This is a genomic window from Streptomyces sp. NPDC015127, from assembly GCF_043080095.1.
Taxonomy (GTDB): domain Bacteria; phylum Actinomycetota; class Actinomycetes; order Streptomycetales; family Streptomycetaceae; genus Streptomyces.
The window spans coordinates 67,627-124,897 of the sequence record NZ_JBIBVE010000016.1 but is presented as its reverse complement, the minus strand read 5'-3'; the positions used below and the strand labels follow the sequence as shown (position 1 = coordinate 124,897).

At 71.8% G+C, this 57,271-nt stretch carries 49 protein-coding genes, 1 tRNA gene and 2 pseudogenes (1 of these 52 cut by a window edge); 26 read left to right on the top strand and 26 right to left on the bottom strand.

The window, feature by feature from the left end; translation table 11 throughout:
• The 5 genes and pseudogenes from ACF08N_RS29040 to ACF08N_RS29020 all read left to right on the top strand — a co-directional run.
• Positions 1-105 carry the end of an energy-coupling factor ABC transporter ATP-binding protein gene (locus tag ACF08N_RS29040; RefSeq protein ID WP_392327670.1) on the top strand. Its footprint begins 657 nt before the window's first position, so only the last 105 of its 762 coding nucleotides appear in the window; its start codon lies beyond the left edge, outside the window; it ends in the stop codon at positions 103-105.
• A gap of 5 nt (positions 106-110) precedes the next feature.
• Positions 111-581, top strand: a complete 471-nt coding sequence (locus ACF08N_RS29035; RefSeq protein ID WP_392327750.1) for a MarR family winged helix-turn-helix transcriptional regulator — start codon at positions 111-113, stop codon at positions 579-581.
• A 91-nt stretch (positions 582-672) separates the two neighbouring features.
• Complete coding sequence (locus ACF08N_RS29030) at positions 673-1,158, top strand: organic hydroperoxide resistance protein (protein WP_392327669.1); 486 nt, start codon at positions 673-675, stop codon at positions 1,156-1,158.
• Positions 1,159-1,298: 140 nt separating this feature from the next.
• Positions 1,299-2,462, top strand: a complete 1,164-nt coding sequence (locus ACF08N_RS29025) for a serine hydrolase domain-containing protein (RefSeq protein ID WP_392327749.1) — start codon at positions 1,299-1,301, stop codon at positions 2,460-2,462.
• 5 nt (positions 2,463-2,467) lie between these two features.
• A pseudogene (locus ACF08N_RS29020) lies at positions 2,468-3,318 on the top strand (SDR family NAD(P)-dependent oxidoreductase).
• Here ACF08N_RS29020 and ACF08N_RS29015 read toward each other — a convergent pair.
• The 5 genes from ACF08N_RS29015 to ACF08N_RS28995 form a co-directional block, all read right to left on the bottom strand.
• Positions 3,260-4,039: a DUF817 domain-containing protein gene (locus ACF08N_RS29015; RefSeq protein ID WP_392327668.1), complete on the bottom strand. Its 780-nt coding sequence runs from the start codon at positions 4,037-4,039 to the stop codon at positions 3,260-3,262. The pseudogene ACF08N_RS29020 and the gene ACF08N_RS29015 sit on opposite strands and share 59 nt — an antisense overlap.
• A gap of 59 nt (positions 4,040-4,098) precedes the next feature.
• Positions 4,099-4,950 carry an EamA family transporter gene (locus ACF08N_RS29010; RefSeq protein ID WP_392327667.1) on the bottom strand — a complete coding sequence of 284 codons (852 nt, stop codon included), beginning with the start codon at positions 4,948-4,950 and terminating at the stop codon, positions 4,099-4,101.
• Positions 4,947-5,438 (bottom strand): YbaK/EbsC family protein, encoded by a 492-nt coding sequence (locus ACF08N_RS29005; RefSeq protein ID WP_392327666.1) that lies wholly within the window; start codon positions 5,436-5,438, stop codon positions 4,947-4,949. Before ACF08N_RS29005 ends, ACF08N_RS29010 begins: the two co-directional genes overlap by 4 nt.
• A 55-nt stretch (positions 5,439-5,493) precedes the next feature.
• A complete protein-coding gene (locus ACF08N_RS29000) occupies positions 5,494-7,128 on the bottom strand; it encodes a penicillin-binding transpeptidase domain-containing protein (RefSeq protein WP_392327665.1) in 1,635 nt (544 codons plus the stop codon).
• Positions 7,129-7,312: 184 nt separating this feature from the next.
• Complete coding sequence (locus tag ACF08N_RS28995) at positions 7,313-9,040, bottom strand: dolichyl-phosphate-mannose--protein mannosyltransferase (protein ID WP_392327664.1); 1,728 nt, start codon at positions 9,038-9,040, stop codon at positions 7,313-7,315.
• Between the two features lie 61 nt (positions 9,041-9,101).
• Here ACF08N_RS28995 and rsmI point away from each other — a divergent pair, with 61 nt between their 5' ends.
• The 12 genes from rsmI to ACF08N_RS28935 all read left to right on the top strand — a co-directional run bounded on the left by rsmI (position 9,102) and on the right by ACF08N_RS28935 (position 24,935).
• Positions 9,102-9,959, top strand: a complete 858-nt coding sequence (gene rsmI / locus ACF08N_RS28990; protein WP_392327663.1) for a 16S rRNA (cytidine(1402)-2'-O)-methyltransferase — start codon at positions 9,102-9,104, stop codon at positions 9,957-9,959.
• A gap of 148 nt (positions 9,960-10,107) precedes the next feature.
• On the top strand, positions 10,108-10,584 hold the full coding sequence (locus ACF08N_RS28985) for a hypothetical protein (protein WP_392327662.1): 477 nt from the start codon (positions 10,108-10,110) through the stop codon (positions 10,582-10,584).
• Between the two features lie 50 nt (positions 10,585-10,634).
• Positions 10,635-11,504: a TatD family hydrolase gene (locus tag ACF08N_RS28980; RefSeq protein ID WP_392327661.1), complete on the top strand. Its 870-nt coding sequence runs from the start codon at positions 10,635-10,637 to the stop codon at positions 11,502-11,504.
• 118 nt (positions 11,505-11,622) lie between these two features.
• Entirely contained in the window at positions 11,623-13,140 is a 1,518-nt protein-coding gene (locus tag ACF08N_RS28975) for a ubiquitin-like domain-containing protein (RefSeq protein ID WP_392327660.1), read from the top strand.
• Positions 13,137-13,997 (top strand): 16S rRNA (adenine(1518)-N(6)/adenine(1519)-N(6))-dimethyltransferase RsmA, encoded by an 861-nt coding sequence (rsmA, locus tag ACF08N_RS28970; RefSeq protein ID WP_392327659.1) that lies wholly within the window; start codon positions 13,137-13,139, stop codon positions 13,995-13,997. Before ACF08N_RS28975 ends, rsmA begins: the two co-directional genes overlap by 4 nt.
• A complete protein-coding gene (locus tag ACF08N_RS28965; RefSeq protein ID WP_392327658.1) occupies positions 13,994-14,893 on the top strand; it encodes a 4-(cytidine 5'-diphospho)-2-C-methyl-D-erythritol kinase in 900 nt (299 codons plus the stop codon). Before rsmA ends, ACF08N_RS28965 begins: the two co-directional genes overlap by 4 nt.
• Positions 14,894-15,220: 327 nt before the next feature.
• Positions 15,221-16,534 carry an acyltransferase gene (locus ACF08N_RS28960; RefSeq protein WP_392327657.1) on the top strand — a complete coding sequence of 438 codons (1,314 nt, stop codon included), beginning with the start codon at positions 15,221-15,223 and terminating at the stop codon, positions 16,532-16,534.
• A 43-nt stretch (positions 16,535-16,577) separates the two neighbouring features.
• A complete protein-coding gene (locus tag ACF08N_RS28955; protein ID WP_392327656.1) occupies positions 16,578-18,392 on the top strand; it encodes an ABC-F family ATP-binding cassette domain-containing protein in 1,815 nt (604 codons plus the stop codon).
• Positions 18,393-18,632: 240 nt separating this feature from the next.
• On the top strand, positions 18,633-20,282 hold the full coding sequence (locus ACF08N_RS28950; protein ID WP_392327655.1) for a PQQ-binding-like beta-propeller repeat protein: 1,650 nt from the start codon (positions 18,633-18,635) through the stop codon (positions 20,280-20,282).
• Between the two features lie 67 nt (positions 20,283-20,349).
• Positions 20,350-22,128, top strand: coding sequence for a PQQ-binding-like beta-propeller repeat protein (locus tag ACF08N_RS28945; RefSeq protein ID WP_392327654.1), 1,779 nt, complete (start codon positions 20,350-20,352; stop codon positions 22,126-22,128).
• A gap of 66 nt (positions 22,129-22,194) precedes the next feature.
• On the top strand, positions 22,195-24,024 hold the full coding sequence (locus ACF08N_RS28940; protein WP_392327653.1) for a PQQ-binding-like beta-propeller repeat protein: 1,830 nt from the start codon (positions 22,195-22,197) through the stop codon (positions 24,022-24,024).
• Positions 24,025-24,239: 215 nt separating this feature from the next.
• Entirely contained in the window at positions 24,240-24,935 is a 696-nt protein-coding gene (locus ACF08N_RS28935; RefSeq protein WP_392327652.1) for a LuxR C-terminal-related transcriptional regulator, read from the top strand.
• Here ACF08N_RS28935 and ACF08N_RS28930 read toward each other — a convergent pair.
• Complete coding sequence (locus ACF08N_RS28930; protein ID WP_392327651.1) at positions 24,932-25,204, bottom strand: hypothetical protein; 273 nt, start codon at positions 25,202-25,204, stop codon at positions 24,932-24,934. The genes ACF08N_RS28935 and ACF08N_RS28930 overlap by 4 nt on opposite strands.
• 24 nt (positions 25,205-25,228) lie before the next feature.
• Positions 25,229-26,899 carry a sodium:solute symporter family protein gene (locus ACF08N_RS28925; protein WP_392327650.1) on the bottom strand — a complete coding sequence of 557 codons (1,671 nt, stop codon included), beginning with the start codon at positions 26,897-26,899 and terminating at the stop codon, positions 25,229-25,231.
• Between the two features lie 234 nt (positions 26,900-27,133).
• Between ACF08N_RS28925 and galT the strand changes: the two genes are divergently transcribed.
• The 3 genes from galT to galK are packed head-to-tail and all read left to right on the top strand — an operon-like array spanning position 27,134 to position 30,246.
• Positions 27,134-28,174, top strand: a complete 1,041-nt coding sequence (galT, locus tag ACF08N_RS28920; protein ID WP_392327649.1) for a galactose-1-phosphate uridylyltransferase — start codon at positions 27,134-27,136, stop codon at positions 28,172-28,174.
• Positions 28,175-29,143, top strand: a complete 969-nt coding sequence (gene galE, locus ACF08N_RS28915) for a UDP-glucose 4-epimerase GalE (protein WP_392327648.1) — start codon at positions 28,175-28,177, stop codon at positions 29,141-29,143.
• Positions 29,140-30,246, top strand: a complete 1,107-nt coding sequence (gene galK, locus ACF08N_RS28910; RefSeq protein WP_392327647.1) for a galactokinase — start codon at positions 29,140-29,142, stop codon at positions 30,244-30,246. Before galE ends, galK begins: the two co-directional genes overlap by 4 nt.
• A 36-nt stretch (positions 30,247-30,282) precedes the next feature.
• On the opposite strand, the gene ACF08N_RS28905 is transcribed toward galK, so the two are convergent.
• From ACF08N_RS28905 to ACF08N_RS28880, 6 genes are read right to left on the bottom strand one after another with little or no spacing between them, the layout of a single operon-like run.
• Positions 30,283-31,425: a GNAT family N-acetyltransferase gene (locus tag ACF08N_RS28905; RefSeq protein WP_392327646.1), complete on the bottom strand. Its 1,143-nt coding sequence runs from the start codon at positions 31,423-31,425 to the stop codon at positions 30,283-30,285.
• Positions 31,422-32,699, bottom strand: a complete 1,278-nt coding sequence (locus ACF08N_RS28900; protein WP_392327645.1) for an ATP-grasp domain-containing protein — start codon at positions 32,697-32,699, stop codon at positions 31,422-31,424. The genes ACF08N_RS28905 and ACF08N_RS28900 overlap by 4 nt, the downstream gene beginning before the upstream one ends.
• Entirely contained in the window at positions 32,696-33,997 is a 1,302-nt protein-coding gene (locus ACF08N_RS28895; RefSeq protein WP_392327644.1) for an MFS transporter, read from the bottom strand. Before ACF08N_RS28895 ends, ACF08N_RS28900 begins: the two co-directional genes overlap by 4 nt.
• The gene (locus ACF08N_RS28890; protein ID WP_392327643.1) at positions 33,994-35,370 is read right to left on the bottom strand and encodes a diaminopimelate decarboxylase family protein; all 1,377 of its coding nucleotides are present in this window, start codon (positions 35,368-35,370) and stop codon (positions 33,994-33,996) included. Before ACF08N_RS28890 ends, ACF08N_RS28895 begins: the two co-directional genes overlap by 4 nt.
• Positions 35,367-36,203 (bottom strand): class I SAM-dependent methyltransferase, encoded by an 837-nt coding sequence (locus ACF08N_RS28885; protein ID WP_392327642.1) that lies wholly within the window; start codon positions 36,201-36,203, stop codon positions 35,367-35,369. Before ACF08N_RS28885 ends, ACF08N_RS28890 begins: the two co-directional genes overlap by 4 nt.
• A gap of 5 nt (positions 36,204-36,208) precedes the next feature.
• Complete coding sequence (locus tag ACF08N_RS28880) at positions 36,209-36,895, bottom strand: 2OG-Fe dioxygenase family protein (RefSeq protein WP_392327641.1); 687 nt, start codon at positions 36,893-36,895, stop codon at positions 36,209-36,211.
• Positions 36,896-37,309: 414 nt separating this feature from the next.
• Between ACF08N_RS28880 and ACF08N_RS28875 the strand changes: the two genes are divergently transcribed.
• Positions 37,310-38,068, top strand: coding sequence for a LuxR C-terminal-related transcriptional regulator (locus tag ACF08N_RS28875; RefSeq protein WP_392327640.1), 759 nt, complete (start codon positions 37,310-37,312; stop codon positions 38,066-38,068).
• Here the strand turns inward: ACF08N_RS28875 and ACF08N_RS28870 are convergent.
• Positions 38,027-38,524 (bottom strand): MarR family winged helix-turn-helix transcriptional regulator, encoded by a 498-nt coding sequence (locus ACF08N_RS28870; protein ID WP_392327639.1) that lies wholly within the window; start codon positions 38,522-38,524, stop codon positions 38,027-38,029. The two genes, ACF08N_RS28875 and ACF08N_RS28870, sit on opposite strands and share 42 nt — an antisense overlap.
• 130 nt (positions 38,525-38,654) lie before the next feature.
• Here ACF08N_RS28870 and ACF08N_RS28865 point away from each other — a divergent pair, with 130 nt between their 5' ends.
• Positions 38,655-39,476 (top strand): trans-aconitate 2-methyltransferase, encoded by an 822-nt coding sequence (locus tag ACF08N_RS28865; protein WP_392327638.1) that lies wholly within the window; start codon positions 38,655-38,657, stop codon positions 39,474-39,476.
• 105 nt (positions 39,477-39,581) lie between these two features.
• On the opposite strand, the gene ACF08N_RS28860 is transcribed toward ACF08N_RS28865, so the two are convergent.
• From ACF08N_RS28860 to ACF08N_RS28850, 3 genes are all read right to left on the bottom strand, one after another.
• Positions 39,582-41,309: an FG-GAP repeat domain-containing protein gene (locus ACF08N_RS28860; protein ID WP_392327637.1), complete on the bottom strand. Its 1,728-nt coding sequence runs from the start codon at positions 41,307-41,309 to the stop codon at positions 39,582-39,584.
• 186 nt (positions 41,310-41,495) lie between these two features.
• Entirely contained in the window at positions 41,496-42,185 is a 690-nt protein-coding gene (locus tag ACF08N_RS28855) for a TetR/AcrR family transcriptional regulator (RefSeq protein WP_392327636.1), read from the bottom strand.
• Entirely contained in the window at positions 42,182-43,177 is a 996-nt protein-coding gene (locus ACF08N_RS28850; RefSeq protein WP_392327635.1) for an acyl-CoA desaturase, read from the bottom strand. Before ACF08N_RS28850 ends, ACF08N_RS28855 begins: the two co-directional genes overlap by 4 nt.
• A gap of 231 nt (positions 43,178-43,408) precedes the next feature.
• On the opposite strand from ACF08N_RS28850, the gene ppc reads away from it, so the two are divergent.
• Positions 43,409-46,147, top strand: coding sequence for a phosphoenolpyruvate carboxylase (ppc, locus tag ACF08N_RS28845; protein ID WP_392327634.1), 2,739 nt, complete (start codon positions 43,409-43,411; stop codon positions 46,145-46,147).
• Positions 46,148-46,206: 59 nt separating this feature from the next.
• Here ppc and ACF08N_RS28840 read toward each other — a convergent pair whose 3' ends face one another.
• From ACF08N_RS28840 to ACF08N_RS28810, 7 genes are all read right to left on the bottom strand, one after another.
• Entirely contained in the window at positions 46,207-46,890 is a 684-nt protein-coding gene (locus ACF08N_RS28840) for an LPXTG cell wall anchor domain-containing protein (RefSeq protein WP_392327633.1), read from the bottom strand.
• Positions 46,891-47,068: 178 nt separating this feature from the next.
• Positions 47,069-47,539 (bottom strand): hypothetical protein, encoded by a 471-nt coding sequence (locus tag ACF08N_RS28835; protein ID WP_392327632.1) that lies wholly within the window; start codon positions 47,537-47,539, stop codon positions 47,069-47,071.
• Positions 47,540-47,606: 67 nt separating this feature from the next.
• A complete protein-coding gene (pth, locus tag ACF08N_RS28830; protein ID WP_392327631.1) occupies positions 47,607-48,200 on the bottom strand; it encodes an aminoacyl-tRNA hydrolase in 594 nt (197 codons plus the stop codon).
• Between the two features lie 133 nt (positions 48,201-48,333).
• Complete coding sequence (locus ACF08N_RS28825) at positions 48,334-48,930, bottom strand: 50S ribosomal protein L25/general stress protein Ctc (RefSeq protein WP_392327630.1); 597 nt, start codon at positions 48,928-48,930, stop codon at positions 48,334-48,336.
• Positions 48,931-49,193: 263 nt separating this feature from the next.
• Positions 49,194-50,171, bottom strand: a complete 978-nt coding sequence (locus ACF08N_RS28820) for a ribose-phosphate diphosphokinase (RefSeq protein WP_392327629.1) — start codon at positions 50,169-50,171, stop codon at positions 49,194-49,196.
• A gap of 109 nt (positions 50,172-50,280) precedes the next feature.
• Entirely contained in the window at positions 50,281-51,729 is a 1,449-nt protein-coding gene (gene glmU / locus ACF08N_RS28815) for a bifunctional UDP-N-acetylglucosamine diphosphorylase/glucosamine-1-phosphate N-acetyltransferase GlmU (protein ID WP_392327628.1), read from the bottom strand.
• Between the two features lie 109 nt (positions 51,730-51,838).
• Positions 51,839-51,910: transfer RNA gene (locus tag ACF08N_RS28810), tRNA-Gln, on the bottom strand.
• A gap of 233 nt (positions 51,911-52,143) precedes the next feature.
• Between ACF08N_RS28810 and ACF08N_RS28805 the strand changes: the two genes are divergently transcribed.
• On the top strand, positions 52,144-53,463 hold the full coding sequence (locus ACF08N_RS28805; protein WP_392327627.1) for a sensor histidine kinase: 1,320 nt from the start codon (positions 52,144-52,146) through the stop codon (positions 53,461-53,463).
• 29 nt (positions 53,464-53,492) lie between these two features.
• Here the strand turns inward: ACF08N_RS28805 and ACF08N_RS28800 are convergent, their stop codons facing one another.
• Positions 53,493-54,020, bottom strand: coding sequence for an SUKH-3 domain-containing protein (locus ACF08N_RS28800; RefSeq protein WP_392327626.1), 528 nt, complete (start codon positions 54,018-54,020; stop codon positions 53,493-53,495).
• Positions 54,021-54,031: 11 nt separating this feature from the next.
• The gene (locus ACF08N_RS28795) at positions 54,032-54,538 is read right to left on the bottom strand and encodes a YwqJ-related putative deaminase (protein ID WP_392327625.1); all 507 of its coding nucleotides are present in this window, start codon (positions 54,536-54,538) and stop codon (positions 54,032-54,034) included.
• Positions 54,539-54,757: 219 nt separating this feature from the next.
• Between ACF08N_RS28795 and ACF08N_RS28790 the strand changes: the two genes are divergently transcribed.
• Together ACF08N_RS28790 and ACF08N_RS28785 are read left to right on the top strand one after the other, a co-directional pair.
• Positions 54,758-55,780 (top strand): SMI1/KNR4 family protein, encoded by a 1,023-nt coding sequence (locus ACF08N_RS28790; protein WP_392327624.1) that lies wholly within the window; start codon positions 54,758-54,760, stop codon positions 55,778-55,780.
• A gap of 7 nt (positions 55,781-55,787) precedes the next feature.
• Positions 55,788-57,271 (top strand): annotated as a pseudogene (locus ACF08N_RS28785) (hypothetical protein); the annotation flags it as partial.

The following is a 57,271-nucleotide window of genomic DNA, read 5'->3' as shown; positions in this document are numbered from 1 at the left end:
GACGGCGCCACGCAGGACCTGCTGAGCGACGAGGACCTGATGCGGACCCACCGGCTGGAGCTGCCCTTCGGCTTCGACCCGAAGTCCGTGACAATGGGCGCGTGAACCGCATCGACGAGACCCGCACCGACGAGACCCGGACCGGGACGGCCGCCGCATCGCTGCTGCTCGACGACCAGCTGTGCTTCGCGCTGTACGCGGCCCAGCGCGCGGTGACGGCCGCCTACCGGCCGCTGCTGGCGGAGCTGGGACTGACCTATCCGCAGTACCTGGCGATGCTCGTCCTCTGGGAGCGCGGCGAGGTCCCGGTCAAGGAGCTGGGCGCCGCGCTGCGGCTGGACTACGGCACCGTCTCGCCGCTGCTGAAGCGGCTGGAGTCGGCGGGTCTCGTGCGGCGCGAGCGCTCGGCGGCCGACGAGCGGTCGGTGCTGCTCGTCCTCACCGACGAGGGCCGGGAGCTGCGCGAGCGCGCCGAGCGGGTGCCGGAGCAGCTGATGCTCAGCACCGGTCTGAAGGCCCCCGAGATCGCGCGGCTGCGTGCCGAACTGCACCGGCTGGCCGAGGCCGCGGACCCCGCCTGACCTGTTCTACCCCGGAGTAACAACCCGCCCCGGATTCCGATACATTGTGCGCGATGTAAATGCAGCGGCGCACTGACCACGGGGACGCACCATGAGCGAGCAGGCCCATCCCGCCGACATCTCGGCCATCTCGGCCATCTCCGACACCTATGACACCCGCCCCACGAAGATCATGTACGTGGCGGAGGCCACCGCCCACGGCGGCAGGGACGGCTATGTGACGAGCCATGACGGCCGGATCGACCTGCGCGTCGCCATGCCGCCCGCGCTCGGCGGCGACGGCAACGGCACCAACCCGGAGCAGCTCTTCGCCGCCGGCTACAGCTCCTGCTTCCACAACGCCCTGGTGCTCGTCGGCCGCCGCGCCGGCCTCGACCTCACCGGCTCCACGGTCGCCGCCAAGGTGGGCATCGGCCCCAACCGGGCCAGGGGATACGGACTCGCGGTCGCCCTCAGCGTCTCCCTCCCCCTCGTCGACCAGGACCTCGCCGCACGGCTCGTGGCCGCCGCCCACCAGGTCTGCCCGTACTCCAACGCCACCCGCGACAACATCGACGTCTCCATCGTCCTCAGCTGACGCCTGGGGGCACTCCCCCTGGCTTCGCCGGGGGACCCCCACCCAGGCCGAAGGCTCCGGGGGAGTGCGCCCCCGGGATCGGGGCGGTCTGGACCACGTTGCACCATGGGGGGATGGACGGCAGCGAAGGAGCAGACGTGGTGGACGTCCGGGGCACGGTGGCGGACGGCTTCGAAGCGGTCGCGGACGCCTTCGTACGCAACTTCGAGCAGCGCGGGGAGCGCGGGGCGGCCGTCGCCGTTTACCGCGACGGCCGCAAGGTCGTCGACCTGTGGGCGGGCACCCGCGACGTGGACGGCCGCGAACCGTGGGCCGTCGACACGGCCCAGGTCGTCCGCTCGGCGACCAAGGGCGTCGCCGCGGCCGTCGTCCTCCTGCTGCACCAGCGCGGCCAGATCGACCTGGACGCGCCGGTCGGCACGTACTGGCCGGAGTTCAAGGCGGCGGGCAAGGAGCGTGTCCTCGTCCGGCACCTGCTCGCCCACCGCGCCGGACTGCCCGTGCTGGACCGGCCGCTCACCCCGGCCGAGGCCCAGGACGGCGCCAGCGGCCCCGCCGCACTCGCCGCGCAGGCCCCCGCCTGGGAGCCCGGCACCGAGCACGGCTACCACGCGCAGACCTACAGCTGGCTCCTGGGCGAACTGGTGCGCCGGGTCACCGGCCGCACCATGGGCCGCTGGGTCGCCGAGGAGATCGCCCGCCCGCTCGGCCTCGACTTCTGGATAGGTCTGCCCGCCGACGAGACCCACCGCGTCGGCCGCCTCGGCCCCGTCGCCGAGCCGGAGACCGCCCAGGGCGGCGGCCTGAAACTGCGGCCCAAGCGCTCCGTCTCCGAGGCGTACCGGGACCCCGGCTCCCTGACCCGCCGCGCCTTCGGCGCCATCGACCCGGCACCCGACGAGAACGACCCCGCTTTCCGCGCGGCCGAACTCCCCGCCTCCAACGGCATCTCCACCGCCCGCGCCCTGGCCCGCTTCTACGCCGCCACCATCGGCGAAGTCGACGGCGGGCCCCGGCTGTTCGCCCCGGCCACCCTCACCCTCGCGCGCACCGAGGAGTCCGCCGGACCCGACCGGGTGCTCGTCGTCCCCACCCGCTTCGGCCTCGGCTACATGCTGCACGGCCCGGCCTCGCCGCTGCTGGGCCCCGGCTCCTTCGGCCACCCCGGCCGCGGCGGCTCCCTCGGCTTCGCCGACCCCGAGTCGGGCATCTCGCTCGGCTACGCGACCAATGGCATGCGCAAGGGCGTGACGGCCGATCCTCGTGCGCAGGCCCTGATCAGGGCGGTACGTTCGGCGTTGTGAACCAAGTGGACGCGCAGCGTTTCGAGGGACACGGCGTACTGATCACCGGAGCGGCCCGCGGCATCGGCGCGGCCACCGCGCGGCGCCTCGCCTCGGAGGGCGCGCGGGTGCTTGTCACCGACATCGACGCGGACGCCGCCGAGGAGACCGCCGCGTCCATCGACGGCGCGGAGCCCTTCCGCTGAGATGTGGGCGACCAGGGCTCGGTCGAGGCAGCGGTCGCGTACGCCGTCGAACGGTTCGGCACCCTCGATGTGCTCGTCAACAACGCGTCGCTGTCCGCCACACGGGACACGGAGCGGTTCGAGGACCTGCCCGACGACGCCTGGGCGCGGGACCTCGACATCTGCCTGACCGGCGCGTTCCCCCGGTGCAAGCACCGGCTCCACTGGAGCGGCTGACGCCGCGCCCCTCGTCTGTGCCGCGCTGCCGCACCTCTCCGCGGCGGCCGCGGGGCGATCGTCAACATCGGCTCCGTCAACGGCGAGCAGTCCTTCGGCGCCACGCCTACAGCGCCGCGAAGGCCGGGCTCGCCTCCCTCACCCGGACCCTTGCCGCCGACGCGGCCCCGCGCGGAGTCCGCGTCAACCAGATCGACCCCGGCACCGTCCGCACCCGGGCCTGGCAGAACCGCCCGGCCGAATTGGAGGCCCTGCGCCCGCTCTACCCGCTCGGCCGCGTCGGCGAGCCCGAGGACATCGCCGCCGCCGTGGCCTTCCTCGCCTCGCGCGACGCGGCCTGGATCACCGGCACCACGCTCCGGGTCGACGGCGGCCTGCTCGCGGTCAACTCCGCATTCATGTCCGCGGCCGCAGCGGCGACCGACCGCCCGACCCCGCCGTCAGCACGAACGTGACCGTGATGAGCAGCGCCCACGCCCCGAACTTGGCCACCGACACCGGCTGCCAGCCCGCCAGCTGGTCCGGATAGCTCCAGGCCCCCGCGTACGTCGCGATGTTCTCGGCGACCCACAGGAAGAAACCGATCAGCACGAACGCCAGGGCCAGTGGCATCCGGTGGTCGCACTCGCCCACCCGGAACCGCACCCAGGTCCCGGCCGTCGCGCACAGCAGCAGTGCCGCGAGCACCCAGCGCGCGTCGGGCAGCCAGTGGTGGCTGAAGAAGTTCAGGTAGACGGCGGCCGCGAGCACGGCCATGACCCGGGGGCGGTAACCGGTCAGCCGCAGGTCGAACAGGTGCCAGGCCCGGCAGAGGTAACTGCCCACGGCCGAGTACATGAACCCGCCGTACAGCGGTACGCCGCCGATCTTCGTGACCGCGTCCTCCGGGTAACTCCAGGAACCCATCCGCACCTTGACCAGCTCGAAGAGCAGTCCGATGAGATGGCAGCAGGCGATCACGGCGGTGTCGCGGGCGCTGTCCCAGCCGGCCTTCCTGGCGATCACGGCCAGGGCGATGCCGTAGAGCAGCAGCAGGTCGTAACGGGCGATGGGCAGTTCGGGCAGCTGCTCCGAGACGGCGATGCCACCGACGAGAGCGACGGCGAAGGCGCAGCAGCGCGCCTCCAGCAGGCCGAAAAGGAGCAGCTGGCGTATCCCTTGTGTGATCGTCCCCATGGCGTCATGGACGCCCACGGCGCGCCGGCGGTTCGCGGGCGGCCGGTCCGCGTCGCGCGTCAGCCCGCCTTGAGCATCAGGCCGATGCCCAGAACCATCAGGCACGCGGCCGCGATCCGCGGCGCCCCGAACCGCTCCTTGAACAGCAGCGCGCCGATCGCCGCGCCCACGATGATCGACGACTCCCGAAGTGCAGCGATGGGCGCGAGCGGGGCACGGGTCTGGGCCCACAGCACCAGTCCGTACGCGGCGATGGACATCGCCGCGCCGAGCAGCCCGCGGCCCGCGTACGGTCGCAGCTGGGCCATCAGCGCGCCCCGGCGGGCGTACACCGCGTAGGCCGGGATCAGGAGACCTTCGAGGACCATCAGCCAGGCGATGTAGCCGATCGGCGTCCCGGACGCGCGCACCCCCACGCCGTCCACCACCGTGTACGCCGCGATCGACAGCCCCGTCGCCAGCGCGGCCACGATCGCCGGCCAGTGCGGGCGTGTACCGGAGCCCTTGATGCCCCAGAGGGCGACGCCGACGAGCCCCGCCGACGCGACGCCGACACCGGCCGCCTGCCAGACGTTGAGATGCTCGCCGACGAACACCACGGCCGCCACCGTCACCACCAGCGGGGCCGTGCCGCGCGCGATCGGATACATCTGGCCGAAGTCGCCGAGGGCGAACGACCGCATCAGCAGCGCCTGGTAGCCGACGTGCAGCAGCGCCGACGCGACCAGGTACGGCCAGGCGGCCGCCGCGGGCAGCGGGACGAAGCACGCCATGACCGCGCCCATCACCGCAGCCCCGCCCGCTATGAGCGTGAAGGCGACCAGTTGGTCCTTGATCCCGTGCGCCAGGGCGTTCCAGCCGGCGTGCGTCACCGCGGCGGCCAGCACCGCGGCCGCCACGAGGACCGTCACGCCGTACGCTCGCGGACGTCCACGACCGTGCCGCCCGCGTGGGCGATCAGCGTCTTGGGGTCGAGCGGGAAGACGGCGTGGGGGGTCCCGGCCGCCGCCCACACCACCGCGTGGTCGAGCAGCCCCCGGTCGGCGAGCACCCGCGTGCGGGTGCGGTGACCGAAGGGCGGGACGCCCCCGATCGCGTACCCCGTCGTCTCGCGCACCAGGTCGGCGTCCGCCCGCCGCACCGACGCGGCGCCCAGTTCCTCACGGACCCGTTCGACGTCCACCCGGGACGAGCCGTCCATCAGCACCAGCACCGGCAGGCCGTCCGCCTCGAAGATCAGCGACTTGACGATCTCGCTGACGTTGCAGCCGATGGCCTCGGCGGCCTGCACGGCGGTGCGGGTGGCGTCCGGGAACCGGCGTACCGGGACGTCGAGGCCGAGCTCGCGCAGGGCCTCGGCGAATCGGGGGTGGGCGTCTGTGGTGTCCTGAGAGCTCATGGCCCGCACGCTAGCGGTAGCTGTACGGGCCATGCGACTGGGTTTCCGCTCATGTTCAGCGGGCGTTCAGGACCTGCGCGACCACCGGTCCCGCCGCGTCGCCGCCGTGTCCGCCGGAGTCGACGACGGCCGCGGCGGCGAGGTCGCCGGCGTAGCCGGTGAACCAGGCGTTGGAGTCGCCCTGGCCGTCGACCTCGGCCGAACCGGTCTTCGCGCCCTTGTCCCCGGAGACCGAGGCCATGGCGCGGGCTCCGGTGCCCTCGCCCGTGGCGCCCGCGCCCATCAGCTGCCGCAGGGTCTGCGCCATGCCCGCCGGAAGCGGCTGTGCGGTGGCCAGGTCGCGGTCGTCGAGGGCCTGCGGGACGATCACCGGCTGCCGGAAGCCCCCGCCTTTCACGGTCGCGGCGACGGACGCGACGTTGAGGGCGTTCATCTGGATCCTGCCCTGGCCGATGTACGAGGCCGCCGTCTCGGCGCCGGCCGACGCGGGGACCGCGCCGTCGAAGGTGGGCACGCCGGTCTGCCACTCCGCGCCGATGCCGAAGTACTTCAGGGCCGTCTCCCCGAGGGCCGAACCGGCGCTCTGGCCCAGCGGTTTGACCGGCTTGATGAAGGTGGTGTTGCAGGAGCGGGCGAAGGCGCGCCGGAGGGTCGTGGTCCCGAGCGAGAAGTCCTTGAGGTTGTGGAACTCGCGCTCCCAGGTGACCGTCGCCGGACACTCGACCGACGAACTCGGGCCTGTCACCAGCCCCTTGTCCAGCATCATTGCCGCGGTCACGATCTTCATCGTCGAGCCGGGCGCCTGTGCGCCGCCGAGTGCCGTGTTGAAGCCGTCCGCCGGGTTGTTGGCGACAGCCCGGATGCGGCCGGTGCTCGGCTCGACCGCGACGACGGACGCCTTGCCGTACGCCTTCACCGCCTTCTCGGCGGCCGCCTGCACTCCCGCGTCCAGGTACGTCTGGAGCGTGCCCTCCTTGCCCTCGGTGAGGGTGAGCAGGGTGCTGTCGGGCACGTTCGGGTCCTCCGAGGTGATCGCCAGCTCGACACCCGGCGTGCCGCCCGCCTTCGCACCGTACTTCTTGCGCAGCTCGTCGAGGACGGTGCCGAGCGAGGGGTACTTCTCCTTCGTCAGCTCCACGCCGTCCTTGTCGACCGCCTTGATGGGCGGGGCGGACGCCGCGTCCGTCACGAGCGAGGTGCCCTTGGTGAGCTTGGGGTGCACGACGGAGGGCTGCCAGTCCACGAGCGGCCTGCCGGTGGTGAGCCCCCGCACCACGGTCAGCTCGGAGGAGTACGACCAGGGCTTGGACACCCCGCCGGCTTCGACGGTCGCCTCGACCGTGAACGGCACCTTCGTGCCGACCGCCGCGCCGGGACTGATCACGGCCTTGGTGACATGGGCGTCCTGGATGTAGCCGGTGAGCAACGGCTGTGCCTCGGCCGCGTTGTTGGTCAGCTGGGCGGCGGCCGCGCCGTCGCCCGCGGCCCACGCGGCGAGGAAGTCCTTCGCGGTCTTCTCGACCTCGTCCGCACCGGGCGGCCCGGTCTCCTTGGGCGCGGACCGGGTGGTGACGTCGTCCGTCCCACTCCCGGTGAGCCCGTTGTACAGGTTCCAACCGCCGTAGCCGACCCCTGTCGCCACGACGGCGAACACGCCGCCGACGACGGCAACCTTCGCTCCACTGCGCATGAACGCAGCCCCCTCCCCAGAGTGCGCATCCTGAACATGTTCAAGATCGCGAGTCAGGTGCACTCTACGGGACGCGGGTGACAGGGGGAGGTGGTTGTTATGGGACTGGGACGCCGGGGGCGGGGGCCGTCGGCACGGCCCACACGACCTCGCCGGGCCCGGCATGCGTGGGTCGTCCGCCCCGCTACACCCACATGTTCAGCCACATCCGCCCGCGCCAGTCCTCCATCGGGATCGGCGTGCCCGTGTAGATCGGCCAGAAGTAGATGAAGTTCCACACGATCAGCAGCACGAGCACGCCAGCCCCGATCGCGCCCATCGCGCGGCGGCGTTCGTCGGAGCCCGGTGGGCCCAGCATCGCGCCGATCATCATCGCCACCGCCAGGCACAGGAACGGCACGAACACGACCGCGTAGAAGAGGAAGATCGTCCGTTCCTGGTACAGCAGCCAGGGGGCCCAGCCCGCCAGGAACGCGCACAGGATCGCGCCCGCGCGCCAGTCGCGGCGGAACAGCCAGCGCCACACCACGAAGCAGAGCGCGAAGCACGCCGCCCACCACAGCAGCGGTGTGCCCAGTGCCAGGACCTCGCTCGCGCACTTGTCGGCCGTGCCCTTCGGGCAGCCGCCCGTGCCGGCCGCCGGGTCCTCGTAGTAGTACGAGACCGGCCGGCCCAGCACCAGCCAGCTCCACGGGTTCGACTGGTAGGTGTGCCCGGAGGTCAGGCCGATGTGGAAGTCGTAGACCTGCGTCTCGTAGTGCCAGAAGCTGCGCCACCAGTCCGGGAACAGCCAGCCCCAGCTGCTCTGCCTGCCGTCCCCGGTGCTCGCCCAGTTCCGGTAGTAGCCCTTGTCGGTGACCAGCCAGCCCGTCCACGACGCCAGGTACGTGACGAGCGCGACCGGCACCGTCGAGACGAACGCGGGGACCAGGTCCTTCCGCAGCACCGCCGCGTACGGGCGCACCGCGCCCGCCGTACGCCGTGCGCCCACGTCCCACAACACGCTCATCACACAGAACGCGGCCATGATGTACAGCCCGTTCCACTTGGTGCCCGCCGCCAGGCCCAGCATCACGCCCGCCGTCAGCCGCCACGGCCGCCACCCCAGAGACAGGGTCTCGGCCACGTGGGCGTCCGGGCGCAGCACGCCGTCGGCGTCCTCCGGGAGCGCGGCGGCGAGTCTGCGCCGTGAGCGGTCGCGGTCGGCGAGCAGCGCGCCGAACGCAGCGAGCACGAAGAACATCAGCACCAGGTCGAGCAGCGCCGTGCGGCTCATCACGAAGTGCAGCCCGTCCACGGCGAGGAGCAGGCCCGCCAGGCAGCCCAGGAACGTCGAACGGAAGAGCCTGCGCCCGATCCGGCACAGCATCAGCACCGACAGCGTGCCGAGGACGGCGACCATGAAGCGCCAGCCGAAGGGCGTGAAGTCGAACATCTTCTCGCCGAGCCCGATGACCCACTTGCCGACCGGCGGATGCACCACATAGCCGGGGTCGTCGGGGATCGGGACGGACGAGCCGTCCTTGAGGATCGTCTTGTCGATGTCCTTGGGCCAGCTCGCCTCGTAGCCCTGGTTGATCAGCGCCCAGGCGTCCTTGGCGTAGTACGTCTCGTCGAATATCACCGCGTGCGGCTTGCCCAGGTTCCAGAACCGCAGCACCCCGGCGAGCAGCGCCACCAGGAGCGGCCCGCCCCAGGCGGCGATCCTCAGCAGCGGCTCCGCGTCGCCCGGCCGGATGCCGAGCACCGCCCACAGCCGGCCCGAGGGGCGGGTGTACGGCGGCACCAGGCGTTCGCGCAGGCCGATCACGGGCCGGGGCGTGTAGCCGAATCGGCGCAGCCGCTGCTGCCAGCCGGGCGGCGGCTGGTCGGCGTCCTTGCCCTCGATGGTCTGTGGCGCGGTACTGGTCACCGCGCCATCGTAGGGAACACGGCTGTGCGAGTGGTGTCTCCCGTACTGGGAGGATGGCTTTGTGACTGGAACGCTCGTACTCGCAGGGACTCCCATCGGCGACGTCGCGGACGCGCCGCCGCGGCTCGCCGCCGAGCTGGCGGGCGCCGACATCGTCGCCGCCGAGGACACGCGGCGCCTGCGCCGCCTCACCCAGGCCCTGGGCGTGCACACGCAGGGGCGGGTCGTGTCGTACTTCGAGGGCAACGAGGCGGCGCGCACCCCCGAGCTCGTCGAGGCCCTCGTCGGCGGTGCGCGCGTGCTGCTGGTGACCGACGCGGGCATGCCGTCCGTCTCCGACCCCGGATACCGGCTGGTCGCCGCCGCGGTGGAGCAGGACATCAAGGTCACCGCCGTTCCGGGACCGTCGGCGGTGCTGACCGCGCTCGCCCTGTCGGGGCTGCCCGTCGACCGCTTCTGCTTCGAGGGCTTCCTGCCCCGCAAGGCGGGCGAGCGTCTCGGCCGACTGCGCGAGGTCGCGGACGAGCGGCGCACACTCGTCTACTTCGAGGCGCCGCACCGCCTCGACGACACGCTCGCCGCGATGGCCGAGGTCTTCGGCGCCGACCGGCGCGCGGCGGTGTGCCGCGAGCTGACGAAGACGTACGAGGAGGTCAAGCGGGGCGGCCTCGGCGAGCTGGCGGCCTGGGCGGCCGAGGGCGTACGCGGCGAGATCACCGTCGTGGTCGAGGGTGCGCCCGAGACCGGGCCCGCCGAGTTCGACGCCGAGGAACTGGTGCGCAGGGTGCGCGTGCGCGAGGAGGCGGGGGAGCGGCGCAAGGAGGCGATCGCGGCGGTGGCGGCCGAGGCGGGCCTGCCCAAGCGCGAGGTGTTCGATGCGGTCGTCGCCGCAAAGAATGCGGCTCGATCGGCCCCGTGAGAAGGTAAAGGGCTATCGTAAAAGGCAAAGCGCAGACCGTGTCCTGGCTCTTTGTGCATGGGGATGCCAAAGCTCGTACCAATAGTCGACAGGCATGATGCGCTCCCGCCGGAAGTGGCGTCCACTGGACCAGTGGAGAGGAGCTGGCATGAGTGAGATCACAGGCGCCGCCAAGGTTCACGAGGCGTACGCCTTTGCCTGCATGCGCTGTGGATACGGCTGGGAGCAGGCCTACGAGATCGAGCACCACGTCGACGGCACCGGACAGGAATTCGTCGTCTACAAGGCGGACGGGAAGCGTGTCCCGTCGCCGCTGTCGAGTCCGACCTGTGTCAACTGCGGCGGGCACGTCGTACGGATCATGCGGTCCGGGCAGGTCTCGTCGGTCGACGGGCTGATGGAGCACGAGTCGCAGGGCGGGGCCCCCGTCGTCAGGACGCCCGTCTCGATCACCGGACCGTTCCCCGGGTGGAACGTCCCCCGTACGCACGCCGCCGCCGCGGAGGAGCCCTCCGGGGCCGCCGGGTCGACGAGGACCGACGCACCGGACGCGGACACACCGGCCGAGGCACCGCACCGCTGGCACCTCTCCGATCTCCTGCACCCCTTCCATCACCGCAAGTGAGCCGACACCGCACGTGAGCCCGAGGACGGGCGCCTCGTAGGATCGCGCCCATGAGTTCGAAGTCCGCACCGCCGCCACTGCCCGAACCGCTCGGGGTGGCGGTCGCCGATTCGCACACCCACCTGGACATGCAGGACGGCACCGTCGAGGAGGCCCTGGCCAGGGCCGCGGCGGTGGGCGTGACCACCGTCGTCCAGGTGGGCTGCGACATCAAGGGGTCCCGCTGGGCCGCCGAGACCGCCGCCGCGCACCGGGAGGTCCACGCCGCGGTCGCGCTGCATCCCAACGAGGCGCCGCGGATCGTGCTCGGTGATCCGGACGGCTGGTCGCGGCAGGGGGCGCGGGAGGCCGGCGGGGACGACGCGCTCGACGACGCGCTCGCCGAGATCGACCGGCTCGCGGCCCTCGACGAGGTGAAGGCCGTCGGCGAGACGGGCCTCGACTATTTCCGTACGGGCCCCGAGGGAATGGCCGCCCAGGAACGTTCCTTCCGCGCTCATATCGAGATCGCGAAACGGCACGACAAGGCGCTCGTCATTCACGATCGCGAGGCCCATGCGGATGTGCTGCGCATTCTCGCGGAGGAGGGTGCACCCGAACGGACCGTATTCCACTGCTATTCGGGCGACGTGGAAATGGCGGAGATCTGCGCCGCAGCCGGCTACTTCATGTCCTTCGCCGGCAACGTGACCTTCAAAAATGCCCAGCCGCTGCGCGACGCGCTCGCCGTGGCGCCCGCCGAACTCGTCCTGGTGGAGACCGACGCACCGTTCCTCACGCCGGTGCCGTACCGCGGACGGCCCAACGCGCCCTACCTCATTCCGGTCACCCTGCGCGCAATGGCGGCGGTCAAGGGAGTGGACGAGGACACGCTGGCCTCGGCGATCGCGGCGAATACCGCGCGCGCATTCGGCTACTGACCGGATCGGGCACACCTCGGTCTCTCGCGACGCTGTGTGTTCGTGCCGCTTTGGAGAGTGACGAACGCTCCGATACTGTCCGGTGCCACTTGTCGGGCCGGACACCCTCTGGAGCGTCGTGAGCAATGCGCAGGGCAGTCACCGTGCCGCACGCGGCGGCCGCCGTCAGGCGCCCTCCGCGCCCGTGTCCGCGGCCTCGCCGACCGGCGTCCGGACGGCCCCCGGTGAAGCCGGGCCTCCAGTAGGGACGACCGGGCAGGCCGGGTGGCCATCCGCCGGTTACGGCGCACCGCAGCCCACGGTCGTGGACGCGCGCCTGGCCACGGCGTACGCGCCGACGATGCCGTACGTGGACCTGCGCGGAACCGGTCTTCCCGCACCCTCGGCGCCGGTGGACGGCGAGACGGGCGCGGGCGGGCCGCAGCTGCCGCGCCAGATGCCGGCCGCGTACCAGGACGCCCCCGGCGGCACGGGCTCGCCCGGCACAGGCTCACCCGGTACGGGCGGACGGGCGCGGGGGCGGCGCCGGCGCGCGGCCGAGCGCCCCGACACCCTGCGCCGGCTCGTCCCGCAGGCCCTCGTCGTCGCGTTCCTCGCCGGCGGGACGTCCGCCTTCGTCGCCGCCGACAAGTCCGTACGCCTCACCGTCGACGGCGCGCCCCGCACCCTGCACACCTTCGCCGACGACGTACAGGAATTCCTGCTCGACGAGGGCTTCGCCGTCGGTCCGCACGACAGCGTCGCCCCCGGCCCGAGGGCGGAGCTCGTCCACGGCGACGAGGTCGTCGTCCGCTACGGCCGCCCCCTCGCGCTCACCCTGGACGGCCACCGCCGCACCGTGTGGACCACCGCCCGCACGGTCGAGGAGGCGCTGCGGGAGCTCGGCGTCCGCGCGGAGGGCGCCTTCGTCTCCGTCCCGCGCTCGTCGGTGGTCCCGCGCTCCGGGCTCGCCCTCGACGTGCGCACCGAGCGGTCCGTCACCTTCATGGCCGACGGGCGCGAGCGCACCATCCGCACCAACGCGGCGACCGTGCGCGAGGCGCTCGCCGAGGCCGGCATCGCGCTGCGCGGCCAGGACACCACCTCCGTACCGCCCGAGAGCTTCCCCCGCGACGGCCAGACCGTCACCGTCATGCGCATCACCGGCACTCGCAAGGTCCGCGAGGAACCCGTCCCGTACACGATCGAGCGGACCCGCGACCCGCAGCTGTTCGCCGGCACCGAGGTCGTCGTACGGCAGGGTGCGCCGGGCGTGCGCCGGGTCACTTACGCGCTGCGCACCGTCAACGGCGTACGCCAGAAGCCGCGCAAGCTCTCCGAGGAGATCGTGCGCGAGCCGGTCACCGAGCAGGTCCGGGTCGGCATGCGGCAACTGCCGTCGTCCGTGGGCGGCGCCGACAACCTCGACTGGGACGCCCTCGCCCACTGCGAGTCGGGCGGCCGGCCCGGCGCGGTCGACCCGTCCGGGAACTACGGCGGGCTGTACCAGTTCGACACCGGCACCTGGCGCGCGCTCGGCGGCAGCGGACGCCCGCAGGACGCGCCCCCGGCGGAGCAGACGTACCGGGCGAAGAAGCTCTACGTGCAGCGGGGGGCGACTCCGTGGCCGCACTGCGGCCGTAGGCTGTATCGGTGAGCACCACTGATCCCGACGCACTCCTCGGCCCCGCCGACATCCGCGAACTGGCCGCCGCGCTGGGCGTACGCCCCACCAAGCAGCGCGGCCAGAACTTCGTCATCGACGCCAACACGGTCCGCCGGATTGTGCGCACGGCCGAGGTCGAGCCCGACGACGTGGTCGTCGAGGTGGGCCCGGGACTCGGGTCGCTGACCCTGGCGCTGCTGGAGGCCGCGGACCGGGTCGTCGCCGTCGAGATCGACGACGTGCTCGCCGGGGCCCTGCCGACGACCATCGCCGCCCGCCTGCCCGAGAAGGCGTCGCGTTTCTCGCTCGTCCACTCCGACGCCCTGCACGTCCAGGAGCTGCCCGGGCCGCCGCCCACCGCGCTCGTCGCGAACCTGCCCTACAACGTCGCTGTCCCGGTCCTGCTGCACATGCTGGAACGCTTCCCGACGATCGAGCGCACCCTGGTCATGGTCCAGGCGGAGGTCGCCGACCGGCTCGCCGCCCAGCCGGGGAACAAGGTGTACGGCGTCCCGTCCGTCAAGGCCAACTGGTACGCCGAGGTCAAGCGCGCCGGCGCCATCGGGCGCAACGTCTTCTGGCCCGCCCCGAACGTGGACTCCGGCCTCGTGTCGCTCGTGCGCCGCAAGGAGCCGCTCGCCACGACGGCCTCCCGGCAGGAGGTCTTCGCGGTCGTCGACGCGGCCTTCGCGCAGCGCCGCAAGACCCTGCGGGCGGCGCTCGCGGGCTGGGCCGGATCACCTGCCGCCGCGGAGGCGGCGCTGGTGGCGGCCGGTGTATCGCCGCAGGCGCGCGGCGAGGCGCTGACGGTGGAGGAGTTCGCGCGGATCGCGGAGGCGAAGCAGTGAGTGTGACCGTACGGGTGCCGGCGAAGGTCAACGTCCAGCTGGCGGTCGGCGGGGTGCGCCCCGACGGCTTCCACGACCTCGCCAACGTGTTCCTCGCGGTGGGGCTGTACGACGAGGTGACGGTGCGCCCGGCCCCGTCGCTGACGATCACGTGCACCGGGCCCGGCTCGGACCAGGTCCCCCTGGACCGTACGAACCTCGCGGCCCGCGCGGCCGAACTCCTCGCGGCCCGCCACGGGATCTCGCCCGACGTGCACATCCACATCGCCAAGGACATCCCCGTCGCCGGCGGCATGGCGGGCGGCAGCGCGGACGGCGCCGGCGCGCTGCTGGCATGCGACGAGCTGTGGGGACTGGGCTCGTCGCGTGACGAACTGCTCGCCATCTGCGCCGAGTTGGGCTCCGACGTGCCGTTCGCTCTGGTGGGCGGGGCCGCGCTCGGAATCGGCCGCGGCGAGCGGCTCACGGAGCTGGAGGTCAGCGGGACGTTCCACTGGGTGTTCGCGATGGCGGACGGCGGGCTGTCGACGCCGGTCGTGTTCGGGGAGTTCGACCGCCTGAACGCGGGTGTCGCCGTGCCCGATCCCGTCGCCTCGCCCGCACTGCTGGACGCGCTGCGCACGGGCGACGCGGCGGCGCTCGCGGACGCGCTCGTGAACGACCTCCAGCCCGCGGCGCTCTCGCTGCGGCCGTCGCTGGCCGAGACGCTCGCGACGGGCATGTCCGCCGGGGCGCTCGCCTGCCTCGTCTCGGGCTCGGGCCCGACGACGGCGTTCCTGACGAAGGACGAGGACGCGGCGGAGGCGGTGGCGTCGGCGCTGACGGCGTCGGGCACGTGCCGGGCGGCGCGCGTGGCGTCGGGACCGGCGGCGGGGGCGACGGTGGTCGCGGCCTGAGGAGTCGGCCGCTGCGCGAGCTTGTCCCCTCCCCGCCCCTTCCCGAAACCGGGGCTTCGCCCCAGACCCCGTACCGCGCTGCGCGCGGTGTCCTCAATCGCCGGACGGGCTGATTTCGCTCCGCGAAATCCAGCCTCGCTGGGGGCACCCCCACGGCCGCCAGGCCGTAGGGGGAGTTTGAGGCGCGGGGGTCCGGGGGCGGAGCCCACGGTTTCGGGAAGGGGCGGGGAGGGGACAAGCCCGCGCAGCGCCCCCCGCAACGTACTCACGCACGCATGAGTACCAGCGCCCTCCCGTACGCCGCGCCCCCCGCGCGAGCGTAGGCGCATGGCCACAGACCTCCGCGTGCTCGCGGAACGCACACCCGTCACCCGCGACCGCTACGTCGACCTCCTCCGTGTCGCCTCGCTCGGGGTCGTCGTCGGCGGGCACTGGCTCATGGCCGTCGTCACCGACGACGGGGTCGGGAACCTGCTCGCCGTCGTGCCGGAGTTGCAGATCCTCACCTGGGCCCTCCAGGTGATGCCCGTGTTCTTCTTCGTCGGCGGGTTCTCGCACGCCCTCTCGTACCGGTCGCTGCGGCGCCGGCACCCGGACCGGTCCGTGTATTCCGTCTTCCTGCGCGGGCGCCTTCAGCGGCTGCTGCGGCCGACCATGGCCTTCGTCCTCGTCTGGGGCGCCGCCGCGCTCGCCGTGCAGCTGCTGGGCGGGGGCGGCGGGGCGACCGGGGTCGCGCTGCGGCTGGTCGCGCAGCCGCTGTGGTTCATCGGCATCTATCTCGCCATGGTCGCGTTCACCCCGCCGCTGCTGAGGCTGCACGAGCGCTGGGGCTGGGGCGCGTTCGGGGCGCTCGCCGCGGGCGCGGTCGCCGTCGACGTACTGCGGTTCGCCGTGGGCGTCCCCTTCGTCGAGTTCCTGAACTTCGCCTTCGTCTGGCTCGCCGTCCACCAGCTCGGCTTCCTGCGGGCCGACGGCCGGATCCGCAGGCCCGCCGTGCTCGCCGCCGCCGGGCTGACCGGAGCCGCCGCGCTCGTCGCCCTCGGGCCGTATCCGCTGTCCATGGTCGGGATGCCCGGCGAGAAGATCTCCAACATGGCCCCGCCCACCCTCGCCCTGCTCTGCCACGGGCTGTGGCTCGTGGGTGCCGTCGAGCTGCTGAAGGGGCCGGGCGCCCGCCTGGTGAACCGTCCCCGCGTCTGGCGGGGCGTCGTCGCCGCGAACGGGATCGCCATGACCGCGTTCCTGTGGCACCTGACCGCCCTGCTCGGCGTGTACGGGGCCGTGATCGCCACGGGCCGGGAGCTGCCGGAGCCCGGGGGCGCGGCCTGGTGGGCCGGGGTCCCGTTCCGGATCGCCGCGGCCGTCGTGGTCACCGCCTGCCTCGTCGCCGTCTTCCGCCGCTTCGAGCGGCCCGCGCACAGCGCCGGAGCGCCCGTGCCGGGCACCGGGCCCGTCGCCGCCACGGGGATCGCCCTGTGCCTGTTCGGGGTGCTCGGCCTGTCCATGGTCGGCTTCGGCGGGCTGCTGGAGGGCAGGACCGCGACGCTCGTCGCCGTGCCGGTCAGCGCGCCCGCGGCCGTCGCCATGGCGCTCGGCGGCTGGCTGCTGGTGGAACGGGCCGGGCGGGGAAGGCGGCTGTGACAAGTAGGCTGGGTGGTCGATCGTTCCCCCTGGCAGGAGAGAAATGGCCGTCAACCTGGTCAATGTCGAGGCAGTCAGCAAGGTGTACGGCACACGCGCCCTGCTCGACTCCGTCTCCCTCGGCGTGTCCGAGGGGGACCGCATCGGCGTCGTCGGACGCAATGGCGACGGCAAGACCACCCTCATCCGCCTGCTCGCCAAGCTGGAGGAGCCCGACACCGGCCGGGTCACCCAGAGCGGCGGCCTGCGGATCGGCGTGCTCACCCAGCACGACTCGCTCGACCCCGAGGCCACCATCCGGCACGAGGTCATCGGCGACCTGGCCGACCACGAATGGGCCGGGAACGCCAAGATTCGCGACGTGCTGACCGGTCTGTTCGACGGGCTCGACCTCTCCGGGTTCCCGCAGGGACTCGACACGGTGATCGGGCCGCTGTCCGGCGGCGAGCGCCGCCGCATCGCGCTCGCCAAACTGCTCATCGCCGACCAGGACCTGATCGTCCTCGACGAGCCCACCAACCACCTCGACGTGGAGGGCATCGCCTGGCTCGCCAAGCACCTCCAGGCACGCCGCTCGGCGCTCGTCTGCGTCACCCACGACCGCTGGTTCCTCGACCAGGTCTGCACCCGCATGTGGGACGTGCAGCGCGGCGCGGTGTACGAGTACGAGGGCGGGTACAGCGACTACGTCTTCGCCCGGGCCGAGCGCGAGCGCATCGCGGCGACCGAGGAGGCCAAGCGGCAGAACCTGATGCGCAAGGAGCTGGCCTGGCTGCGGCGCGGCGCCCCCGCCCGTACCTCAAAGCCCCGCTACCGCATCGAGGCCGCGAACGAGCTGATCGCCGACGTGCCGCCGCCGCGCGACACGTCCGAGCTGATGAAGTTCGCCAGCGCCCGGCTCGGCAAGACGGTCTTCGACCTGGAGAACGTCACCGTCCAGGCCGGGCCCAAGGTGCTGGTGAAGCACCTGACCTGGCAGCTCGGCCCCGGCGACCGCATCGGCCTGGTCGGCGTCAACGGCGCGGGCAAGACCTCGCTGCTGCGCACCCTCGCCGACGCCGCCCGCACCCAGGGCGAGCAGCAGCCCGTGGCCGGCCGCGTCGGCGTCGGCAAAACGGTCAGGCTCGCGTACCTGTCGCAGGACGTCACCGAACTGCCCCCGGCGCTGCGGGTGCTGGAGGCGGTGCAGCAGATCCGCGACCGCGTCGACCTCGGCAAGGGCCGCGAGATGACCGCGGGCCAGCTGTGCGAGCAGTTCGGGTTCGGCAAGGAGAAGCAGTGGACGCCGGTCGGCGACCTGTCCGGCGGCGAGCGCCGCCGCCTCCAGCTGCTGCGTCTGCTGATGGACGAGCCGAACGTCCTCTTCCTCGACGAGCCCACGAACGACCTCGACATCGAGACGCTGACCCAGCTGGAGGACCTGCTCGACGGCTGGCCCGGTTCGATGGTGGTCATCTCCCACGACCGCTTCTTCCTCGAGCGCACGACGGACCGCACGTTCGCCCTCCTCGGCGACGGCGCGCTGCGGATGCTGCCGCGCGGCATCGACGAGTACCTGGAGCGCCGGGCGCGCATGGTCGAGGCGTCCGTGCCCACGCCGCCGCCGCCGCCCGCCCAGACCGCCGCCGGCGGCAAGGAGAAGTCGGCCTCGGACACGCGTGCGGCGAAGAAGGAACTGCAGCGGATCGAGCGACAGCTCGACAAGATCTCCGACAAGGAGATGAAGCTGCACGCCCAAATCGCCGACAATGCCACCGACTTCGAGCGCGTCGCGAAGCTGGACGCCGAGCTGCGCGAACTGGCGGGCGAACGCGACGAGTTGGAAATGCGCTGGCTCGAGCTGGCGGAAGACGCCTAGAAGTCACTCGTAGAGAAGCCGTGGAAACCGCGTAACAACAGCATCACGGGCCGGTCCTCCCTTGGGAACAGGGGAGGACCGAGCCCGTTCCGCGTTCGTCGCGGGTGATACAAAGAAGCGCGTCCGGCTGCGCTTCCGGCCGCCCGCCGGGGGGCCACGGGGGCCGGGGCACCATCGACCACGCCGAAGGCCGTGGGGTGCCCGCCGGGCAGCGGACCGTAGGAGAAGGGGGAGGCGCTGATGACTCAGCCGCCTGATCGGCAGGGGCCGGAGGGGGGCTTCGGCGCCGCGCACCATCAGTGGCAGGGGGGCGCGTATCCGCCTCCGCCCGTCCAGGCACCGCAGTCACCGCCGCAGCAGCCCGGATACGGCTATCCGCAGACGGGGCCGTACGCCACGCCTCCGTACGGCGCGTATCCGACGCAGCCACAGCCCCAGACCCCGCCCCCGTCCCGCCCCGGCGGGCTGCGCGGCTTCCTCGGCGGCCGGACCGGCCGCGTCGTCGCCGCGGCGGCGGCCGGACTCCTCGTCGCGGGCGGCATCACGTACATGGCACTGGGCGGTGACGACCGGAAGACCCCGCCCGTCGCCGACGCATCGGGCGGCGGCCCGAAGCCGGCCGGATCGCCCACGGCGTCCGGCGGCCAGGACGCCGCCGAGGACCTGAACGCGCAGCGCAGGGCCGGCGAGGCCCACGTCCTCTTCGTGACGAAGAACGAGGCCGACGTGCCCGGCGACGGCGCCTTGGCCCATGGCCCCTGGGTGGTCGGCGACACCGTCGTCAAGGCCATGTACCGCGAGGTCACCGGGTATTCGGTGACGGACGGCGCCAAGAAGTGGTCCGTGAAGCTCGACTCCGACCTCTGCATGGCCGCCCCGCAGGACTCGCCCGACGGCAAGATCGTCATCGGCGTGCTCGACGGGCACTCGGCGAAGTCCGACTGCAGCGTCCTGCGGATGATCGACGCGAAGACGGGCAAGCCGGGCTGGCGCACGACCGTGCCCAAGCCGAAGGGCATGACCGGCTTCTCCGACCTGGTGCTCGCGCTCAGCGGCACCACGGTCACCGCCGTCGGCACCGACACCTCCTTCGGGTTCTCCGTCACCGACGGCCGCCGGCTCTTCGCCAGGCCGTCGTCCGGCTGCCTGCCCTTCGGGTTCGCGGGCGGCTCCCGGCTGATCGCCGCGGCGGACTGCCCCGCGGGCGCCGACGAGGTCGTCAAGCAGGAGATCCAGGGGATCGACCCGGCCACCGGCCGGCCCGCGTGGCGGTACACGCTGGAGGCCGACTGGAAGGTCGACAAGGTCTTCTCGGTCGCCCCGGTCGCCTTCTTCGCCCACAAGGAGGACATGGCGGGCGAGGTCGTCGACCAGCAGGTGTTCGTGCTCACGGACACCGGCCGGCTGCGCTCGCGGATCGCGTTCGGCGACGACGAGTTCGAGCCCCGCTGCGGGTCGGTCGGAGGGATCCAGCTCCGCGGCGAGATCCAGGGCTGGTGCGCGGGCGCCGCGGCCGACGGGTCCGCCGTCTACCTCGCCACCAAGGGCAGCGCCAACGAGGTCGTGACGTTCGACCTCGACACCGGCCGGGCCACGGGACGTTCGTCGCCCGGCGACGACCGCAGCATCACGCCCCTGACCGCCGAGGACGGCACCGTGGTGCACCACATCGGACCCTCGATCCACGCGGGCGGCGCGGTCTCGACCGTCGCCCCGGCCGGCGGGGAGCGCAAGGTCCTGCTCAAACTCCCGACGACGGACGCCGAGGGCTTCTCCGAGGCACGAGCGGTCTTCGCGGACGGCCGGCTCTTCCTGGTCGCCCCCCTGATCCAGGCGCTGGACGACGCGGCGGAGCGGAAGACGAACACCATGATGGCTTTCGGCAAGTGAATGCGGTCTGGGTCATCCGGACATTCCCCACCCCTACTCGCACCGAACACTCCAGAGGTAGTACGCCATGACACAGCCGCCGAACCAGCCGCCGCAGCCGGGCTTCGGAGCTCCTCAGAACCCGCAGGGCGTGCCGCAGCCGCCCGTCCAGCCGCCCCAGATGCCGCCGACGCCGCCCGCGGGCGCACCGCAGGCCCCCGGCTACGGCTACCCGCAGCAGCAGCAGCCCGCGCCGCAGCCCGGCTACGGCTACCCGCAGGCAGGCCATCCCGGCCCGTACGGCCAGCAGCCGGGGCCGTACGCCCAGCAGCCCGGCCCGTACAACCAGCCCGGCCCCTACGGCGGTTACCCCACGCAGCCGCAGTACCCGGGTGCGCCGGTCCCGCCGTCCGGCGGTTCCGGCAACTTCTTCAAGGGGAAGACGGGCATCATCGTGGCCGCCTCGGCCGCCGCGCTGCTCCTCATCGGCGGTGGCACGTACTTCGCGCTCGCCGGTGACGACAAGGACGACAAGCCGAGCGTCAGCAAGTCCGACGACCCCAAGCCGACCGGCTCGCCGACCGTCGACCAGGGCGACGGCAACGGCGACGGCGGCGCCCGCGACGGCGAGGACGACCTCAACGCCGGGCGCCAGGACGGCGAGGCCAAGGTCCTCTTCCTGACCAAGAACGACGTCGACCTGCCGCGCAACGGCGCCGACGTGTTCGGCCCGTGGGTGGTCGGCGACACCGTCGTCAAGGCCATGTACCGCGAGATCGCCGGGTATTCGGTGACCGACGGCACGAAGAAGTGGAGCGTGCCGGTGGGCACCAAGGTGTGCTCCGCGCCCGTCAACGCCTCCGCCGACGGCAAGATCGTCTTCGGTGTCGAGGACGGCCTCACCGACAAGGCCAAGTGCAACGACCTGCAGATGGTCGACCTCAAGACCGGCAAGGCCGGCTGGAAGAAGTCCATCCCCAAGCCGTCCGGCGCGTTCAGCTCGCTGGCCGACTACACGCTCGCCATCAGCGGCAGCACGCTGGCGGTCGGCGGCGGCAGCAACTCGTACGGCTTCTCCCTCGCCGACGGCAAGCAGCTGTTCGGCAAGCCGACCGGCGACTGCAAGCCGTTCGCCTTCGCCGGCGGACCCCGTCTGCTGGCCGGAGCGAGCTGCCCCACCTCGGACTACGACAAGCCCAAGCACCAGCTCCAGGAGATCGACCCGACCACCGGCAAGGTCAAGTGGACCTACAACACACCTGAGGGCTGGGAGATCGACAAGGTCTACTCGGCGAGCCCGCTGGTCGTCTCCATCACCCAGCGCGAGCCCAAGAAGTGGTCGATCATCGCGCTGACCGACAACGGCAAGCCGCACTCGCAGATCGCCGGCGGCAACGACAAGTTCCAGCCCCGCTGCGGCGGTTCCTTCGTGGTCTTCGGCCAGAACCTCGAGGGCTGCACCGGCGTGGCCGCCGACGCGAACACCTTCTACATGGCGACCGAGACCGGCTACGGCACCGCCAACGAGGTCGTCGCCTTCAACCTCGACACCGGCAAGGCCAAGTGGCGCTCCAAGGCGCCGGCCGAGCGCCAGATGACGCCGCTGCGGATGGAGGGCGGCAACGTCCTCGTCTACATGGGCGCCTCCTACGACAAGGGCGGCACGGTCGCCACGATCGCCCCGTCCGGCGGTGCGCCGAAGACGCTGCTCCAGCACCCGGCGTCGACCGCGCAGATCGAGAACACCTTCTACTCGCCGAAGATGGCCTACTCCGACGGCCGCTTCTTCATCGCCAGCGGGCGGGTGAGCGCGAGCAACGACAAGGAGGAGAAGGAGACGAAGACCATGATGGCCTTCGGCCAGTGACCGTGACCGTCGTCCCGGAACCCTTGTCCGCTCGTCAGCCGCACCGTTCCCAGAGGTAAGCACCCCATGACACAGCCGCCGCCCCCGCCGAACCAGCCGCCCGGCCCGCCGCCGAACCAGCCGCCCGGCCCGCCGAACCAGCCCCCGCAGGGCGGGTTCGGCGCGCCCCAGCAGCAGCCGGCCGGCGGGTTCGGCGCCGCGCCGCCCCCGCCGCCGCAGGACGGCGCGTACGGCTACCCGCAGACCGCGCCGCCCGCCCAGCCGCCTTACGGGCAGCCGCCCCAGACCCCGCCCCCGGGCCCGGCCCAGCCGCCGTACGGCTACCCGCAGCAGGGTGCCCCGGGCCAGCCGCAGCAGGGCTACGGCTACCCGACGCAGCCCATGCAGCCGCAGTACATGCCGCCCCAGAACGGCGGCAGCGGCCGCAGCAGCGGCAAGAAGATCAGCACGCAGATGCAGATCATCATCGCCGCGTGCGTCGCCATCGTCCTGATCGTCGTCGGCGGCATCGTGTACGCGAGCACCGGTGACGACGGCAAGAAGGACGAGGCCACGAACTCCTCGGGCGGCGCGTCCGGCGGCTCCGGCGGTGGCGGCGACGCCAAGCCCGCACCGGACGGCGCCGGCAAGGAGAAGGCGGGCGCGAACACCAAGTCCAAGGTCGCCTTCCAGCTTCCCGAGCCCCCGCGCGAGGACCTGACGGCCGTCCCCGGCTCCTGGGTCACCGACAAGGCGTACGTGAAGCCGGGCGTCAACTCGGTCGTGGGGTACGACGTCGCCAAGGGCAGCGTCCTGTGGACCACCCCGCTCGCCGGCCAGGTCTGCGCGGCCTCGCGCCACATGACCGAGGACTACAAGACGGCGATCCTCTTCGAGGCGAAGAAGCGCACCGCCCCCAAGTTCTACGAGAAGTGCACCGAGGTCGGCGTCATCGACCTCAAGACCGGCAAGCTGCTGTGGAGCAAGTCGGTCGCCGGTGACGGTGACGAGAAGAGCCAGTTCGAGCAGGTCACCCAGAGCGGCAACACGGTTGCCGCGGGCGGTCTCTACGGCGGTGCCGCGTTCGACCTGACCACCGGAGCGGTCCGCTGGAAGCCCAAGGTCGACGCCCAGCAGTGCCGTGACATCGGTTACGGCGGCGGCAAGGCGCTTGTCGCGGTCCGCACCTGCGGCGACTACGACAACCGCACGGCCATGGTCCAGCCGCTCAACCCCGACAACGGGACCCCGCTGTCGACGTTCAAGATGCCGGCCGGTGTCGAGGACGCCCGCGTGGTGTCCAGCGACCCGCTCGTCGTCGCCGCCGACGTCGGTGACACGGGCACCTTCGGCATCTCGGACTTCTTCTCCATCGACGGCAAGACGGGCAAGCTGAGGGCGAAGATCGCGGCCCTCGGTGACAAGTACCTGGCCCGCTGCTCGGCCAGCGACGGCGTCGAGGGCTGCCAGTTCGTGCTCGTCGGCAACGACCGGCTCTACCTGCCGACCACCGAGCACGACGGCACCGGCGACGGGGGCCGCACCAACGAGATCATCGCCTTCGACCTCGCGACCGGCAAGGGCACGTCCGAGCGCGCGGACGCCGGTGACGGCTACCACGCGCTGCCGCTGCGCATGGACGGCGGGAACCTCATCGTCTACAAGTGGCCCCCCTACAACAAGGGCGGTCAGGTCGTGAGCATCGACGGCGCCACCTTCAAGCAGACGGTGCTGCTGGAGAACCCCTCCGACCGTGCCGTGCGCGACGCCGAGACGAGCTTCCCGGAGAACGGCGCCGAGTACGACTACGCGGCGGGCCGGTTCTTCGTCTCGCAGGACCTGATGAGCAAGCCGCGCGAGAACGACTCGCAGTTCGGCAAGAAGTACCTGGCGGTCGCCTTCAGCGTGGCCGACTGACCCGTACGAGCGCACCACCCGGCCCGGCCCGTCGCACCCGACGGGCCGGGCCGCGGTCGTTCGGCCCGTCCGCACCGGCACAAGTGGGCCTGTTTGCCGACGAATTCGGCGTTCCGGGACGCTTCTGCCGAGTTGGGGGCGCGCTCTTCGGCACGAGCGTGTAGCTTGCCGGGTCAGGAGGCCGGGGGGCCTGCTCCAACGGGGAGGGTTGCTCGATGGGCGTGCGGCTCATCGTGGTCGACGACCACAGACTGCTCGCGGAGGCGCTCGCCTCGGCGCTGAAACTGCGCGGGCACCGGGTGCTTGCGGCGGCCGCGCCTGCCGCCGGAGCGGCCGAGCTGGTCGTCGCCAGAGCGCCCGAGGTCTGTCTGCTGGGCACCCAGGCGCCTGCCGCGCCGGGCGCCTTCGACCCGGTCGCACGGATCAAGCGGGAGCGCCCCCAGGTGGCCGTCGTGGTCCTCGGGCCGGTGCCCAGTCCGCGGGGCATCGCCGCGGCCTTCGCGGCCGGGGCGTCCGGCTATGTGCGCCACGACGAGCGCATAGAGGGTGTGGAGCGCGCACTGGTGAAGGCCCGTGCGGGTGAGGCGGTGGTGGCACCCCAGCTGCTCCAGGGCGCGTTCGCCGAGCTGCTCAACCCGGCCGCGCAGCCCGACGACGAGGGCCAGCGCCTCCTGTCGCTGCTCACCGCGCGCGAGGTCGAGGTGCTCGTGCGGGTCGCCGAGGGCGAGGACACCCGGCTGATCGCGGCCGGGATGGGGATCGCGCCGAGCACCGCGAGGACGCATGTGCAGCGCGTGCTGATGAAGCTGGGCGTCGGCTCCCGGCTGGAGGCGGCGGCGCTGGCCGCGCGCACGGGCCTGCTGGACCGGGCGGCACACGGAGGTCCGCCGCCCGGTCTCTCGTCGCACTAGTCCTCGGGCGCGGGCGGCGCGGTGGGGCGCAGCGTCAGCCAGAGGAGGAAGAACAGGCCGAGGGCGAACATGCCGAGGCCCGTCCACAGGTTGATGTTCACGCCCTGGGCCTTCTTCAGGTCCGCGTCGGACGCGAAGAGGCCGGCGATCGTGACGATGACGCCGTAGACGGTGAACAGCCCGCCGATGATGCGTCGGATGTCGAAGAGACGTGCCGCGGTGGCGGACTTGCGCTCCAGCTCGGAGACTTCGCGCTGCAGTTCGGACATGGGTCTTCAATGCCTCCGATCGGGTCAGAACGAGTAGGGGACGTAGCACAGTGCGGCGAGTACGACGGCCCCCCAGCCCAGCAGCGCGGGCCTGCGGTACCAGGCGTCGTCGCCCTCGGACGGCGCCTCCGCCATGCCCGGGGACGTCGTCCCGTAGACGAGACCGGCGAGTTCGGCCGCCGGCTTGGGGGCGGTGAAGAGGGTGACGAGCACCATGACCAGCGCGCCGGCGACGAAGCCGACGATCGCGGAGACGAAGTTGGCGCCCTGCTCGGAGGGGATGTCCACGATGCCCTGCTTGTAGATCAAGAAGTAGTTGACCATCGCGGCCGTGGTGCCCGCGAGCAGTCCCCAGACGCCGGACTTCATCGACGCCCGCTTCCAGAACATGCCGATGATGAAGACCACGAACATCGGCACGTTGAAGAAGGAGAACAGAGTCTGGAGGTAGCCCATGATGTTGCCGAAGCTGGAGGCGAGGAAGGCGGTGCCGATGGAGCACAGCACGCCGATGGCCGTGATCAGCCGCCCGAAGCGCAGGTAGTGCCGGTCGTCGCGGCCCTTCTGGACGTACTTGGCCCAGATGTCGTACGTGAAGACGGTGTTGAAGGACGACACGTTGGCCGCCATGCCCGCCATGAAGGCGGCGAGCAGACCGGTCACCGCGATGCCCAGCACACCGTTCGGCAGCAGTTCCTGCATGAGCAGCGGAATGGCGTCGTTGTAGGTGAGGTCGGAGCCCGCGGTGCCGATCTTCGGTACGACGACGGCGGCGACGAGACCCGGGATCATCACCAGGAAGACGATGAACATCTTCGGGAAGGCGGCGATCAGCGGGGTGCGCTTGGCGGCCGAGAGGTTCTTCGCGGACAGGGCGCGCTGCACCTCGGCGAAGTTCGTCGTCCAGTAGCCGAAGGAGAGGACGAAGCCGAGGCCGAGGACGATGGTCAGCCAGTTGGCGCCGAGCGGGTTGGGGTCGCCGATGCCGGTGCCGCCCCAGGCGGTGAGGAAGTCCTCGCCGCGGCTGCGCTCCAGCGAGCCGGTGAGCCCGTCCCAGCCGCCGACCCGCTTGAGCCCGAGCAGGGTCAGCGGGATGAGCGCGGCGAGGATCACGAAGAACTGGAGGACCTCGTTGTAGATCGCGGAGGACAGGCCCCCGATCGTGATGTACGCGAGGACGAAGAATCCGGCCACGACGATCGAGACCCACTGCGGCCAGCCGAGCAGGGCCTCGACGACGATCGATAGGGCGTAGAGGTTGACGCCGGCGATCAGGATCGCGGCGAAGGCGAACAGCACCGAGCTCAGCAGGTGGGCGGACTTGTCGAACCGCTGGAGCAGGAACTCGGGGACCGAGCGCACCTTGGAGCCGTAGTAGAACGGCATCATCACCAGGCCGAGGAAGACCATCGCCGGGATGGCGCCGATCCAGTACCAGTGAACGACCGCGACGCCGTACTGCGCGCCGGTGGCGGCCATGCCCAGGATCTCCGTGGCGCCGAGGTTGGCGGCGACGAACGCGAGACCGGTGACCCAGGCGGGCAGTGAGCGGCCCGAGAGGAAGAAGTCGAGGCTGGTCCTGACGCTGGCCCGGGCGGCGAAGCCTATGCCCAGGACGACGGCGAAGTAGATCGCCAGGATCGTGTAGTCGAGCCCGTTCGTGGGGAGCCGGAGCCCGTCGGCCAGGTAGTGCATGAGTTCTCGCTTCGTGGGGCGAACTGAACACAGCGGAACCTACGCCTCCATGGTCGGAAAGTGAACAGTTGTGTTGGCGTTCTTTGTTTGATTGTGATGGTTGAGATGTGGTCGAAGGGTTGGTGGCGGCGGTGATCTTGGGTCGCGCGCCGTTGGGGGCTCCATTGACGCGGGCTGTTGATACATGGTTTGTTGTGTGCGGTTGTGTTGGATGGAAGTGGTGAGGAGCTCCGTGTGAAGAAGACGTCGACCCGGCTCGCCGACGGTCGTGAGCTGCTCTACTACGACTCCCGCGACGACGTCGTACGCGACGCCGTCGACTCACGGCCCCTCGACGCCGTCTCGACCACCGCCGAGATTCGCCGCGACGTCCTGCTCGGCGACTCCGTCGCCATCGCCTCGCACCGTCAGGGCCGCACCTACCACCCGCCGGCCGACGAGTGCCCGCTCTGCCCCTCGCGCGACGGCCGCCTCAGCGAGATCCCCGCCGCCGACTACGACGTCGCCGTCTTCGAGAACCGCTTCCCCTCGCTCGCCGGCGACCTCGGCCGCTGCGAGGTCGTCTGCTTCACCTCCGACCACGACGCCTCGTTCGCCGACCTCACCGCCGAGCAGGCCGGACTCGTCCTGGAGGTATGGACCGACCGCACCGCCGACCTCGCCGAGGTCCCGGGCATCGAGCAGGTCTTCTGCTTCGAGAACCGCGGCGCCGAGATCGGCGTGACCCTCCAGCACCCGCACGGCCAGATCTACGGCTACCCCTTCGTCACCCCGCGCACCGACCTGATGCTGCGCTCGGCGGCCGCGCACCGGGCGGCGACCGGCCGCAACCTCTTCGACGACGTCGTCGCGCGCGAGCTGGCCGAGGGCGTCCGCGTGGTGCTGGAGGGCGAGCACTGGGTCGCCTTCGTGCCGTACGCGGCGCACTGGCCCTACGAGGTGCACCTGTATCCCAAGCGCCGGGTGCCCGACCTGCGGGCGCTGGAGGACGCCGCGCGCACAGAGTTCGCACAGGTCTATCTGGAACTCTTGAGGCGCTTCGACCGGATCTTCGGCCCGGGCGAACCGCCGACCCCGTACATCTCCGCCTGGCACCAGGCGCCGTTCACCGCGGACGGGCGGGACGACTTCGCCCTCCATCTCGAGCTTTTCACCATCCGCCGCACTTCCGGCAAGCTGAAGTTTCTCGCGGGTTCCGAGTCCGGTATGAGCGTGTTCATCAACGACGTGCCGCCGGAAGCCGCGGCAGAGCGACTGCGAGAGGTAGCGAGCTAAGTGAGCAAGAAGTACCTGGTCACAGGCGGTGCGGGATATGTCGGCAGCGTGGTGGCCCAGCACCTTCTGGAGGCCGGCCACGGGGTGACCGTGCTCGACGACCTCTCCACCGGGTTCCGCGAGGGCGTCCCGGCGGGCGCGCAGTTCATCGAGGGCCGCATCCAGGACGCCGCACGCCATCTCGACGCCTCGTACGACGGCGTCCTGCACTTCGCCGCGTTCTCGCAGGTCGGCGAGTCGGTCGTGAAACCGGAGAAGTACTGGGAGAACAACGTCGGCGGCACGATGGCGCTGCTCGCCGCCATGCGCTCCGCCGGAGTGCGCACCCTCGTCTTCTCCTCCACCGCGGCGACGTACGGCGAACCGGTCTCGACCCCGATCACCGAGTCCGACCCGACCGCGCCCACCAGCCCCTACGGTGCCTCCAAGCTCGCCGTCGACCACATGATCAGCGGTGAGGCGGCGGCGCACGGCCTGGCCGCCGTGTCCCTGCGGTACTTCAACGTCGCGGGCGCGTACGGCAACTGCGGTGAGCGCCACGACCCCGAGTCGCACCTCATCCCGCTGGTCCTCCAGGTCGCCCTCGGCAAGCGGGAGTCCATCTCCGTCTTCGGCGACGACTACCCGACGCCCGACGGCACCTGCGTCCGCGACTACATCCATGTCGCGGACCTCGCCGAGGCCCACCTGCTCGCGCTCGACGCGGCGGAGCCCGGCGAGCACCTGATCTGCAACCTCGGCAACGGCAACGGCTTCTCCGTGCGCGAGGTCATCGAGACCGTGCGCAAGGTGACCGGTCACCCGGTGCCCGAGGTCATGGCCGAGCGCCGCGGCGGCGACCCCGCGGTCCTCGTCGCCTCCGCAGCCGCCGCCCAGGAGCGCCTGGGCTGGCAACCGAGCCGCGCCGACCTGGCCGGCATCGTGTCCGACGCCTGGGCATTCGCCCGCGGGAGGGAAAACGCGTCATGAGCGACGGTGTGTGGGCAGCCCCCGGCAGGGTGAATCTGATCGGTGAACACACCGACTACAACGACGGTTTCGTCATGCCCTTCGCGCTGCCGCACACCACGGTGGCGACCGTGGCGCGCCGCGACGACGGCGTGCTGCGGCTCCACTCCGCCGACGTGGCCGGCGAACCCGTCGAACTGCGCGTCGACGACCTGGCGCCGGCCGCGCGCTCGGGCGGCTGGACCGACTACCCGGCGGGCGTCGTGTGGGCGCTGCGCTGGGCGGGCCTCGCGGTGGGCGGCGCCGACATACACTACGAGTCGACGGTGCCGACCGGCGCCGGGCTGTCCTCCTCCGCCGCGATCGAGGTCGTCACCGCACTCGCCCTGAACGACCTGTACTCGCTGGGCATGGACTCCCGGGACATCGCCCGGCTGTGCCGGCGGGCGGAGAACGTCTACGTCGGCGCCCCCACCGGGATCATGGACCAGATGGCCTCGGCCTGCTGCGTCGAGGGCCACGCCCTGCACCTGGACACCCGTGACCTCTCGCTTCGGCAGGTCCCCTTCGACCTGCCGGCCCACGGCCTCGAACTCCTCGTCGTGGACACCCGGGTCGAACACGCCCACAGCGAGGGCGAGTACGGAAAGCGCCGCGCGGGCTGCGAGGCGGGCGCGGCCGTCCTGGGCGTGGACGCGCTGCGGGACGTCCCGTACGACGGGCTCGGCGACGCCCTGGCCCGCATCGACGACGCGGAGGTGCGCGCCCTGGTCCGTCACATCGTCACGGAGAACCACCGGGTGGAGCGCGTGATCGCGCACCTGGAGGCGGGCGAGGTGCGCGCGATCGGCCCGGTGCTGACGGAGGGCCATGCCTCGCTCCGCGACGACTTCAGGGTCTCGTGCGGCGAACTGGACCTGGTGGTCGACACGGCTCTCACCGCGGGCGCCCTCGGCGCGCGGATGACCGGGGGCGGCTTCGGCGGTTCGGCGATCGTGCTGACGGAGTCGTCGTCGGCGCAGTTGGTGACCAAGGCGGTCCAGGAGGCGTTCGCGGCCCGTTCGCTGGAGCAGCCGCGTGTCTTCACGGCGGTCCCGTCGGCAGGAGCGCGGCGGCTGAGCTGAACGAGCCCCCGGCCGCCCGCGGACCGGGGGCCCGGTTCACAGCAGGTGCGAGAGCCGGGACAGCTGTTCGGTGTGCTCCGGGCTGCGGGCCTTGACGTAGGCGATCTGCCGCCGTGCCGTACAGCCGCGGGAGAGCTTCACCCGGTCCGACCCGGTGGAGTAGTGGATCTGCGAGAGCCCCTCGGCGAGCGCCACGCGCAGCAACTCGTAGTAGACCAGCCCGAAGTAGAGCGGCAGTCTGCCCTGCGCCTCGTAGTCGAATCCGGCCTGGCGGGCGTACATCTCCCCCCGGTGCGTGAAGGTGAGCACGAAGCCCGCCAGATGCCCGTCGAGCGAGGCGGTGGTGACCCGGGCCGCATCGCCGGCGTGGTCGGCGATGCTGTGCAGGACCGCCATGAAGGCGTTCGCGTCGGCGGGGGTGCCGTGCTTGGCGTAGAGCGCCATCTCCAGCGGGGCGATCCGCTCGATGATGTCGGCGCTGAGCGGCTGTGTGCGGTAGACGACGCCCGCCTCGTGCAGGGCGCGCAGTTCGCGCTTGAGCTTGACCCGGCGGCGCTGCTCGAACCGTGCGAGGTAGGTGTCGAAGGCGCCGTCGTCCGGGACCGGCAGCGAGTACGCGGTCTGGCCGGGCAGCGCGAGGTACTCGTGGTCCGCCAGGACCCGGCGCAGCGGATCGTCGTCCTCGTCGACGTACAGGAACGACACCGCTTGCAGTCCGGCCGCCCACGCTTCCCGTTCGGCGGCCCCGACCAGAGCCGAGAGGACCTCGCGCTGCCGGCCCGCGCCGAGGCCGCCGTCCGTCCCCGCCTTGGTGTGCGAGGGGTTGCGGCCTCCGCAGGCCAGAGCGGGCATCAGCCCGGCCGCCCAGGGGGCGTCCTCGCCCGTGGCGTTGCGATGGACGGTGCCGATCACCCGGCCGGGGCTGCAGAAGACGTACGGAGTGGCGTGCTCCAGCGGGTAGGCGGGCAGGACACCCACCGGATCACCGCCGTCGAAGGCGGTGAAGTAGTACGGCTCGGTGGCGGCGGTGTTCTCGCAGTGCCGCAGCCACGGGGGCGCGGCGTAGAAGCCGCGGGGGCCGAGCAGCGCCTCCCACCGCGTGGTGTCGACCTCCTTCAGGCTCCGCCGTACGGCCACTTCCACCGGCTGTGAGCCGTTAGGCGCGGCGGCGGTGCTCATCGCACGCCCTCGACCGCCGAGTCGATCACCGGGGTGAGCTGCCCAAGAGCCGCCTCCGCCCTGCGCACGGCGTCGCCGGTGGTGTCGCCGACAGCCACGACGTAGCCCAGCAGGTCGAGATTGCTCTCGGCGGGGCGGACCCGGTCGCCCGGGTGGGCCTCCAGGTCCACGTCCACCACGCCGGGGACGCGCCGCGCCAGGTCCGCGCCTCCGATGGCGGTCAGGACCCCGGATTCGCGCGCGGCGAGGTAGCGGGACGCCGCGGCGGCGTCGCGGGTGGCCGTGAGGTCGGCCGGCCGGCCCGTGTGCAGCCTGATCACCTCGCGCTGGAGGTAGATCCCCGTCGCCTCGCGGATGAGCTGGGTGATCTCCGCGCCGGGCATGCGGCCGTTGACCTCGACGATGCGCGGGCCGGCCGCGGTCATCTTCACCTCGACGTGCGCGGCGCCGAAGTCGTGGCCCACCGCGTCCAGCGCCCGGCAGGCCAGGTCGACGCACGCCTCGCGCACCGGTGCCGACAGCATCGACGGGAAGGTGTCGCCCATCTCCACGAAGTGCGGGTGGGGGCCGAGGGCCTTGTCCGTGACGCCCAGGACCCGGCGCTCGCCGTCGAGCAGCACGGACTCGACGCTCACCTCGAAGCCCAGGAGGTACTCCTCCACGAGGGCGCCCGGCCGCCGGGGCTGGCCGCGGAAATCGGTGGGCGAGGAGCTGATGTCCCGGTAGGCCGCGAGCACTTCGTCCGGCGTACGGCAGAGGGTGACGCCGATGCTGGCCGACTCGGTCATCGGCTTCACCACGCACGGGTAGCCGAAGCGGTCGGCGGCGGCGAGCGCGTCCTCCTCGGTCGTGGCCTGGTGGAAGCCGGGTGCCGCGACACCGGCCGCCTCGCAGGCGCGCCGCATCAGCAGCTTGTCCCGGCAGGTGCGGGCGGCCTCGGGGGACAGGCCCGGCAGGCCGAAACGCGCGGCGACCTCCGCCACGACGGGGATGTTGTAGTCGGTGACCGTCATCACGCCCCGCAGGCGGCCCTCGGCGTGGAACGGCTCCAGCGCGGCGGCGACCGCGTCCGCGGAGTTGGTGTCCGCCTGGATGATCTGGTCGATGTGCTTGGCGAAGACCTCCTCTGCGAGTCCGACCACGCGGTAGCGGTCCGGGTCGTTGCTCATCAGAACGGTGTGGAAGCCGAGTTCGTGGGCCGCGCGCAGGGGAGTCAGGCCGAAGTTCGACAACTGGCTCTCGACGACGGCGAGTACGCCGGGTGCGGTGCTCATGCGTGTGGTTCTCCTTGGGTGGGGGCCGAATGCGCGAGGTGTTCCATCCGGCGGGTGGCGGTGACGGCTCGGACGACGGGGCCGCGGGCCGCCAGGCTCACCAGCAGCGCGGCGAGCGTGAAGGCGGCCGGCAGACACAGAGCGGCGGTGGGACCGAGGCGGTCGGCGGCCAGGCCCGCCGCGGCGGAGCCCGCGGCCGTGCCGACCGCGATGAAGCTGCCGACGCCCGCGAACGCCTGGGTCGCCTTGTCCTGGGCGGTCATCTCGCCGATGAGCTGGAACTCCTCCGCCCCGGCCGGGGCGATCGGCAGACCGCTGACCACCAGCAGGACGCCCAGGAGCACCAGCGTCCAGGAGGCGGACAGCCCGGCGTGGTGCGCCAGAGGGACGGCCGGCAGGGCGGCCAGCGCGACGGTCAGCACGACCAGCAGCCTGACGTACCGCGGGTACGCGGTCCCCCCGAAGGTACGGGCGCCGTACAGGAGTCCGCCGACCACGCTGCCCGCGGACTGGAGCGCGACCAGGGTGCCGGCGAGTTCCGGCGCCGATCCCTGGTCCCGCAGCGACGCGGTGACCGCCACCACCAGGGCGCTGGACAGGGCCGCCGTCAGGGCGATGGCCACCAGCACGGCCGACGCCGCGACCCGTCCGGGACCGGACCGGTCCTTCGGCCCGTTCACCGGGGCGTCGCCGGGCCGGGGCCGGGGGCGGCGCCTGCGCACGGCGGCGGCCTGCCCGTAGCCGAGCCCGCCGGTTCCCAGGAGTACCGCCGTGGCCAGCAGTGCGCCACGGGAACCGATCAGGGTGGCGAGCACGGTGACGGCCGAGGGCCCGATGATGAACAGCAGCTCGCTGAGCGTCGCCTCGAACGAGTAGGCCCGCTGCCGCAGGGCGGCGTCCTCGGTGAGAGCGGGCCACAGGGCCCGCATCGACGCGCCGACCGGTGCGGTGGCCAGCCCTGCCGCACAAGCGGCGGCCGGCACGGCGGCGGTCGGCGCGGCATCGGCGCCGAATGCGACCGCGACCAGGGCGAGGCCGGCGGCCGGCGCGGTGATCCGGAGCACCGCACTCGGGCCGATGCGGTCCATCACCCGCCCGATGGCCGGTCCCCCCACGGCGCTGCCGAGGGCGTACGCCGCGCCGGCGGTGCCGCCGAGCGCGAGGGAGTGCCCCGACTGGACCAGCGTCAGCAGCAGCGCGAGGGGGACCATGGTCCCGGCCAGGCGCGCGAGCGCGGCGGGTACCGCCGCCGCGCTCGCGCCCGGAAGCCTCAAGAGCTCCAGGTAGCCCTTGATCACCGCGGTGTCCCCGGGGCGGGGTCCGGGAGGTCCGGGTCGGCCAGGCGGAACACGTCCTCGCCGGTCTCGGCCCGCCAGACCACCTGCTCCCGCTCACCGTCGATCGCGACCACCGCGGCCCTGGTCCGGATGAAGTTGTTGCTGCGCCCCAGCGAGTAGGCCCCTGTGTCGTGGAGGCTCAGCAGGTCACCGGTGCGGATGTCGTCCGGCAGGTCCATGGACGTGGCGTGGATGTCGTTCTCGTAGCACAGCGGCCCGGCCACCGACCAGGTGCTGTGACGCTCCGAGAACCGGCGGCCGATCGGAATCAGCCGGTGGACCTCGCCGGTGCCCGTCCAGGGGGCCACATTGTTGCCGCCGTCCAGGATCAGCCAGCGTGCCTCCGGCAGTTCCTTGCGGGACATCACCCGCGTCACCAGGGCCATGGTGTCCGAGACCAGCCAGCGGCCCGGCTCACAGGCGAGGGTCACCCCGTCCAGGCCCCGGTCCTGCATCAGCTTGTCCACCTCGGGGAACAACCGGGCGATGTCCAGGACGGGTTCGTCGTCCTGCGCGGGCGTTCCTCCCTGCAGGCTCCACACGGCGGACAGCGGGCCGGTGCGCGGGCGGCGGATGCCCGGTACGCCGAAGCCTCCCCCGATGTTGACCTCGTGCAGGCCGAACCGCCGGTGCAGGGCCGCCGCCTCGTCCAGTACGCGCTCCAGCGCCCGGAGCATCAGATCCTCGTGCACGATCTGGCTGCTCAGATGGGCGTGGACGGCGGTGAGCGACAGGTGGGCCGACCCGGCGATGCGCTCGACGAGACGGGCGAGCTGCGGCGACCCGGCGGGCCAGCCGAACCGCTGGCGAGCGGCCGCCCGCTCGGCCTGGGCCCGGTACGAGGGGTCGGAGGACGTGGAGAGCGCCACGCCGGGGGAGATCCGGATGCCCACCTCGAGGGTGCGCCCCTCCTCGGCGGCGATCCTCTCCAGCGCGGCTATCTCGTCCTCACCGTCGATGTGGACCCGCACGCCGTGCCGCACGGCCGTGGCCAGCTCGGCGTCGGTCTTCACCGGACCGTTGAACACCACGGCCGCCGGATCGAACCCGGCGGCGAGCGCGGCCTCCAGCTCGTACCCCGAGACGACGTCCGCGCCCATGCCGTGGCCGACGAGACGCCGGAGCAGGTACGGCAGATAGTTCGTCTTCACGGAGTAGTACGTCCGGGTCGGCCGGCCCAGTCCGCCGAGCACGTCCAGCAGGTGCCGCGTCGCCCGGTCCAGCCGGCCGGCGTCCAGCACGTGCACGGGTGTGCCGTGGCGCTGTGCGATGCCGGCCAGCCGCTCGTGGTCCCAGCCCGTCCCCGATCCGCTGTCCGGCTGTTCCCCGGTCACGCGTGTGCTCCTTCCAGGGGCGCGGGCCGCAGCTCCGCGTGGGGCGAGACGCCGGTGAGCAGGCGGAAGCCCGCGTCGATGCTGTCGCGTTGGATCATGTCGGCGTACCGGCGGTTCCACTCGCCCGACGCGAGATCCTCGCGCAGGCGCGTGACGCCCCGCGTGACCGCCTGCTCGTCCGTCAGGGCGAAGGCTGAGCACGCCCGGCGGGTCTCGGGGTCGAGGTAGGCCTCCGGCCGCCGCCAGAACGCGGTCATGAATCCGTCCGCGAAGTCGTGCCACACGGGAAGCTCGGTGACCTCGCACGGTCCGAGGAGTTCGGTGAGGCGGTCCAGGGACGGGACGCGGGAGCGTTCGGCCTCGGCGATCTCGGGGACGTAGTCGCGGGTGAACCAGAAGTCGGCCTGGACGTCCATGTCGTACGTCACGACGGCGAAGCGGGAGGCGACCCGCAGCAGTTCGCCGATCCCGGCCTCCAGGTCCGACCAGTGGTGGACGGTCAGGACGGCCATGACCGCGTCGAAGGCCTGGTCGTCGAAGGGCAGGCTCTCCGCGCTGCCGATGACGCACGGGGAGGAGCCCGGGGGCCGCTGGGCCCGCATCCGCAGCGACGGCTCGACCGCGACGAGCTGCACGTCGGCCGGCTCGTACGCGCCCGCGCCCGCGCCCACGTTGAGGACCGTGCGGGGATCACCCAGGGACTCCCGTATCTGCCGCGCCCACCGGGGGTCGGGGCGGCGTACGGAGGAGTAGCCCACGCCGATGTGGTCGTAGACGGGCGCGGTGCGGTCGGTGGCGGGGCCGGCCGGGTGAGTGAGTACGGGGTTGGACACGCGGATCACGCCTCGTTGCTCGCGCGGACCTCGGCCTCGTACTCCTCGCCGTAGCGCCGCTCCTCCCAGGAGTTGACCGCCACCAGCCACACGTCGCGGTGGCCGCCCTCGTCGGTGAGGTGCTCGATGTCGGTGACGTGGTGGAACATCGCGCGATCGTCGAAGGCGATGGCCTGCCCGTCCTGAAGGGTGGTCCGGAAGAACGGCTCGCCCCCGCCGAGCTGCATGAGCTGGGTCTCGCCGCCCGAGATGTTGTGGCGGCGGGTGACGGCGACGATGCCGTAGCGGTGGCCGTCCCGGTGCGGGCCCTCGGGGGCGGCCACGCCCTCGACGTCGGGGGTGGAGACGACGCGGCACTGGTGGACGTTGAGCTGCCAGTCGGTGTCCTTGTCGAGGTCCAGCGCCTCGGCCCCGGCCGCGATGAGCGGTGTGGGATCCACGGTCAGCGGCTCCAGCGTCCGCATCTGGCCGCCGACGAGGTCGTTGTACTGGCGCGGTTGGGCGAAGTGGCGGTGCGGCAGGAGCTCCAGTTTCCACTCGCCGTCGTGGACGAGGCGGAACTGGGAGAAGCGGCGGTACCGCTGGGTGGAGCCCGTGTACGGGTCGAGGGGCAGTTTCTCGAACTCGGCCAGGGTGTGGCCGTCCAGCGGAGGCGTATCGATGATGGCGAAGCCCTGCTCGTTCAGAGTCATGCGAACTCCCTGCGTATGAAGCCCAATTGGCCATGAGGGCCGGGCCGCGGAACGATCTTGGGAAGACTAGGAAGGAGAACTCCGCGAAAACAAGATCATGATTGGGTCATAACAATGGAAGAACTCGACATGATGTCCCATGGACAGAACGCGGGTTCGGGTATAGGGCGGAGGCGTCCGCAGTGTCGGCGGCCGGGCGATCAGTTCTGCAAATCGCCTTCCGTCGCGGCCACCCGTCCGTACTCTGATGCTCAACACCGGTGGGGGCCGGTGTCGATCAGGGGGCGAGACCGTTGGGTACGGCGCCCGGGTCGGGGTATCAGTCAGAGCACGGCGGCGGCCGGGCGATGTCCTGAACCTCCCTCTCCGGGCGTCGTATCCGCGCCGATCCGTCCTCCGGCACTGGGGGTGCTTGTGGTTCGTATCCGGGTCCTGGTCGTGGACGACCACCGAATCTTCGCCGAGTCGCTCGCCGCGGCTCTCGCCGCCGAGCCCGACGTCGAGGTCGCCGCGGCGGGCAGCGGGCCCGCCGCGCTGCGCTGCCTGGAAAGGGCCGCGTCCGACGGGCGGCGCTTCGACGTCATGCTCGTCGACGCGGATCTGGGGATCGCCCCGGTGCCCGCGCCGCGCGCGGTCGCGGGCACCGACGACGGGCTCGTGGACGGGATCTCGCTGGTCGCCGGCGTCCGTTCGCATCAGATCGCGGTACGGTCCGTGGTCCTCGCCGAGAAGGACGACGCCGCCCGCGCGGCGCTTGCGCTCCAGGCGGGGGCGTCGGGCTGGGTCGCCAAGGACTGCTCGCTGCAACGGCTGCTGGCCGTGATCCGCGGGGTGCTGCGGGACGAGACGCATGTGTCGCCCGCACTGCTCACCGGGGTCCTGCGCGAGCTGACCGCGGCCCGCAAGCACCGCACCGAGAGCGAGCAGCTGGTCGAGTCGCTGACCCCGCGCGAACAGGAGGTACTGCGCTGCATGGTCGCGGGCCTGGGGCGCAAAGCCGTCGCCGAGCGCCTCTTCCTGTCCCCGCACACCGTCCGGACGCATATGCAGAACGTGCTGGGGAAGCTCGGCGTGCACTCCACACTCGCGGCGGTCGCCCTGGCGCGCAGAGCGGGCGTCGGCCCGGCCGAACTAGGTGGGGATGTTGTCGAACGGGGCGGTCAACTGGCGTAGCAGTGCGGCCAGCTCGGCGCGCTGGGCGTGGGACAGCTGCGACAGGATCGCCCGCTCCTGGGCGAGCAGCCCGGCCAGTGCCTGGTCGGCGCGGTCACGGCCCTCGGGGGTGAGGCGCACCAGGACGCCGCGCCGGTCGCTGGGGTCGGGCAGCCGCTCGACCAGGTTCTTCTTGGCGAGCCGGTCGATGCGGTTGGTCATCGTGCCGGAGGTGACCAGGGTCTGGGTGAGCAGCTGGCCGGGGGAGAGCTGGTACGGCGCGCCGGCCCGGCGGAGCGAGGTGAGTACGTCGAACTCCCACGGCTCCAGCTGGTGCTCGGCGAACGCGAGCCGGCGGGCACGGTCGAGGTGGCGGGCGAGCCGTGAGACGCGGCTGAGCACCTCGAGCGGTTCCACGTCGAGGTCAGGGCGCTCTCGGCGCCATGCTGCGACCAGTCGATCGACCTCGTCCTCCATGTCGATCAGTGTAGTTGGTCTGTCGACATGAAGTCTCTTGACGTCAAGATATAGTCTGCTTGACTATTGGGCATGGTCGGGCCGGAACCGTTCCGTTTCGGCTGTCCGTTCCTGCAAGGGGGACTCGAACATGCATTCCGTACCTACCTGGGACCCACACCAGTATCTGCGCCATGCCGGACACCGCACCCGCCCCTTCCTGGACATGCTCGCGCGCATACCCCAGCTGCCCTCCGGCAGCCGTCCGGCCCGGATCGCCGACATCGGCTGCGGCCCCGGCAACGTCACCGCGCTCCTCGCCGACCGCTGGCCCGACGCCCACATCACCGGCTTCGACCTCTCCCGCGAGATGCTCGCCCGGGCGGAGAAGGACCACGCCGGCACCACGCCCGGCGGCGGCTGGCTGGACTTCCGTCCCGCCGACGCCGCGCACTGGACCCCCGACGAGCCCTACGACCTGATCGTCTCGAACGCGGCGCTGCAGTGGGTGCCCAACCACCCCGAGTCCTTCGCCGTCTGGATCGACGGGCTCGCACCCGGCGGCACCCTCGCGTTCCAGGTGCCCGGAAACTTCACCTCGCCCAGCCACGCCCTGCTCGGCGAGCTGTGCGAGTCCCCGCAGTGGCGCGACCGTCTCGGCGACCACGGACGCCGCTACGTCCACATCCTGGAGCCCGCCGAGTACCTGCTGCGCCTCGCCGACCTGGGCTGCGACACGGACACCTGGGAGACCACCTACCTCCAGCTGCTCGGCGGCGAGGACCCGGTGCTCGACTGGGTGAAGGGCACCGCGCTGCGTCCCGTCCTGACCGAACTCGCCGACGACCCGGAGGCCGAGCGTGAGTTCCTGGGCCAGTACCGGGACCTGCTGCGCAAGGCGTACCCGCCGGGGCCGCACGGCACCGTGTTCCCGTTCCGCCGCATCTTCGCCGTCGCCAGGAAGCTCGCGTGACGCTCGCCGCCGTCCTCGGCTGAGGCCGGGGCCGCGTACGAGGGCGCCCCGCCGCGGGAGAACCGGGGCGGGGCGCCGTGCTGCCCGGGGGCAGCGGGGATCGGATCAGTGCAGGGTGCTGTAGGTGTTCCAGCCCGTGCCGACCTGCACCCGCGGGTGGAAGCCGCCCCTGCCGTTGGCGTCGTAGCGGTACAGCACGCCGTCCGCGTTGCGGACCAGCAGGTCCGCGCGGCCGTCGGCGGTCAGGTCGCCGGGCGCCACGAACTTGTTGAACTGGTTCCAGCCGGTGCCGATCAGCTTCCGCGCCTTGAACGGCGCCGTGTACACGCCCGTACCCGCGTACAGGTAGAGGCTGCCGTCCGTGCCGCGCGCGACGATGTCCGCGCGGCCGTCGCCGTCGATGTCACCGGCGCCGACGAGCACGTTGAACTGGCCCCAGCCGGTGCCGATCTTCTGGCGGGCGGCGAACGCCGACCCGTCGCCGTTGCCCCGGTACAGGTACAGGGCACCGGCGCCGTCGCGGGCCAGCAGGTCGGCCCTGCCGTCGCCGGACAGGTCGCCGGGGCCGAACAGGGTGTTGTAGATGCCCCAGCCGCTGCCGATCTCGCCGTCGCCGACGTAGTCGTCGTAGTTGTACAGCGTGCCGTCCATGACCTCGAGCAGGTCGCCGTAGCCGTCGTCGTTGAACGAGGACGTGAGCGTGAGCTTGGCGCCGCCCCAGCCCGAGCCGCCCTCTTCACGGGGGCTGAGCCGGCCGTTGTTCATGCCGTAGTACGCGTACATGACACCGGACTTGTTGACGCCGACGACCTCGTTCTTCCCCCAGTGCGGGTTGTTGCCCGCGCCGGAGAACTGCGAGACGTGGTTCCAGCCGGTGCTGAGCTGCGTCCTCGGCGTGAAGGTGCCCGCGCCCGTGGACAGGTACCGGTAGAGCGTGCCGGACACGGTGCGGGCCACGAGGTCGCCGAAGCCGTCGCCGTTCATGTCGTCCACGCTGAACAGCTGGTTGTACTGGGCCCAGCCGTCACCGATCTTGACCCGCGGCTTGAAGGGCTGCTCGGCCTTGGTGCCGGCGTAGAAGAACAGCTCACCGGCGGGGTTGCGCGCGAACAGGTCCGCGACCGCGTCGCCATTGGCGTCGTTGACGCCCACGAGCTGATCGAACTGGCCCCACCCCGAGCCGACCCGGATGCGCGGCGCGAACGGCTCCGCCGCACCCGGCTGGGCCGGGAACAGGAACAGCTCACCCGCGGGGTTGCGCGCGAGGACGTCACCGACGCCGTCGCCGGTCAGGTCGCCGGGCGAGAAGACCTTGTTGAACTCCTGCCAGCCCGTGCCGGACCACTGCAGGTCGGCGTAGGTGTCATAGCTGCGGTAGGACGAGAGGCGGCCGTCGGTGGACAGCGTGAAGAGCGTGGGACGGGTGGGCTCGGCCGCGTCCATGCCCGCGATCGAGAACGCGTCCTTGAACGTCTCCTCGCTCGTGCCGAACACGTAGATGTAGCTCTCCGCGCTGCCCGTCGGCGTCACCCAGTACTGGCCGTCGACGGAGCGCTCCAGAAGATCGCTGAAGCCGTCGCGGTCGATGTCGCTGCGCGGCAGGGCCGGCGCCTCGGTGCCGGCAGCGGCGGCCGAGGCACCCGACGGAGCCTTCGCCGCGCCGGACTGCATGATCGGCGACTTCGGCATGCTCTCGACGGTCGGCGCGGTGCGCTCCACCGGCGTGCGCGCCGCCGGAGCGTCGTCCGCCTGCGCCGGAACGGCGAACAGCATGCCCGCCGAGACGGCCAGCGCGGCGCAGGCCGCGACACGCCGCGCGCCTGCGCGACGCACGACGGCAGGGCGGCCGGAATCCACTGAAGTCAAAGTCCCCTCCGGGGAAAGTCGATCTCACTGCCTGGTCGGCGAGACGAGGCAGTGAGATAGACGGCCGAGGGGGATCAAGGGATGTACGGGAACCCGATCGATTTCGCCGCTGTTCCCGTCCCGGCCCGGCGGCGCCCGCGGCGGAGCGCCGGGTCAGTTCTTGCGGTGGCCGATCAGGCGCGGCTTCTGTTCCAGGCCGTCCAGGCCGTGCCACGCCAGGTTCACCAGGTGCGCCGCGACCTCCGCCTTCTTCGGGCGGCGGGCGTCCACCCACCACTGGCCGGTCAGCGCCACCATGCCCACCAGCGCCTGCGCGTACAGCGGGGCGAGCTTCGGGTCGAAGCCCCGGTTCTTGAACTCCATGCCCAGGATGTCCTCGACCTGCGTGGCGATGTCGCTGATCAGGGACGCGAACGTACCCGTCGACTGCGCCACCGGCGAATCCCGCACCAGGATGCGGAAGCCGTCCGTGTACGTCTCGATGTAGTCCAGCAGCGCGAACGCCGCCTGCTCCAGCAGCTCCCGGGGATGGCCCGCCGTCAGCGCGCCCGTCACCATGTCCAGCAGCTGGCGCATCTCACGGTCGACCACGACCGCGTACAGGCCCTCCTTGCCCCCGAAGTGCTCGTACACCACCGGCTTGGACACGCCCGCCTTCGCCGCGATCTCCTCGACCGACGTGCCCTCGAAGCCCCTCTCGGCGAAGAGGGTGCGCCCGATGTCGAGCAACTGCTCCCGGCGCTCCGCGCCGGTCATCCGCACCCGGCGGGCCCGCCTGCCGCCGGGCGACCGGGTCTTCTCCGTACTGTTCGTACTGCCGTCACTCGCCACGCCGTCCATCATGCCGCTTCGGCGGTGTCACTCTTGCCGCGGGCGTCCACGCGACGGGCGTCGATACGGGACTGCTGCGGCCAGCGCACGTCGTACGCCCAGCCCGCCAGCTCGAACCAGCGGATCAGCCGGGCGCTGGAGTCCAGCTGACCCCGCAGCACGCCGTGCCGCGCGCTCGTCGGGTCCGCGTGGTGCAGGTTGTGCCACGACTCACCGCACGACAGGACCGCCAGCCACCACACGTTGCCCGAGCGGTCGCGCGACTTGAACGGGCGCTTGCCCACCGCGTGGCAGATCGAGTTGATCGACCACGTGACGTGGTGCAGCAGCGCGACCCGGACCAGCGAGCCCCAGAAGAACGCGGTGAACGCGCCCCACCACGACATCGTCACCAGACCGCCCACCAGCGGCGGGATCGCCAGCGACAGCACCGTCCACCAGATGAAGTCCCGCGAGATGCGGCGCAGCGCCGGGTCCTTGATCAGGTCGGGGGCGTACTTGTGCTGAGGGGTCTGCTCCTCGTCGAACATCCATCCGATGTGGGCCCACCACAGGCCCTTCATCAGCGCCGGGACCGTCTCGCCGAACCGCCACGGCGAATGCGGGTCGCCCTCGGCGTCGGAGAACTTGTGGTGCTTGCGGTGGTCGGCCACCCAGCGCACCAGCGGCCCCTCGACCGCCAGCGATCCCATGATCGCCAGCGCGATCCGCAGGGGACGCTTCGCCTTGAAGGAGCCGTGCGTGAAGTACCGGTGGAAGCCGATCGTGATCCCGTGGCAGCCGATGTAGTACATGGCCACCAGCAGGCCGAGATCGAGCCAGCTCACGCCCCAGCCCCAGGCCAGCGGCACGGCCGCGAGCAGGGCGAGGAAGGGGACCGTGATGAACAGCAGCAGGGCGATCTGCTCGATCGACCGCTTGCTGTCCCCGCCGAGCGTGGCGGACGGTGCGTCGGCGGGCGGCGGCTGTTCGGTGCCGTTCAGCAGATCGGGGCTTGTGGTCATGAGGGTTCCCTGGGGGTGGGGAGAGGGGACGTGAGGCTGCCGCTGTCACGGTCCTGGCTACGGTTCCGTAACCTACGGCGACGTAAGTATGGCAGTGCCCGACGACGGGGCAAGAGACCTGCGGACAACGTCAGGGAAATGGACACCTATCCTGGGTCTCGTCGGACAGCGCGGTCCGCAAGCCTCCAGTACCCCTCCAGACGTGCTCAAACACTGCAAGGAGCCGCACCTGTGAGCAGTGCCGACCAGACTTCCACCGCCAGCGCCGAGCTTCGCGCCGACATCCGCCGACTGGGCGATCTTCTGGGCGAGACCCTCGTCCGCCAGGAGGGCCCCGAGCTCCTGGAGCTCGTCGAGCGGGTCCGTGCCCTGACGCGTACCGACGGTGAGGCAGCCGCCGCGCTGCTGGGCGACACCGACCTGGAGACCGCGGCCAAGCTGGTCCGCGCCTTCTCCACGTACTTCCACCTGGCCAACGTCACCGAGCAGGTGCACCGCGGCAAGGAGCTGCGCGAGAAGCGCGCAGCGGAGGGCGGCATGCTCGCCCGCACGGCCGACATGCTCAAGGACGGCGACCCCGAGCACGTACGCGCCACGGTCAGGAACCTCAACGTCAGGCCCGTCTTCACGGCCCACCCGACGGAGGCCGCACGCCGCTCGGTCCTCAACAAGCTCCGCCGCGTCGCCGAGCTGCTGGAGACCCCGGTCATCGCCTCCGACCTGCGCCGCCACGACCTGCGCCTGGCCGAGTCCATCGACCTGATCTGGCAGACCGACGAGCTGCGGGTCGTGCGCCCCGAGCCGACCGACGAGGCCCGCAACGCGATCTACTACCTCGACGAGCTGCACGCGAACGCCGTCGGCGACGTCCTGGAGGACCTCGCCGCCGAGCTGGAGCGCGTCGGCGTCGAGCTGCCGCCCGGCACCCGCCCGCTCACCTTCGGTACCTGGATCGGCGGCGACCGCGACGGCAACCCCAATGTCACCCCCGCCGTGACCTGGGACGTCCTGATCCTCCAGCACGAGCACGGCATCACGGACGCCATCGAGGTCATTGACCACCTGCGCGGACTGCTGTCCAACTCCATCCGCTACGCCGGCGCCACCGAGGAGCTGCTCGACTCCCTGCGGGCCGACCTGGAGCGGCTGCCCGAGATCAGCCCCCGCTACAAGCGGCTGAACGCCGAGGAGCCCTACCGGCTCAAGGCCACCTGCATCCGCCAGAAGCTCATCAACACCCGCGAGCGCCTGGCCAAGGGCACCCCGCACGAGGAGGGCCGCGACTACCTCGGCACCGCCGAGCTGATCAACGACCTCACCCTCGTCCAGACCTCACTGCGCGAGCACCGCGGCGGCCTGTTCGCCGACGGCCGCATGGACCGGGTCATCCGCACCCTGTCCGCGTTCGGTCTCCAGCTCGCGACCATGGACGTACGCGAGCACGCCGACGCCCACCACCACGCCCTCGGGCAGCTCTTCGACCGGCTCGGCGAGGAGTCCTGGCGCTACGCCGACATGCCCCGCGACTACCGGCAGAAGCTGCTCGCCAAGGAGCTCCGCTCCCGCCGCCCGCTCGCGCCCACGCCCGCGCCGCTGGACGCCGCCGGCCAGAAGACCCTCGGCGTCTTCCACACCGTCAAGGAAGCCTTCGAACGCTTCGGGCCCGAGGTCATCGAGTCCTACATCATCTCGATGTGCCAGGGCGCCGACGACGTCTTCGCCGCGGCCGTCCTCGCCCGCGAGGCCGGACTCGTCGACCTGCACGCCGGCTGGGCCAAGATCGGCATCGTGCCGCTGCTGGAGACCACCGACGAGCTCAAGGCCGCCGACGTCATCCTCGAAGGCATGCTCGCCGACCCCTCCTACCGGCGCCTCGTCTCGCTGCGCGGCGACGTCCAGGAGGTCATGCTCGGCTACTCGGACTCCTCGAAGTTCGGCGGCATCACCACCAGCCAGTGGGAGATCCACCGCGCGCAGCGCAGGCTGCGCGACGTCGCGCACCGCCACGGCGTCCGACTGCGGCTCTTCCACGGCCGCGGCGGCACCGTCGGCCGCGGCGGCGGCCCCTCGCACGACGCGATCCTGGCGCAGCCCTGGGGCACGCTGGAGGGCGAGATCAAGGTGACCGAGCAGGGCGAGGTCATCTCCGACAAGTACCTGATCCCCTCCCTGGCGAGGGAGAACCTGGAGCTGACGGTCGCCGCGACGCTCCAGGCGTCCGCCCTGCACACCGCCCCCCGCCAGTCCGACGAGGCCCTCGCCCGGTGGGACGCGGCCATGGACACCGTCTCGGATGCCGCCCATGCCGCGTACCGCAGGCTGGTCGAGGACCCGGACCTGCCCGCGTACTTCTTCGCCGCCACGCCCGTCGACCAGCTGGCCGACCTGCACCTCGGCTCGCGCCCCTCGCGCCGCCCGGACTCCGGGGCCGGTCTCGACGGACTGCGCGCCATTCCGTGGGTCTTCGGCTGGACGCAGTCGCGGCAGATCGTGCCCGGCTGGTTCGGCGTGGGCTCCGGCCTCAGGGCGCTGCGCGAGGGCCTGCGGCAAGAAGGTGCCACCGTGCTCGACGAGATGTACGAGCAGTGGCACTTCTTCCGCAACTTCGTCGCCAACGTCGAGATGACGCTCGCCAAGACCGACCTGCGTATCGCCCGCCACTACGTCGACACGCTCGTGCCCGACCACCTCAAGCACGTCTTCGACGTCATCGAGGCCGAGCACGCCCTGACCGTCAGCGAGGTGCTGAAGGTGACCGGCAGCGACGAACTGGTCGGATCCAACCCGGTCCTGCGGCAGACGTTCGCGATCCGGGACGCGTACCTGGACCCGATCTCCTACCTTCAGGTCGCGCTCCTCAAGCGGCAGCGCGACGCGGCGGCGCGCGGCGAGGAGCCGGACCCGCTGCTGGCCCGCGCCCTGCTGCTGACGGTCAACGGCGTCGCGGCCGGCCTGCGCAACACCGGCTGACGCGCGACGACACGAGGATGCCCCCGCCTGGATAGGCGGGGGCATCGTCATGTCAGGTGTCAGTGCTGACGGGCCGTACGGCGGCGCGCCACCAGGTAGCCGCCACCGGCGACCAGCGCGGCAGCGACGCCCGCGAGGATGCCGATGGGTGCGCCGTTGCCGGTCTCCGCGAGGTCGCCGGACGTGCCGTCGGCGCTCGGCGCGGGAGCCGCGGGGGCCGAGGTGCTGGGCGTGCTCGACGGCTCACCCTCGCCCGGCTTCTCCTCGCCCGGCTTGTCGTCACCGGGCTTGTCCTCGCCCGGCTTGTCCTCACCGGGCTTGTCCTCGCCCGGCTTCTCGTCCTCGCAGTCGGACTTGAAGACCTTCTGCTTGGCCTTGCCGTTCTCGCCGTCGAAGTTCCAGAACAGCTTGTACTGCCCGTCGGGCAGGGTCATGTCCAGGGTGCGCTCGTGGCCGTCGGCGTCGAGCGTGAGCGAACCGGACTTCACGGTCTCGCCCTTGGCGAGGTCGTTGTTCGCCCAGGCCTCAATGTGCCACTCGACCTGCTGACCGGCGTCGAAACCGAAGGCGTCGAGGTAGAACTCGCAGACCTTCGGCTCGTTCTTGCGGAGTTCCTCGCCGGTCGCGGAGTCGTGGATCTTCACCGTGCCGTTGTCGCCGTTCGTGGCGAACGCGGCGGGTGCGGCCGACAGCGAGACCGCCGCGGCAGCCACCAGAGCGCTGGTGGAACGAAGGATGCGCATATGGGTGTCCATCGTGAGAGAGGGATGAAGACGCCGTGGGGGGCGGCTCAGCGTCCTGTGAACCCACGCGCCAGTCAAGGTCTCTTGCTCCGCATCCGCACCACGCGTACGGATTCGTCCCCGAAGGCCCTGATAACGATCAGGTGAACCCGCCGTTCCGCAACGGCTCCTGACGGACCTACAGCGCCAGGAACGACGCCACCAGCAGGGCCCCGCCCGCAGACGCGGACACCCACGCCACGCGCGTCAGCCGCAACCCGCCGCCGATCACCAGCGCCGCCAGCAGCAGCGCGCCGCCCAGCGGCAGCCAGGCGTGCAGCCCGCCCGCCGGACCCGTGCGCACCGCCTCGCGCGTACCCGGCTTCAGCACGACGGCGAGCGTCACACCCTTCTTCACCGCGACCGACCGCTCGATCGTCACCCGCTCGCGCTCCGGCGCCGGGTCCTTCGGCACGTACGGCCCCGTGCACACCGTGTCGTCGCAGCGCGCGACCGTGAGCGTGCCGTGCTCGCGGCCTTTGGAGAGCAGGATGTGCTGCGCATTGCCCCAGGACGACCAGAAGCCGGCGACCAGCAGGAGCAGGGCGACGAGCGCCATGGACGCCTTGCGGGCGTGGGTCAGTATCCGGCCGGAGGAGTTCCGCTTCATGGCCCGCGATCCTTGGCCATAGGGCAGCGCCGGGTCAACCTCGGACCGGCCCGAGGAGACCCAGGTCTCAGGTGTTGTACGTCCCCTGCGCCCGCTCCAGCCCGTCGATCACCAGACACTCCACCGCGTCCGCCGCGCGGTCCACGAAGTAGTCCAGCTCCTTGCGCTCCGCCGACGAGAAGTCCTTCAGCACGAAGTCCGCGACCTGCATCCGGCCCGGCGGGCGGCCGATCCCGAACCGCACCCGGTGGTAGTCCGGACCCATCGCCTTCGTCATCGACTTCAGGCCGTTGTGGCCGTTGTCCCCGCCGCCCAGCTTCAGCCGCAGCGTCCCGTAGTCGATGTCCAGCTCGTCATGGACCGCCACGATGTTCCCGGTCGGCACCTTGTAGAAGTCCCGCAGCGCCGTCACCGGGCCACCCGACAGGTTCATGTACGACATCGGCTTCGCCACGATCACCCGCCGGTTCGACGGACCCGGAGCGCCGATACGGCCCTCCAGTACCTGCGCCTGCGCCTTCTGCGCACGCTTGAACGATCCACCGATCCGCCCGGCCAGCAGATCGGCGACCATGAAGCCCACGTTGTGCCGGTTCGCGGCATAACCGGGCCCCGGATTGCCGAGGCCCACGATCAGCCAGGGTGCGTTCACGTCGGACATCTGCGCTGCGTCTCCTCGTCACCGGCCCGAACAGGAAGAACGGGGTGGCAGGCCGCAGCCCGCCACCCCGTGAAAAGCCTCAAGCAGAGCCTAGGGCGTGTCCGGCGGATCAGGGCCGGACACCCCCTGCGGCTCAGGCCTCGGCGGCCTCTTCGCCCTCGCCCTCGGCGACCTCGCCGGTCGGCTCCTCCGCCTGCGCGGCCAGGACCTGCAGGACGACAGCGTCCTCCTCGACGGCCAGCTTGACACCGTTGGGCAGGGTGATGTCCTTCGCGAGGACGGACGCGCCGGCCTCCAGGCCCTCGACGGAGACCGAGACGGACTCGGGGATGTGCGTGGCCTCGGCCTCGACCGGCAGAGCGTTCAGCACGTGCTCGAGCAGGTAGCCGCCCGGGGCCAGCTCGCCCTCGGTGTGGACCGGGATCTCGACGTTGACCTTCTCGCCGCGCTTCACGAGCAGCAGGTCGACGTGCTCCAGGAAGCCCTTCAGCGGGTCGCGCTGCACGGCCTTCGGAATGGCGAGCTCGTTCTTGCCGTCGATGTCGAGGGCAAGCAGGACGTTCGGGGTACGCAGGGCGAGCAGCAGCTCGTGGCCCGGCAGGGTGATGTGGACCGGGTCGGTGCCGTGACCGTACAGAACACCCGGGACCTTGTTGTCACGGCGGACACGACGGGCGGCGCCCTTGCCGAACTCGGAACGGAGCTCAGCGGCGATCTTGACCTCGGACATGTGCACTCCTCGTAGACAGAAGCGGAATGGTGGCGGTCACCCGGCCACGACTGGCCTGCTACGAAGAGCGCGTCGATAACGGACCGCCGCACCACAGGTGCGGCCTCCCTCGCCGAGCAACTACGGCAGTCTACGCGGCAGCCGCCCGGCACCCAAATGGATCACCTGCCGGAACGCGTGGGGGCCGACCCCCGCACGCCCGCCGAAACGCGCGAGGGCCGCCCCGCGCATCGCGGGACGGCCCTGCTCGCCTCTGCTGCTGCCTACTTGTCTTCCTCGAACAGGCTCGTCACCGAACCGTCCTCGAAGACCTCACGCACGGCGCGCGCGATCGTCGGCGCCATCGACAGCACCGTGATCTTGTCCAGCTCCAGCTCACCCGGCGTCGGCAGCGTGTTCGTCAGCACGAACTCGCTCACCTTCGAGTTCTTCAGCCGGTCGGCGGCCGGGCCCGACAGGATGCCGTGCGTCGCCGTCACGATCACGTCCTCGGCACCGTTCGCGAACAGCGCCTCGGCCGCCGCGCAGATCGTGCCGCCCGTGTCGATCATGTCGTCGACCAGGACACACACCCGGCCCTCGACCTCACCGACGACCTCGTGGACCGTCACCTGGTTCGCGACGTCCTTGTCACGGCGCTTGTGCACGATCGCCAGCGGCGCGTCCAGACGGTCGCACCAGCGGTCCGCGACACGCACCCGGCCCGCGTCCGGGGACACGATCGTCAGCTTGTTCCGGTCGACCTTCGCGCCCACGTAGTCCGCGAGGACCGGCAGCGCCGACAGGTGGTCCACCGGGCCGTCGAAGAAGCCCTGGATCTGGTCGGTGTGCAGGTCGACCGTGAGAATGCGGTCCGCACCCGCGCACTTGAGCATGTCGGCGACCAGACGGGCCGAGATCGGCTCACGGCCGCGGTGCTTCTTGTCCTGGCGCGCGTAGCCGTACGACGGGATGATCACGGTGATGCTCCGGGCCGAGGCCCGCTTCAGAGCATCGATCATGATCAACTGCTCCATGATCCACTTGTTGATGGGAGCCGTGTGGCTCTGCATCAGGAAGCAGTCCGCGCCACGCGCCGACTCCTGGAAGCGGACGTAGATCTCGCCGTTGGCGAAGTCGAAAGCCTTCGTCGGGACGAGGCCGACACCGAGCTGGTGTGCAACCTCCTCGGCCAGCTCGGGGTGGGCGCGGCCGGAGAAGAGCATCAGCTTCTTCTCGCCGGTCGTCTTGATCCCGGTCACAGCACTGTCTCCTCAGACGTGTTCTCTGGCCGCGAAGATCCTGGGCGCGAGCCAGCCGAATTTGTGTGCACGTATCACGGTACGCCGAGTTCGGCGCACTCGTTTCCGGTCAGTTCTCCTCGGCGACGCCCTCCGTTGCCGCCGTAGCGGCCTGCGCGGCAGCGCTGCCCGGGCGCTTACGAGCCACCCAGCCCTCGATATTCCGCTGCTGGCCACGGGCGACGGCCAGCGAACCCGGCGGCACGTCCTTGGTGATCACCGAGCCCGCGGCCGTGTACGCGCCGTCCCCGACCGTGACAGGAGCCACAAACATGTTGTCCGAGCCCGTGCGGCAGTGGGACCCGATCGTGGTGTGGTGCTTCTTCTCGCCGTCGTAGTTCACGAAGACGCTCGCGGCGCCGATGTTCGAGTACTCGCCGATCGTCGCGTCACCGACGTAGGACAGGTGCGGCACCTTCGTCCCCTCGCCGATCACGGCGTTCTTCGTCTCGACGTACGTGCCGATCTTGCCCTTGGCGCCCAGCTTCGTCCCCGGACGCAGGTACGCGAACGGGCCGACCGTCGCCGCCTCGCCGATCTCCGCGCCGTCCGCCACCGTGTTGTCCACCCGGGCACCCCGGCCCACCGTGGTGTCCCTCAGTCGTGCATTCGGGCCCACCTCGGCGTCCTCCGCGAGATGCGTGGCGCCCAGCAGCTGCGTACCGGGATGCACGACGACGTCCTGGCCGAAAGTCACCGTCACGTCCAGCAGCACGGACGCCGGGTCCACGACCGTGACACCGGCCAGCATGGCCCGCTCCAGCAGCCGCTCGTTGAGCAGCCGGCGCGCCTCGGCGAGCTGCACACGGTTGTTGATGCCCAGGATCTCCCGGTGATCGGCCGCGACGGACGCGCCGACCCGGTGCCCGGCCTCACGCAGGATCCCGAGCACGTCGGTGAGGTACTCCTCGCCCTGGCTGTTGTCCGTACGCACCTTCTTCAGCGCATCGGCCAGCAGGACCCCGTCGAACGCGAACACACCGGAGTTGATCTCGCGGATCGCCCGCTGCTCGTCGGTCGCGTCCTTGTGCTCGACGATCGCCGTCACGGCGCCCGTGGCGTCGTCGCGCACGATGCGTCCGTAGCCGGTGGAGTCCGGCACCTCGGCCGTCAGCACGGTCACCGCGTTGCCGTCGGCGGCATGCGTGGCGGCCAGGGCGGTCAGTGTGTCCCCGGACAGCAGCGGGGTGTCACCGCAGACGACGATCACGGTCCCGCGCAGCTCTCCGCCGAGCTCCTCGAGGCCCATGCGCACGGCGTGGCCGGTGCCGTTCTGCTCCGCCTGGAAGGCGGTACGGGTGCCCGCGTAGTGCTCCACGAGATGGGCCTCGACCTGCTCGCGCGCGTGGCCGACGACCACGACGAGCTGCTCGGGCTGAAGCTCCCGCGCGGCACAGACGACGTGTCCGACGAGCGAACGCCCGGCGATTTCGTGCAGGACCTTGGGGGTCTTCGACTTCATGCGGGTGCCCTCACCCGCTGCGAGAACGACGACGGCTGCCGGGCGATTGGCGCTCACGGATATGCCCTTCGGCTTCGGGTGGTGGACATCCGAAGGATACCGGGGGGTTTCGGGGGAGAAACGAGCGCGGGTCCTGACCAGGGAGGTCAGGACCCGCGTACAAGGGCTCCCCCGCCAGGACTCGAACCCGGACATAAGGCACCAAAAGCCTCAGTGCTGCCAATTACACCACAGGGGATAAAAGGCACCTGAATCGGACATTCGATTGCGGTGCCTCTTGGGCACCCAACACTATGCCGTAACAGGCGCCCTCCGTGCGACGGTACAGACCGGCACTCTTGGTGATGCAGAGGACGAGGCAGCCGCGGCAGGTCTCGTCGAGGTTCTTGCGAACGGTCATGGAAAGCGCGCGCGTTCCGGGCGTCCGCACTCCCGGGAAAATGACTCGCGGCCGCCCGTAGTCTGGGAGTCATGACCGCAACGGGGGCAGAGCAGGACGCCACGGGTTCGACCGCCCGGGCGTGGCTGTGGTGGGGGCGGCGGCGCAGTGCCGTGCTCGACGTGGGGCTGGCGGGCGTGTCCGCCGTGGAGTGCGCGCTGCAAGGCGTTGCGTTCGCGGAGCAGGCCGCGCTGCCGGTGCCCTTCGGGGTGCTGTTCGGCCTGGCCGTCGGATCGGTGCTGGTGCTCAGGCGGCGGTGGCCCATCGCCGTGGTGCTGGTGTCGGTGGCGACGACGCCCGCCGAGATGGGCTATCTGATGGCCGTGGTCGGCCTCTACACGCTGGCGGCCTCCGAGGTGCCGCGCCGGATCACGGCGACGCTGGCGGGGATGTCGCTGGTGGCGACGTTCATCGTGACGTTCGTGCGGGTGCGCCAGGACGTGCAGGGCGGGGACTTCGGTGCGTGGTACGTGCCGTTGATGGCCGGCTTCATGTCGCTAGGGCTGACGGCTCCGCCCGTGCTCTTCGGCCTCTACATAGGGGCGCGGCGGCGGCTGATGGAGAGCCTGCGGGAGCGGGCCGACTCCCTGGAACAGGAACTGTCGCTGCTGGCGGACCGTGCGGAGCAGCGGGCGCAGTGGGCGCGTCAGGAGGAGCGGACGCGGATCGCGCGGGAGATGCACGACGTGGTGGCCCACCGCGTGAGCCTGATGGTGGTGCACGCGGCGGCGTTGCAGGCGGTGGCGCTCAAGGATCCGCAGAAGGCGGTGCGGAACGCCGCGCTGGTGGGCGACATGGGCCGGCAGGCGCTGACCGAGCTGCGGGAGATGCTCGGGGTGCTGCGCGCGGGTGAGGATGTGCAGCGCGCGGGTGCGCAGAAGCCGGTGCCGCTGGCGGCGGTGGGGGTGGCCGCGGCGGCTGCCGCGGCCGCGGCAGCCGGGGACGGTCCGTGTCTGGCGGACATCGAGGTGCTGGTGGGCCAGTCCCGGCAGGCGGGCATGGTGGTGGAGTTCGCGGTGCAGGGGGAGGCCCGGGACTATGCGCCGGAGGTGGAGCAGACCGCGTACCGCGTGGTGCAGGAGGCCCTGACCAATGTGCACAAGCATGCCGCGGGCGCGAAGGTGAGGGTGCGGCTCGCGCACCGTGATGCCGAGGTCGCGATGCAGGTGGAGAACGGCGCTCCGGACGCGGCGGGTGCCGCGTCGGTGCCGGGTCTGCCGAGCGGGGGGAACGGGCTGGTGGGTATGCGGGAGCGGGTGACGGCGCTGGGCGGGGTGTTCGTGTCCGGTCCGACCGACGTGGGGGGCTTTCGCGTCTCGGCGGTGCTGCCGCACCACGCCGAGGCGGCGTGAGCGTCGCGTCACGGGGACACCCGCGGGCGCTACGGGGTGTCCGGCTCTGATCCGTCGGGCAGGTGCTGGTCCAGGGTCAGGCGGGCGGGCTGGATGCCGGTGACCAGTGTGGTCAGTGCCTGGTCGATGTCCGGTCCGAGGTACCAGTCGCCGGTGTGGTCGATGCTGTAGACACGGCCCTCGGCGTCCATCGCGAGCACCGCCTGGTGGTCCCCTTCCCGCCCCAGCGGCGAGATCTCGGTGTCCAGGGCGCGGCCCAGGTCGGACAGGGTGCGGGCGAGGTGGAGGCCCGCGAGCGGGTCGAAGTGCACCGGTGCCGGGGCATGCTGCCGGCCGGGCCCGGGAGCGGTGACGGTGAGCCCGCCGAATTCGGCCCATGCCTCGACGACGGCGGGGAAGACACTGTGGCGGTGACCTGCGGGGGAGACGTGGGCGCGCAGGCTGTCGGCCCAGTGCTCGGCCTGCTTGATGTCCCACCGGCCGGGCTGCCAGCCGGCCTCGCGCAGCGCGGCGTCGACGGCGACGGGGAATCGGGTCGTGCTCAGGTGGTCGGGCATCGGTGTGGGTGTCAGCCGTTCTCGGGTGCGGTCGGGTCGACGGGACGTACGCCGAAGTGGTCCAGCATCGCGGTGCACGACCGGCAGGGCGGCGCGTAGCTGCCGTGGAGCGGGTCGCCGTCCTCGCGGATGCGCCGTGCCGTGAGTTTGGCGTGCTTGAGGGCGCGGCGGGCCTCGCTGTGGGTGAGGGGCTTGCGCTGGGCGCGCTTGGAGCGCTGGCTCTCGGCGGAGGCGAGCTGTCGGGAGAGCAGGATGGCCTCGGGGCACCGGCCGGTGAAGCGCTCGCGCTGGCCGCTGGTGAGGGTGTCGAGGAAGTCCTGTACGAGTGGATGGAGTGTGGGCGGCTGGTCGGCCTTGCCCGCGGTGCAGGTCAGGGTCTCGCCGCGGACGGAGAGTGCGGCGGCGACGGCGGGCAGGATGCCGTCGCGGCGGTGGCGGAGGCCGGGTGGCCGTACGGTGTCGTCGCTGCTCCAACTGAGGCGTGGATCACCGTTCGTGCGTGGTTGCGCTGTGTGCATGGCGCTTCGGTCCCTCCCGTGCACTCCCCCGAGTGGCGAGGGAACAGCCTGCCAAATGGGGCGGGTGGTGTGGAAGCTGGGTCGCTTAAACGTGTCGCCTATGGGCTCTGGGTCACTCGAAAGTGACTGTTCGTTACGGAAGAGGAGCATCGGCCGCCGCTCTTGCCGTACCGCATAGGCTGTGCTGAACCAGCCAGACGCCACAGGGGGCAAATCGCCATGACGACAGGTCGGCAGGGCCTGGGGGCAGCAATGGGCCCCGGGGCCGGCGCGCGTACCGCGCCACCGAATGCGGCCTACGCCGGGCAGGTCGTGCACTTCCCGGACCCGGTCCGGGCCGCGCGTCATCCGCGCGGGGTGCGCGTCGACGACAACGGATTCCCGGACTTCTCGCCGTACGCGCGCGCGGCCGCGGAGATCGCCGAGCCGCCGGAGGGCTTCGGTGTGGACGAGCTGCGGCTCACCGACTTCGTGTCGGCGAACGCGGCGCTGCACGCGGACGGCCACGCCCTGTGGGACACGGTCCCGGCGGTGGCGACGCCGCACGGCTGGACCTGGCACCACGTGCCGGGGACGCGCCGGCTCGAGCTGGTGCCGGTCGAGGTGAAGGCGCTGCTGCGGCATCACGGCGGTCTGGCGACGGCTCCGGTGGACCAGGGCAAGCGGGGCACGCGCCCGCTCCAGGAGACGCGGCCCGCGCATTTCGGTCTGCCGAAGGGCGCGGTCTCGGTGACCGAGCAGCAGTTGCAGGGGGTGGAGGAGGACCTGGGCTACCGGCTGCCGGGGCCGTACCGCTCCTTCCTCAAGGCGGCGGGCGGCTGCGCGCCGGTGGGCGCGGCGCTCGACGCCGAGCTGGGGCTGCTGGTCGACCAGCCGTTCTTCACGGTGCGCGACGAGGCCGCCGTGAACGACCTGGTGTACGTCAACAAGTGTCTGCGGGACCATCTGACGAAGGACTACCTGGGGGTGGCCTTCGTGCAGGGCGGGATCCTGGCGGTGAAGGTGAGGGGCGCGGACGTCGGGTCGGTGTGGTTCTGCGCGTACGACGACGCGCGGGACGTCAGCGACGCGGCCGGCTGGAATGTGCAGGAGCGGGTGGAGCGCCTGCTGCTGCCGTGCGGCGAGGATTTCGACGCGTTCCTGCGGCGGCTCGCGGGCAATCCGCCGGAGTTGGAGACCGTGGCGAATCTGATGGTGGACGGCGGCTTCGCGCGGGCCGTTCCGGTTCCGGGCGAGGGGTGACGGTCCGATGGTGACGTTTGCGCAGGCGCAGGAGCGCGCCGAGGAGTGGGTGAACGGCGATGTGCCCGCGTACCAGCACCGTGAGGTGCGGGTGCGGGAGTTCGAGCTGGGCTTCGTGGTGTGGGCGGAGGACCGCGCGGGCGGCGTGCGCTCGGACGGCGGGGAGCAGCGGCTGGTGATCGCCCGGGACAGCGGTGAGGCGACGCTGTGGCCGGGACTGCCGGTGGGCGAGGTGATCCGCCGGTACGAGGAGGAGTACGGGGCGCAGGCGGCCGCGGCGGCCCCGTCGGCGGCGGAGCCGCCGCAGCGTATCGATCTGAACCAGACGTCGTTCCTGCTGAGCCCGCCGGAGTGGCTTCAGGAGGCGGCGGACAAGCTGGGCATCCCGGACCGTCGGGCGGCGGCGTCCGAGGCGGACGGGGGTGCGGGCGGCGACGCGTCGCCGTCGGCCGCGGGTGCGGATGCGTCATCTGCTGACGCATCCGGTTCGATCGGTGGCAACTCCTCGCAGCCGACGGGGACTTCGCCGGGTTCGGCCGCCACGCCGTGGCCCGACGCGGGTGCGGCCGCGGACGACGCGGATGCCCGGCGCGACGACGGCCCGGCGTGGCCGAGCGCGGGCGGCGCCGACCACGAGCCGACGGCGTCCGACGGTGTGCCCGCCCGTCCCGCCGCGGGCACCGGCTGGACGGACACGAGCGCGGACGGCGGCGACGACGCGTCCGTGCCGCTGCCCGCGACGGTGTTCGCGCCGCCGGTGTCGGTGGACGACGCCGCCACCCCGCCGCCCGTCGGCGCCGACGCACCGACGGCGCTCATGTCGGGCGGGAGTCAGCTGCCGCGTACGGCGATCGCCCCGGCGCTCGACCCCCAGAACGGGCCGGGCGCGCAGCCGCCCGCCGCCTCGTCCCCCGCGTCCCCGGCATCCCCCTTGCCCCCGGCTTCCTCCGCGACGCCGCCGCCCGCCGGACCACAGGGTGCGAGCGCGGCCGACATCGCGGACGCGGCGACGAGCAAGGCGGTCCTGCCGCCGCGCGGCGCGCGCGCCGGCGCGGCAGGGGGCGCGACGCCTCCGCCGCCGCCCGGTGCCCCTGGCACGCCCGGCGCACGGCCGGGTGCCACGCCGCCGCCGACGGGCCCGGGGACTCCCGGCGCGCCCGCGGGCGGCTATCTGCCGACGCAGCTCGTCTCGCAGCTCGGCCCGGAGGGGCCCCAGCCCCCCGCGCCGGCCGGTTCGACGCCGCCGCCTCCCGGGCCGCCGGCGCCTCCTGGTGCGACGCCGCCTCCTGGTGGCGGGGTGCATCATGCGGCGACGATGCTGGCGGATCCGAGTCAGATGGGTCCGGGTGCTCCGCAGCCTCCGGGTCCTCCTGGTGCGCCGCGTCCTCCGGGCTCCACGCCGCCGCCTCCCGGGCCGCCGGCGCCTCCTGGTGCGACGCCGCCTCCTGGTGGCGGGGTGCATCATGCGGCGACGATGCTGGCGGATCCGAG

What these genes read in the sequence shown, in the direction of transcription:
- ACF08N_RS29030 (WP_392327669.1), top strand. Translation starts at nt 673, where the DNA reads ATGAGCGAGCAGGCCCATCCCGCCGACATCTCGGCCATCTCGGCCATC.
- ACF08N_RS29015 (WP_392327668.1), bottom strand. Translation starts at nt 4,039, where the DNA reads ATGGGGACGATCACACAAGGGATACGCCAGCTGCTCCTTTTCGGCCTG.
- ACF08N_RS29005 (WP_392327666.1), bottom strand. Translation starts at nt 5,438, where the DNA reads ATGAGCTCTCAGGACACCACAGACGCCCACCCCCGATTCGCCGAGGCC.
- ACF08N_RS29000 (WP_392327665.1), bottom strand. Translation starts at nt 7,128, where the DNA reads ATGCGCAGTGGAGCGAAGGTTGCCGTCGTCGGCGGCGTGTTCGCCGTC.
- ACF08N_RS28985 (WP_392327662.1), top strand. Translation starts at nt 10,108, where the DNA reads ATGAGTGAGATCACAGGCGCCGCCAAGGTTCACGAGGCGTACGCCTTT.
- ACF08N_RS28980 (WP_392327661.1), top strand. Translation starts at nt 10,635, where the DNA reads ATGAGTTCGAAGTCCGCACCGCCGCCACTGCCCGAACCGCTCGGGGTG.
- ACF08N_RS28960 (WP_392327657.1), top strand. Translation starts at nt 15,221, where the DNA reads ATGGCCACAGACCTCCGCGTGCTCGCGGAACGCACACCCGTCACCCGC.
- ACF08N_RS28955 (WP_392327656.1), top strand. Translation starts at nt 16,578, where the DNA reads ATGGCCGTCAACCTGGTCAATGTCGAGGCAGTCAGCAAGGTGTACGGC.
- ACF08N_RS28950 (WP_392327655.1), top strand. Translation starts at nt 18,633, where the DNA reads ATGACTCAGCCGCCTGATCGGCAGGGGCCGGAGGGGGGCTTCGGCGCC.
- ACF08N_RS28945 (WP_392327654.1), top strand. Translation starts at nt 20,350, where the DNA reads ATGACACAGCCGCCGAACCAGCCGCCGCAGCCGGGCTTCGGAGCTCCT.
- ACF08N_RS28940 (WP_392327653.1), top strand. Translation starts at nt 22,195, where the DNA reads ATGACACAGCCGCCGCCCCCGCCGAACCAGCCGCCCGGCCCGCCGCCG.
- ACF08N_RS28935 (WP_392327652.1), top strand. Translation starts at nt 24,240, where the DNA reads ATGGGCGTGCGGCTCATCGTGGTCGACGACCACAGACTGCTCGCGGAG.
- ACF08N_RS28930 (WP_392327651.1), bottom strand. Translation starts at nt 25,204, where the DNA reads ATGTCCGAACTGCAGCGCGAAGTCTCCGAGCTGGAGCGCAAGTCCGCC.
- ACF08N_RS28925 (WP_392327650.1), bottom strand. Translation starts at nt 26,899, where the DNA reads ATGCACTACCTGGCCGACGGGCTCCGGCTCCCCACGAACGGGCTCGAC.
- galK (WP_392327647.1), top strand. Translation starts at nt 29,140, where the DNA reads ATGAGCGACGGTGTGTGGGCAGCCCCCGGCAGGGTGAATCTGATCGGT.
- ACF08N_RS28905 (WP_392327646.1), bottom strand. Translation starts at nt 31,425, where the DNA reads ATGAGCACCGCCGCCGCGCCTAACGGCTCACAGCCGGTGGAAGTGGCC.
- ACF08N_RS28900 (WP_392327645.1), bottom strand. Translation starts at nt 32,699, where the DNA reads ATGAGCACCGCACCCGGCGTACTCGCCGTCGTCGAGAGCCAGTTGTCG.
- ACF08N_RS28880 (WP_392327641.1), bottom strand. Translation starts at nt 36,895, where the DNA reads ATGACTCTGAACGAGCAGGGCTTCGCCATCATCGATACGCCTCCGCTG.
- ACF08N_RS28870 (WP_392327639.1), bottom strand. Translation starts at nt 38,524, where the DNA reads ATGGAGGACGAGGTCGATCGACTGGTCGCAGCATGGCGCCGAGAGCGC.
- ACF08N_RS28865 (WP_392327638.1), top strand. Translation starts at nt 38,655, where the DNA reads ATGCATTCCGTACCTACCTGGGACCCACACCAGTATCTGCGCCATGCC.
- ACF08N_RS28855 (WP_392327636.1), bottom strand. Translation starts at nt 42,185, where the DNA reads ATGATGGACGGCGTGGCGAGTGACGGCAGTACGAACAGTACGGAGAAG.
- ACF08N_RS28850 (WP_392327635.1), bottom strand. Translation starts at nt 43,177, where the DNA reads ATGACCACAAGCCCCGATCTGCTGAACGGCACCGAACAGCCGCCGCCC.
- ACF08N_RS28840 (WP_392327633.1), bottom strand. Translation starts at nt 46,890, where the DNA reads ATGCGCATCCTTCGTTCCACCAGCGCTCTGGTGGCTGCCGCGGCGGTC.
- ACF08N_RS28835 (WP_392327632.1), bottom strand. Translation starts at nt 47,539, where the DNA reads ATGAAGCGGAACTCCTCCGGCCGGATACTGACCCACGCCCGCAAGGCG.
- pth (WP_392327631.1), bottom strand. Translation starts at nt 48,200, where the DNA reads ATGTCCGACGTGAACGCACCCTGGCTGATCGTGGGCCTCGGCAATCCG.
- ACF08N_RS28825 (WP_392327630.1), bottom strand. Translation starts at nt 48,930, where the DNA reads ATGTCCGAGGTCAAGATCGCCGCTGAGCTCCGTTCCGAGTTCGGCAAG.
- ACF08N_RS28805 (WP_392327627.1), top strand. Translation starts at nt 52,144, where the DNA reads ATGACCGCAACGGGGGCAGAGCAGGACGCCACGGGTTCGACCGCCCGG.
- ACF08N_RS28800 (WP_392327626.1), bottom strand. Translation starts at nt 54,020, where the DNA reads ATGCCCGACCACCTGAGCACGACCCGATTCCCCGTCGCCGTCGACGCC.
- ACF08N_RS28795 (WP_392327625.1), bottom strand. Translation starts at nt 54,538, where the DNA reads ATGCACACAGCGCAACCACGCACGAACGGTGATCCACGCCTCAGTTGG.
- ACF08N_RS28790 (WP_392327624.1), top strand. Translation starts at nt 54,758, where the DNA reads ATGACGACAGGTCGGCAGGGCCTGGGGGCAGCAATGGGCCCCGGGGCC.